Annotated in this window: 48 protein-coding genes, 1 pseudogene and 1 riboswitch (2 of these 50 only partly in view); of the genes and pseudogenes, 14 read left to right on the top strand and 35 right to left on the bottom strand. The window is 46.7% G+C overall.

All coding sequences use genetic code 11. From position 1 onward, the window contains the following. From C6P39_RS06525 to C6P39_RS06535, 3 genes are all read right to left on the bottom strand, one after another. Nucleotides 1-1,036, bottom strand: the 5' portion of a protein-coding gene (locus C6P39_RS06525) for a DUF6034 family protein (protein WP_095175569.1). The gene continues 437 nt to the left of window position 1, outside the view; only the first 1,036 of its 1,473 coding nucleotides appear in the window; the start codon lies at nucleotides 1,034-1,036; its stop codon lies beyond the left edge, outside the window. Between the two features lie 422 nt (nucleotides 1,037-1,458). Further along, nucleotides 1,459-2,853, bottom strand: coding sequence for a sensor histidine kinase (locus tag C6P39_RS06530; RefSeq protein WP_104803210.1), 1,395 nt, complete (start codon nucleotides 2,851-2,853; stop codon nucleotides 1,459-1,461). Next, nucleotides 2,850-3,521 (bottom strand): response regulator transcription factor, encoded by a 672-nt coding sequence (locus C6P39_RS06535; protein ID WP_104803211.1) that lies wholly within the window; start codon nucleotides 3,519-3,521, stop codon nucleotides 2,850-2,852. Before C6P39_RS06535 ends, C6P39_RS06530 begins: the two co-directional genes overlap by 4 nt. Before the next feature lie 340 nt (nucleotides 3,522-3,861). Between C6P39_RS06535 and C6P39_RS06540 the strand changes: the two genes are divergently transcribed. The 9 genes and pseudogenes from C6P39_RS06540 (at nucleotide 3,862) to C6P39_RS28130 (ending at nucleotide 10,873) form a co-directional block, all read left to right on the top strand. After that, entirely contained in the window at nucleotides 3,862-5,190 is a 1,329-nt protein-coding gene (locus C6P39_RS06540) for a sensor histidine kinase (protein ID WP_158661476.1), read from the top strand. Between the two features lie 4 nt (nucleotides 5,191-5,194). Further along, on the top strand, nucleotides 5,195-5,932 hold the full coding sequence (locus C6P39_RS06545) for a LytR/AlgR family response regulator transcription factor (RefSeq protein ID WP_104803212.1): 738 nt from the start codon (nucleotides 5,195-5,197) through the stop codon (nucleotides 5,930-5,932). Nucleotides 5,933-6,091: 159 nt separating this feature from the next. Beyond that, nucleotides 6,092-6,943 (top strand): ABC transporter ATP-binding protein, encoded by an 852-nt coding sequence (locus C6P39_RS06550; RefSeq protein ID WP_104803213.1) that lies wholly within the window; start codon nucleotides 6,092-6,094, stop codon nucleotides 6,941-6,943. Then, nucleotides 6,940-7,686 (top strand): ABC transporter permease, encoded by a 747-nt coding sequence (locus C6P39_RS06555; RefSeq protein WP_104803214.1) that lies wholly within the window; start codon nucleotides 6,940-6,942, stop codon nucleotides 7,684-7,686. Before C6P39_RS06550 ends, C6P39_RS06555 begins: the two co-directional genes overlap by 4 nt. Nucleotides 7,687-8,464: 778 nt before the next feature. Then, nucleotides 8,465-8,653 (top strand): annotated as a pseudogene (locus tag C6P39_RS28835) (replication initiation factor domain-containing protein); the annotation flags it as partial. Nucleotides 8,654-8,969: 316 nt separating this feature from the next. Further along, nucleotides 8,970-9,986, top strand: coding sequence for a hypothetical protein (locus tag C6P39_RS06575; RefSeq protein WP_104803218.1), 1,017 nt, complete (start codon nucleotides 8,970-8,972; stop codon nucleotides 9,984-9,986). A 23-nt stretch (nucleotides 9,987-10,009) separates the two neighbouring features. Beyond that, nucleotides 10,010-10,492, top strand: coding sequence for a hypothetical protein (locus tag C6P39_RS06580; protein WP_104803219.1), 483 nt, complete (start codon nucleotides 10,010-10,012; stop codon nucleotides 10,490-10,492). A 109-nt stretch (nucleotides 10,493-10,601) separates the two neighbouring features. Beyond that, nucleotides 10,602-10,769 carry an antirestriction protein ArdA gene (locus tag C6P39_RS28125; protein ID WP_278277959.1) on the top strand — a complete coding sequence of 56 codons (168 nt, stop codon included), beginning with the start codon at nucleotides 10,602-10,604 and terminating at the stop codon, nucleotides 10,767-10,769. Then, nucleotides 10,769-10,873 (top strand): hypothetical protein, encoded by a 105-nt coding sequence (locus tag C6P39_RS28130; RefSeq protein ID WP_278277994.1) that lies wholly within the window; start codon nucleotides 10,769-10,771, stop codon nucleotides 10,871-10,873. The genes C6P39_RS28125 and C6P39_RS28130 overlap by 1 nt, the downstream gene beginning before the upstream one ends. Nucleotides 10,874-11,114: 241 nt before the next feature. Here C6P39_RS28130 and C6P39_RS06585 read toward each other — a convergent pair whose 3' ends face one another. The 12 genes from C6P39_RS06585 to C6P39_RS06640 all read right to left on the bottom strand — a co-directional run bounded on the left by C6P39_RS06585 (nucleotide 11,115) and on the right by C6P39_RS06640 (nucleotide 22,910). Further along, a complete protein-coding gene (locus tag C6P39_RS06585; protein ID WP_104803220.1) occupies nucleotides 11,115-12,320 on the bottom strand; it encodes a cofactor-independent phosphoglycerate mutase in 1,206 nt (401 codons plus the stop codon). 11 nt (nucleotides 12,321-12,331) lie between these two features. Then, nucleotides 12,332-13,549 (bottom strand): homoserine dehydrogenase, encoded by a 1,218-nt coding sequence (locus C6P39_RS06590; protein ID WP_104803221.1) that lies wholly within the window; start codon nucleotides 13,547-13,549, stop codon nucleotides 12,332-12,334. A gap of 4 nt (nucleotides 13,550-13,553) precedes the next feature. Next, the gene (locus C6P39_RS06595) at nucleotides 13,554-13,997 is read right to left on the bottom strand and encodes an ACT domain-containing protein (protein WP_065544405.1); all 444 of its coding nucleotides are present in this window, start codon (nucleotides 13,995-13,997) and stop codon (nucleotides 13,554-13,556) included. A gap of 74 nt (nucleotides 13,998-14,071) precedes the next feature. Then, nucleotides 14,072-15,194 (bottom strand): peptide chain release factor 2 gene (prfB, locus tag C6P39_RS06600; protein ID WP_104803222.1). Its coding sequence is split into 2 segments (ribosomal slippage): nucleotides 14,072-15,118 and nucleotides 15,120-15,194, totalling 1,122 coding nucleotides; the frame shifts between segments, so codons are not numbered across the junction. Nucleotides 15,195-15,230: 36 nt separating this feature from the next. Beyond that, nucleotides 15,231-15,473: a hypothetical protein gene (locus C6P39_RS06605; protein WP_018593157.1), complete on the bottom strand. Its 243-nt coding sequence runs from the start codon at nucleotides 15,471-15,473 to the stop codon at nucleotides 15,231-15,233. A 135-nt stretch (nucleotides 15,474-15,608) separates the two neighbouring features. Next, nucleotides 15,609-18,179 (bottom strand): preprotein translocase subunit SecA, encoded by a 2,571-nt coding sequence (gene secA / locus C6P39_RS06610; RefSeq protein ID WP_095175595.1) that lies wholly within the window; start codon nucleotides 18,177-18,179, stop codon nucleotides 15,609-15,611. Between the two features lie 228 nt (nucleotides 18,180-18,407). Further along, a complete protein-coding gene (gene hpf, locus C6P39_RS06615) occupies nucleotides 18,408-18,947 on the bottom strand; it encodes a ribosome hibernation-promoting factor, HPF/YfiA family (protein WP_065544400.1) in 540 nt (179 codons plus the stop codon). 209 nt (nucleotides 18,948-19,156) lie between these two features. Then, nucleotides 19,157-19,585: a hypothetical protein gene (locus C6P39_RS06620; RefSeq protein ID WP_104803223.1), complete on the bottom strand. Its 429-nt coding sequence runs from the start codon at nucleotides 19,583-19,585 to the stop codon at nucleotides 19,157-19,159. A gap of 239 nt (nucleotides 19,586-19,824) precedes the next feature. Continuing rightward, nucleotides 19,825-20,583 (bottom strand): 4-hydroxy-tetrahydrodipicolinate reductase, encoded by a 759-nt coding sequence (gene dapB / locus C6P39_RS06625; RefSeq protein ID WP_104803224.1) that lies wholly within the window; start codon nucleotides 20,581-20,583, stop codon nucleotides 19,825-19,827. 130 nt (nucleotides 20,584-20,713) lie between these two features. Continuing rightward, on the bottom strand, nucleotides 20,714-21,604 hold the full coding sequence (gene dapA, locus C6P39_RS06630; protein WP_095175601.1) for a 4-hydroxy-tetrahydrodipicolinate synthase: 891 nt from the start codon (nucleotides 21,602-21,604) through the stop codon (nucleotides 20,714-20,716). Between the two features lie 76 nt (nucleotides 21,605-21,680). Next, nucleotides 21,681-22,169 (bottom strand): cob(I)yrinic acid a,c-diamide adenosyltransferase, encoded by a 489-nt coding sequence (locus C6P39_RS06635; protein WP_065544397.1) that lies wholly within the window; start codon nucleotides 22,167-22,169, stop codon nucleotides 21,681-21,683. 105 nt (nucleotides 22,170-22,274) lie between these two features. After that, the gene (locus tag C6P39_RS06640) at nucleotides 22,275-22,910 is read right to left on the bottom strand and encodes a single-stranded DNA-binding protein (protein ID WP_018593169.1); all 636 of its coding nucleotides are present in this window, start codon (nucleotides 22,908-22,910) and stop codon (nucleotides 22,275-22,277) included. A gap of 197 nt (nucleotides 22,911-23,107) precedes the next feature. Here C6P39_RS06640 and typA point away from each other — a divergent pair, with 197 nt between their 5' ends. From typA to adhE (C6P39_RS06655), 3 genes are all read left to right on the top strand, one after another. Next, a complete protein-coding gene (gene typA / locus C6P39_RS06645; RefSeq protein WP_095175602.1) occupies nucleotides 23,108-24,937 on the top strand; it encodes a translational GTPase TypA in 1,830 nt (609 codons plus the stop codon). Between the two features lie 240 nt (nucleotides 24,938-25,177). After that, on the top strand, nucleotides 25,178-27,796 hold the full coding sequence (adhE, locus tag C6P39_RS06650) for a bifunctional acetaldehyde-CoA/alcohol dehydrogenase (RefSeq protein ID WP_104803225.1): 2,619 nt from the start codon (nucleotides 25,178-25,180) through the stop codon (nucleotides 27,794-27,796). A 321-nt stretch (nucleotides 27,797-28,117) separates the two neighbouring features. Then, nucleotides 28,118-30,736, top strand: a complete 2,619-nt coding sequence (gene adhE / locus C6P39_RS06655; protein ID WP_104803226.1) for a bifunctional acetaldehyde-CoA/alcohol dehydrogenase — start codon at nucleotides 28,118-28,120, stop codon at nucleotides 30,734-30,736. Between the two features lie 61 nt (nucleotides 30,737-30,797). Here the strand turns inward: adhE (C6P39_RS06655) and pdxT are convergent, their stop codons facing one another. The 6 genes from pdxT to C6P39_RS06685 form a co-directional block, all read right to left on the bottom strand. Further along, entirely contained in the window at nucleotides 30,798-31,364 is a 567-nt protein-coding gene (gene pdxT, locus C6P39_RS06660) for a pyridoxal 5'-phosphate synthase glutaminase subunit PdxT (RefSeq protein ID WP_104805872.1), read from the bottom strand. Next, the gene (gene pdxS / locus C6P39_RS06665; RefSeq protein WP_095175606.1) at nucleotides 31,364-32,236 is read right to left on the bottom strand and encodes a pyridoxal 5'-phosphate synthase lyase subunit PdxS; all 873 of its coding nucleotides are present in this window, start codon (nucleotides 32,234-32,236) and stop codon (nucleotides 31,364-31,366) included. The genes pdxT and pdxS overlap by 1 nt, the downstream gene beginning before the upstream one ends. Nucleotides 32,237-32,432: 196 nt before the next feature. Beyond that, nucleotides 32,433-33,560 carry a polysaccharide deacetylase family protein gene (locus tag C6P39_RS06670; RefSeq protein WP_095175607.1) on the bottom strand — a complete coding sequence of 376 codons (1,128 nt, stop codon included), beginning with the start codon at nucleotides 33,558-33,560 and terminating at the stop codon, nucleotides 32,433-32,435. A gap of 444 nt (nucleotides 33,561-34,004) precedes the next feature. Next, the gene (locus C6P39_RS06675; protein ID WP_095175684.1) at nucleotides 34,005-35,459 is read right to left on the bottom strand and encodes an alanine/glycine:cation symporter family protein; all 1,455 of its coding nucleotides are present in this window, start codon (nucleotides 35,457-35,459) and stop codon (nucleotides 34,005-34,007) included. Nucleotides 35,460-35,579: 120 nt separating this feature from the next. Continuing rightward, nucleotides 35,580-35,674, bottom strand: a riboswitch (glycine riboswitch). 179 nt (nucleotides 35,675-35,853) lie between these two features. Continuing rightward, nucleotides 35,854-37,044, bottom strand: coding sequence for a dicarboxylate/amino acid:cation symporter (locus C6P39_RS06680; RefSeq protein ID WP_065544392.1), 1,191 nt, complete (start codon nucleotides 37,042-37,044; stop codon nucleotides 35,854-35,856). Nucleotides 37,045-37,080: 36 nt separating this feature from the next. After that, a complete protein-coding gene (locus C6P39_RS06685; protein ID WP_095175609.1) occupies nucleotides 37,081-37,641 on the bottom strand; it encodes a manganese efflux pump MntP in 561 nt (186 codons plus the stop codon). Between the two features lie 194 nt (nucleotides 37,642-37,835). Between C6P39_RS06685 and C6P39_RS06690 the strand changes: the two genes are divergently transcribed. Next, complete coding sequence (locus tag C6P39_RS06690; protein ID WP_104805873.1) at nucleotides 37,836-39,410, top strand: glycoside hydrolase family 43 protein; 1,575 nt, start codon at nucleotides 37,836-37,838, stop codon at nucleotides 39,408-39,410. Nucleotides 39,411-39,513: 103 nt separating this feature from the next. Here C6P39_RS06690 and C6P39_RS06695 read toward each other — a convergent pair whose 3' ends face one another. Continuing rightward, entirely contained in the window at nucleotides 39,514-40,167 is a 654-nt protein-coding gene (locus C6P39_RS06695) for a CatA-like O-acetyltransferase (protein WP_095175610.1), read from the bottom strand. A gap of 208 nt (nucleotides 40,168-40,375) precedes the next feature. After that, nucleotides 40,376-41,017: a putative ABC transporter permease gene (locus C6P39_RS06700; protein ID WP_104803227.1), complete on the bottom strand. Its 642-nt coding sequence runs from the start codon at nucleotides 41,015-41,017 to the stop codon at nucleotides 40,376-40,378. A gap of 332 nt (nucleotides 41,018-41,349) precedes the next feature. Here C6P39_RS06700 and gloA2 point away from each other — a divergent pair, with 332 nt between their 5' ends. Continuing rightward, nucleotides 41,350-41,730 (top strand): SMU1112c/YaeR family gloxylase I-like metalloprotein, encoded by a 381-nt coding sequence (gene gloA2, locus C6P39_RS06705; protein WP_095175612.1) that lies wholly within the window; start codon nucleotides 41,350-41,352, stop codon nucleotides 41,728-41,730. Nucleotides 41,731-41,813: 83 nt separating this feature from the next. Here the strand turns inward: gloA2 and C6P39_RS06710 are convergent, their stop codons facing one another. The 12 genes from C6P39_RS06710 to C6P39_RS06770 form a co-directional block, all read right to left on the bottom strand. After that, nucleotides 41,814-42,917, bottom strand: a complete 1,104-nt coding sequence (locus tag C6P39_RS06710) for a sensor histidine kinase (RefSeq protein ID WP_158661477.1) — start codon at nucleotides 42,915-42,917, stop codon at nucleotides 41,814-41,816. Between the two features lies 1 nt (nucleotide 42,918). Further along, a complete protein-coding gene (locus C6P39_RS06715; protein ID WP_095175614.1) occupies nucleotides 42,919-43,566 on the bottom strand; it encodes a response regulator transcription factor in 648 nt (215 codons plus the stop codon). A 17-nt stretch (nucleotides 43,567-43,583) separates the two neighbouring features. Next, a complete protein-coding gene (locus tag C6P39_RS06720; protein ID WP_104803229.1) occupies nucleotides 43,584-44,141 on the bottom strand; it encodes a hypothetical protein in 558 nt (185 codons plus the stop codon). Nucleotides 44,142-44,424: 283 nt separating this feature from the next. Beyond that, a complete protein-coding gene (locus C6P39_RS06725) occupies nucleotides 44,425-45,471 on the bottom strand; it encodes a DUF4340 domain-containing protein (RefSeq protein WP_104803230.1) in 1,047 nt (348 codons plus the stop codon). 16 nt (nucleotides 45,472-45,487) lie between these two features. Continuing rightward, entirely contained in the window at nucleotides 45,488-47,608 is a 2,121-nt protein-coding gene (locus tag C6P39_RS06730; protein ID WP_104803231.1) for a glycoside hydrolase family 3 C-terminal domain-containing protein, read from the bottom strand. 268 nt (nucleotides 47,609-47,876) lie between these two features. After that, nucleotides 47,877-49,442 carry a response regulator transcription factor gene (locus C6P39_RS06735; RefSeq protein WP_095175618.1) on the bottom strand — a complete coding sequence of 522 codons (1,566 nt, stop codon included), beginning with the start codon at nucleotides 49,440-49,442 and terminating at the stop codon, nucleotides 47,877-47,879. Then, nucleotides 49,435-51,225, bottom strand: coding sequence for a sensor histidine kinase (locus tag C6P39_RS06740; RefSeq protein WP_095175619.1), 1,791 nt, complete (start codon nucleotides 51,223-51,225; stop codon nucleotides 49,435-49,437). Before C6P39_RS06740 ends, C6P39_RS06735 begins: the two co-directional genes overlap by 8 nt. Nucleotides 51,226-51,512: 287 nt before the next feature. Continuing rightward, a complete protein-coding gene (locus C6P39_RS06750; protein ID WP_065544381.1) occupies nucleotides 51,513-52,361 on the bottom strand; it encodes a carbohydrate ABC transporter permease in 849 nt (282 codons plus the stop codon). Nucleotides 52,362-52,365: 4 nt separating this feature from the next. Beyond that, nucleotides 52,366-53,268 carry a carbohydrate ABC transporter permease gene (locus tag C6P39_RS06755; protein ID WP_065544380.1) on the bottom strand — a complete coding sequence of 301 codons (903 nt, stop codon included), beginning with the start codon at nucleotides 53,266-53,268 and terminating at the stop codon, nucleotides 52,366-52,368. A 372-nt stretch (nucleotides 53,269-53,640) separates the two neighbouring features. Further along, complete coding sequence (locus tag C6P39_RS06760; RefSeq protein WP_104803233.1) at nucleotides 53,641-55,008, bottom strand: extracellular solute-binding protein; 1,368 nt, start codon at nucleotides 55,006-55,008, stop codon at nucleotides 53,641-53,643. A 247-nt stretch (nucleotides 55,009-55,255) separates the two neighbouring features. Further along, nucleotides 55,256-56,635 carry an extracellular solute-binding protein gene (locus tag C6P39_RS06765; protein WP_104803234.1) on the bottom strand — a complete coding sequence of 460 codons (1,380 nt, stop codon included), beginning with the start codon at nucleotides 56,633-56,635 and terminating at the stop codon, nucleotides 55,256-55,258. Nucleotides 56,636-56,953: 318 nt separating this feature from the next. Further along, nucleotides 56,954-57,671 carry the 3' portion of an ABC transporter permease gene (locus C6P39_RS06770; protein ID WP_104803235.1) on the bottom strand. Its footprint extends 530 nt past the window's final position, so only the last 718 of its 1,248 coding nucleotides appear in the window; its start codon lies beyond the right edge, outside the window; it ends in the stop codon at nucleotides 56,954-56,956.

Genomic DNA, 57,671 nt, shown 5'->3' on the forward strand with positions numbered 1-57,671 from the left:
TGTCCATATCCTCCAGTCCGCCGCCTTCCGACAATGTGTAGATTATGGGTGTGCTTCCAATTTGTCTGGTATAATAGAACATATAACCTGTATTGGAAACCTGCACTTCTTCCCCCTCGTTTCCACGGTACATATATACCGCATAATCCCATGAACCAATATCCATGTCTGACACGCCAATAGCCGATATCTTATCATCCGCTATTTTTTTTGCTTCCTCATAGGAGATTCCTGCGGAGGACTTTATCTCATCCTCTGATCCGATCTGGGATATAATATCATCTTTGGCAAACTGATACTCTCCCCATCCGGCTCCCGGCTGTGCTGCCTCATTTTCCCCGTAATGGCTGACTCTGACCCTGATCGAATCACCTGACCCCTCAAAGATACGGTAAAAATATGGCTCCGGTGTTTCCACAACCCCGCTAAAGGACTCAAATCCGCTTTCATCCACAGCCAAAAGAGGGGATACTTCCTTCTTTTCGGCGGTCTCCGGGGCCTCTGCATATGCGGCCTCCAATTCTTCCAGCATATTCTGAAGGTTTTCTTTGGATATCTCTTCCTCATCCTCTGACTCTGTACTGGCCTGGGCCATTTCTGCCTTTATTTTATTTATTTCCTTTTGACAGTCATCCTTTGTCATAACAAAATAGGAATCAGAGCTATATATCTTTCCCTCCGGGAACAGCCCCTGGGTGATCCTATCCATAAAATCCTGGGTGAGCGGTACAGCGCTTACTTCTATTGTGGAAAATCCCGGGGCTTTTGGCAGTTCTATGACAGCATCCGTGGTTAATGTGACTTTTCCGTCCTCCAGAACGATCTCATCCTGAAATCTCTCCGGCACGCCCAGTTTTTCCCGCAATCCCTGCTGCTCCTCCCCGGATTCCTCCCGGCTCTCGTCCTCCTCGTACTGCTCTATGGCCTCCCTGCCCTTTGGCTTTACGATCACAGAATCCGGTGTCTCCTGGCAGCCGCCAAGCAAAACAGCCCCGGATAACAGAACCGTCAAGATACAAGTGCTTTTTTTATTCATTTTTCTCCTCCCTTTGCCCTTTCCTGTAACGGTTCAGCCGTCTGAACTGTCACATGCATCCAGTCATTAAATATGGCTTTGCCATGGGCCGGATGCTTACTGCCGCCATGCATACAGCCAGCGCAGTGAGTGCGCAGACCTGCCTGAACTGTTACCCTTTCACTCCTTCTATATTAACGTATGGGATGTAAAAATACCGCACCGACTTGTAACCAATTTGTAAACATATGTGATGATTCGGCAGGCCTGTGCAATCACTGCGCTGAATCCAAGAAGGGCTTCAGCTTAGCCTGATGTGATTTCTGTTGGTCAGACCAGAGATTGGCCCATGGATCCGGGACTTGCCTCCCTTAGAAACATGCGCTGCCGGGCGCACAACATATAATGGTGCGGCTGCCTTTCGGCCTCCGCACCATTACTCTTTATCTGCTATCCTGTTCCCAAAGGAAACTTACCTTCGTCCACTCCCCCAGCCGGCTTTCAATGACCAGCCTGCCATTATGAAGTTCCGCGATCTTTCTGCAAAGGGAAAGTCCCAGGCCGGAACCGCCTGATGCCCTTGCCCTTGATTTATCTACCATATAAAAGGCCTCCTGTATTTTCCCGATCTCTTCTTCTGGTATCCCGCTCCCCTCGTCCCTCACGGAAATACCTTTTTCCCAGGCCTCTATCTCTATGCATCCCCCCTCATGGGAAGCCTTACAGGCATTATCCAGGAGATTCATGAGCAGGCTTGTGATCAAATCCTCATCCATCAAATGACACAGCTCCTCACCGGTCATCTTGACGGTCAGAGACAATCCTTTTTCTTTCAAGCGGAATGTCATGAGACTCTTCACATTTTCCAAAAGTGTTTTCATCTGTACATTTTTCTTTTCTATGGTCTTCTCCCCATCTTTATAAAGCCCTGTCAGCTCCAGCATTTTTGCTGAAAGCCTGGACAGCCTTCTGGACTCACTGCCGATATATATAAGTGCCTTTTCTTTCTCTTCCTGCGGCAGACGCATTTTTAAAAGGATATCCGAATAGCCGATGATGGCCGTCATGGGAGTTTTCAGTTCATGGGCAAGGCTTCCCATTAGCTGAAGCTGGCGCTCATTGGTATGGGCCAGTTCTTTTATATGTTCCTCAACCTTATCAGCCATGCGGTTAAAATCCTCACTGATCTCTCCTATCTCATCCCGCCTCCTGACCTTGATCCGGGACTCATAGTTTCCCCCTGCGATCTCATCTGCGGAGTCTTTCAGGCTGTAGATCGGTCTCATGACCAGCCGGATGACAACCACCAGGATAACAGCAATAAATCCTGTCAATAAGAACGCTGCCGCCAGCCCCTGGAAAAACATTTTCTTACTGTTATTATGGATCTCCGTCACATCCTTGTAATGCCATACATCATAATTCTGCCTTGGCCCTATGTCCAGCCGCTTTCCCATGACCAAAAGATATTTTCCGTCCATGTTGATCTCATAGAATGGGTCCATATTCTCCGTGCCGGTATCTTCGTAGTCATACGGGGTCATGTTGAAAATCTCCCGCCCCTCCTCATAGACTGCATATTCCAGGCCCAGATACTCCTTACTTCCGCTTCTCATGATACGCTGTTTCATTTCCTCAGACATGGATAAAAAATCAAAGGAACCTTCCGCATACTGTCTCAGGGCTTTTAATCTGTTGTCAAATATGGCATACTCATATTTGCTGATCCGTTCCAACTGATCTTTTTGGGAAATATAAAGCATAAACAGGGAAAAGCTCTGGGACAGCACCAGCATAGCTGCCACACAGACCAGGCAGATTTTGGTCCGCAGCTTCATCCCCCCACCTCCAGACGGTACCCGATCCGCGGTACGGTCCTGATCATATCCTGCCAGCCTAATTTTTTGCGGATTCTGGCAACATGTACATCCACGGTCCTTGTCTCACCTTCAAATTGGATTCCCCAAAGTTCATTTAATATCTGCTCTCTTGTGAGGGCTATGTTTTTATTCTTTATGAACAGCATAAGGCAGTCAAATTCCATGGGTTTCAGGATCAGTTCCTCTTCCCCTTTCATTACCCTGCGTTCTTTTACATAGACGGTCACATCCCCAATCCGGATCTCATCACCGTTTTTCTGATGCCGTTCCAGGACCTTTTCTATTCTTACCAGCAGTTCCAGGATTTCAAAAGGTTTCACAATATAATCCTCCGCTCCCTCTTTCAGCCCTTTCACTTTGCTGCCCACCTCACCTTTGGCGGTGAGAAAGATAACAGGGATCTCCCTTTTACTGCAATAGGGGAGCAGTTCAAATCCATTCCTTCCCGGAAGCATGATATCCAGCAAAGCCAGGTCACAGCTTACATCGTCCGTACTGCACAAAAATTGCTCCGCCCGGCTGCCGTCATAAAAACGGTGCACTTCATAACCTGCGGTTTCCAGACTTATTGTGATCAGATCGTTGATGGCAGCCTCATCTTCCACTACCAGTATTTTTGATTTCATGGGGATTCCTCCATTTTCGATTACAGCGGTTTTATAAGGAACTGTTGTTTTCATCATTGTAGCCTAATATGCGGGAGATTTCAATTTTTTTCATTGACTGACATCTTTTCCTTTATTGACGCATGTAACAGTTCAGACAAGCTGAACCGTTCCGCATCCGGACATTAAAAATCGCTTGGCCATGGGCCGGATGCCTGCTGCCACTACTTTTTCATACGGTCAGCGCAGTAAATGCGCAGACCTGCCTGAACTGTTATTGACGCATTGCTTTTCACACTATATACTGGGACTGTATTGTAAAATTGTCATGGTATTCTATTATATAAAGGTGGTGAATCGTATGATATATGGCCTTCTCACTTATTTGGCCGCCAGTTATTTTACGGAAGCTGTCATCTATTTTTTGAGCTGCAGGCTTCTGGGTCGCAAAATCCTCTGGATAAAACTTCTGCTGACCGCTCTGGCCGCAGACATAATAGTAGCTCCTGTTGTCTATCTGGGATTGTATGGTAATATTATAACAGGTATTCCCCTTCCCTTATTATCTTATCTTCTGGATATGTTTGTTCTGACAGTTAATATTCTTTTCCTATATTTTGTGGCAGAACGCAATTTCAAAAGAATAATGATCGCCGTACCCTTTGCCTATTTCACGTTCTACCAGACTTATCTGATCACCTGCTTTTTTATTCCTTACAGATATGAACTGGGTTCCATGGTAAATCAATGTATCTCCATTACGTTATTGCTTCTTTTTACTTTTTTCATGGGAAAGCTGATCGTGAAAACAGATGCGGCAACCTTTGTAGATTACTGCACCAGGAAGAAAAAACATAGCATCCCGGCAGCACTGACCGGACTTTTTCTGGCAGGTGCCCCTCATTATCTGATCGTGCTGTCCATGGCTGATATGAATTATAATACTCTGCTGACCATGATAGGAATGACTCTGCTTTTGTCCTTCACGGTATTCTTTCGATTTCTCTCAAAGAATGTTATCCTCGAAGAGACGGAAAAAGCACAGGCCGGTATCATTGCCCAGCAGACTGCATACATTCAAAACCTTGAGGAAATCCAAAAGGATGTCCGGGTGTACCGCCACGATTTCAAAAATATGATGTCCGGAATGTATCTGGATGTAAAAGAAGGAAAGACAGAGGCACTGGAACAGTACATGCAGCATATGCTCAATGAATTTGACCATACCATCGGTGCTAAAATCCAGACCGCCAACCAGATCATGAATATTGAGATCATAGAGTTAAAAAGCCTGTTAATGGCTAAACTCTCTCAGCTTGATACCCTGAATATACCCTGGCACCTGGAAGTCTTGTACCCGGTCAGGGCGTGCCGCATGAAGATCCGGGATCTGCTGCGCTGTATTGGCATTCTGACCGACAATGCCATGGAGGCGGCAAAAACTGCGCAGGGTGAGGTGGACATTATGATCACTGCCCAGAATGACTGTGTGATATTCTTAGTCTCCAACCCCGTGGAGGGTGAGGTGGACATGAACAGGATCTGGCAGAAAGGATGGTCCACCAAAGGCAGCGGACGGGGGCTTGGCCTGTACAGCTACAGAGAGATCACCGGACAATATCCCAATGTAAGCTGTTCCACCTTTTGCCGCGGCGGACGTTTCTGCCAGGAATTAAGAATAGAGGGATAAAATTATGGTTCAGATATTATTATGTGATGATGACGACAGAATCCGGGAAGAAATTGCCCGCTGCATCAAAAGCCAGATATTGATCATGGAGTATGACATGCAGATCGCCCAAAGCTGCCAAAGCCCGGTGATCCTGTTGGAAGAACTTAAACAGATGGAAGAGAAAAGAAATATCTATTTCCTGGATGTGGACCTGAAACACCCGGAATACGACGGCTTTCTGCTTGGCAGGAAAATCAGGGATACCGACCCATACGGAACCATTGTCTACATAACAAGCTTTGGGGATTTGGCCTATAAAACCTTTCAGTATCATGTAGAGGCCTTTGACTATATTGTAAAAGACAATATTAATGAACTTTCCTCCTCCATTGCAAAATGCCTGGCCTCCATACAGAGCCGCCTTGTGAGTGAAAAAACGGACCCTGTGAAATACTACACTTTTAAGACGGGAGATACCATACGGCATATCCCCCTGGATGATATTTATTACTTTGAAACCTCCACAAAATCACACTTTGTCATTCTCCACGGAAAAAATGAACACATGGAATTTCTGGGAAATCTCAGTACCATCGAAAAAGGGCTGGAGGAACATTTTATAAGGATCCACCGCTCCTATCTGGTGGCGCTCAACAAAATTGAGCAGGTGGACCTAAAACATAACACCGTCACCGTTGCCGGGGAAGTATGTCCTGTGGCAAGAAAAGAGAAATCAAAGCTGCTGGAACGCATGAATTAACAAAAATTCATGTGTTCTTTTTTTGTAACAGTTCAGCTCGTCTGAACTGTTACTTTTTTTTGCCGTTTGGGAAGCGGCAAATACCATTTGGGAAGTGGAAAACAATTCTATCTATGTTTATGGTATTGTCAGAGCAGAAAGAAAAGGAGGCATACGGATATGGACAGAGAATTTATCAGACTGGAACATATTTCAAAAAAATACAGAGATGAACTGGTTTTAAAAGGTATTGACGCAAAGCTGCATGAAGGGGAAATCCTTGGTTTCCTTGGTCCCAGCGGTGCCGGAAAGACCACTACCATCAAGATCATAACCGGACAGTTAAGGCAGACCTCCGGTGAGGCATATATTCTGGGTATTAATTCTAAAAATATAGATGAGACCATTTATGAACAGATCGGGATCGTCACGGACAACAGCGGTGTCTATGAATATCTCACTGTATATAAGAACCTGGAGTATTTTGCTAAAATCCTGAAAGTAAAGAAAAACAGAATAGCGGAAGTCCTGAAACAAGTAGGCTTGTATGAGCACAAGGATAAGCCGGCAGGAAAGCTTTCCAAAGGACAGACCCAGAGGCTGGTCCTTGCAAGGGCTGTACTGCATGGCCCGAAAGTGCTGTTTTTGGATGAACCCACCTCGGGCCTGGACCCTTCCACGGCCATTGAAATCCATAAAATGCTGCTGGAGCTGAGAAAGCAGGGCATGGCAATTTTCCTGACCACCCACAACATGGAGGAAGCCACAAAATTGTGCGACCATGTGGCTCTCCTGAACGAGGGGATCGTGGTGGAATACGGCTCTCCCAAGGAAATCTGTCTGAAGCATAATGTCACTAAAAAATATGCTGTGCGTCTGGATGACGGTACCGAATGTCTCCTGGAACAGAATCAGGAAAACATTGAAAAGATCAATGACTGGATGGCGGAAAACAAAATTGAAACGCTTCATTCCTGTGAACCCACACTGGAGAGCGTATTTTTGAATGTCACAGGGAGGGAATTATCATGAAAACTTTACATATGAACAAGATTATGGCTATTGCCCAGATAAAGACCAAGGCGTTTATGGGAAAGAACTGTATCATCATGCCATTATTTGCACTGGGATTCACCCTGATGATGCGCTTTCTCTACGGAAATATGCGAAGCGGCAGTGCATCCCCGGAATTTTTAAACGGCTATGCCCTGAGCATGGGGCTTGTCATGAATATCGGCATGTGCGGCATTTACTGCACCAGTCTTTTGCTGGCTGAGGAAAAGGAAAAGAATACCCTGCGTGTACTGATGACTTCCTCGGTGAATGGACTGGAGTATTTTATCGGATGCATCCTGCCCGTGTTTGCGGCAACGGTGATCCTGAATTATGTGCTTATGCCCATCAGCGGCTATCTCATCACCGGGAAGAACCTTGTGTTCTTTTCCATTGTCACTGTCCTTTCTTCCCTGATCAGCTGTATCATCGGGATGCTGCTTGGCATCTTCGCAAAAAATCAGGTGAGTGCGGGGACCATTACCACACCGGTATTGCTCATACTTATGATGGTACCTATCTTTTCCGGTTTTGTGGATATACTGGAGAAGGTTTCAGGACTGCTTTTTACAGGGATCCTTATGGATATGATCATGGATATTGTCTCCGGTAAAAGCCGGGTCCTGCATGGGGGGAGTATTGTGGTGTTGGCTGCTGAGGCGGCGTTGGCGGTTGGCTTGTTTGTGGGGTTCTATAGAAAGAATGGGTTTGAAAAAGACTGACAGTTATCATGATCGGACATAGCAATGCACAGAGATCAAGAAATTATAATATACCCTTTTCGCCGATACTTAACTTATCCTCTCCTTTGTACATGGTGTGTATAAACTTTATATATTTTCCTTGCCTGCTCTATCGTCTTTTTATCTTCCCAACCGTATATTTTATTTAAAAATAACAAAATCATGATTATATCCTAAAACACTATATCTATCGCATTTATAAAGGACAGAATAACTCATTTTACTCCTTATTTACTACTTATAAGCACATCAGTATTGAAATTAAAAATTGAATAGATTATAGAGAAAAGGAACACAGTAAAAAAGTGTTCCTTTTCTCTATCCGGCCGTTCAGAAATAGACGGTTATTTTATTACCTAGCCACAGGAAAAGGTTATCTGCTTACTGATACAGCTTACGACTTCGATTTTACATACATGGGACAGAAAGCACCCTATATCCCAATCCACGTGAATGATGGAAAAACAATTATGAATAAGCTAATGTGTGGCAACCTTGAAATCACCAAAACAAGTGAGGACAAAAAAATTGAGAGTATCTGGTACAACGGAAATCGGTACTTCCATTAAAGAAATGTCCAAGACAAACAAAGACGGTAAAATCAGTATCGAAAATCTGTTAATGGGTACTTATGAAGTATCAGAAGTACCACTATATCCGTTTTGCAGATAAGGACGAAAATAAGGAGCGTTGCGATTGGGAAACGTCCGCAAACTGGCAGTTCTTTATTGGCACTGATAGATAGAGGTTAAAATTAACAACAAAGCCAGAACCTTACACCTATCAGCGTATTTTGCCTTGGTTACACAGGCAGGTAGCACCGACCCTAAAAATGGCTATGAAGCTGGATAAGGTAAACGGTACAGATTACATCGATACCATGCTGAAAGAGGAAAAGCTCACGGACAGGCACAAAAAAATCCAGCACAACTATACGCTGAATTAGCAGACATTATCAATAAAAGTGAGGAAAACAATTGTTTGAATTATTGAAAGACCTGCTACTTATTAGCCTTGGTGCTGATGTCGGCATTATGACACTGACAATCGCACAGGCTGGAAGCATGGCAGATAAATGAGGAAAAATGAATTTTTGACAAATCTGTATGCGTGGTTTTTAAGCAACGACAAAGCCTTGTTTTGATAGCTAGTGTTGTGATTGGGGTGTACTTAGGCTTCAAGCGTTGGTTCTTAAAATAATGGTTTTTTTACTTTAAAATTGTTATAATACATTTAACAAAAAGACTTTGTAGGAGGATATTATGGCAGAATCTTATATATCTGAATTATTACCAACCGAATATATCAAACGACACAGTTTATTACTCTTTTATAATGATTTGATAACTGATATGTTAAAAAAAGCAGATGAATACAAATTATCATCTATAAGTATAGATTTAAAAGAGGAAAGCGAAATTCCTAAAGAAGATGAAGAAATGCTTGAATGGATGTTCAAGCATGGTTATGAAACAAAAGGATATGAGATAACAAAAGCACATATTTTCTTTAGTTTATTACGTGATTTTATGCTCTATATGCACGAATCATTTAGTTGTTCAGAAAGAGGAAAAGTAACCGTAGCATTTACTATAAGCAGAAAGCCTATCAAAGATGATTTGTTCTATCTATGTTGGCTCTTAGTCGATAGCAAAGAATTAATTGATTGTATTTTAAATAAGGATATTTCTACATATGATGTTACTAAACTTTCTGAAACCAAGAAGCGTGATATCATAAATAAAGCGTGCAATCTTGTGAACAAAAAAGATTATGAAAATATTCTCTTCGATTTAATATATAAAAGAGATTGTGAATATGGATTATCTTCAGTATGGGACCAATCAATTCACCTAGTTACTTGTAATAAGCATTATCAAACAGAAAATGGAAACCTAAATTTTGTTTTTGCAAATAATGATATATGGAATGATTTTTGGCAGTTGTACTATGATAAAATCCCTTATATTATGAATATTGTTGTAGAAATAGCAACTCATATTTTTGAAAAAATTCTGAAACCCCATGAAATATTTATCACATTAAATAAAACAGTTCGAGATATGAAATTTATATTAACATATGGTAAAAACTTTGAAGTTTCCATATATGAGGATATATTTCAAGATATCAATATTAAATGTGTTCATTGCTCGAAAACTTATGACTTGCAGGGTACAGTTTTAAAAGAATTTATTTATGATTACCTATATACTTGCCCATATTGTGGTGAGGTGGAACGGGTTGGTGAGTATCAATATGCAGATGAAATTAAATAAGTTTTAAAATTGGAGAGGTTAAGATGGAAACAACGATTATTATCAAACTCAAAGATGAGAATACTATTGTAACTGATAAGACGTATGATATGTCAGGTGTTTGGGCGCTATGGGCAGAGAATAATTCTAATTGCTACATATGTCTTGAAGTCGGCGAAACTCAAAGTATCAAGGAAGAACTCAATTGGGATATAGATATTTTTAGAACCGCTGATAGTAATGTGTGCTTAAAATGTCAAGAAACTTATGTCGCCAGAAAAAAGTATGAGTGGAGCATGGAGTTTAAGGTACACAAATGTAAAGAGTGTACGAGAAAAAGCGTTTTAAGAGCAAAGTATGCTACACAAAACCCTAGATATGTAGATAAATACAAAGATATGCTCAACAAATATAAAAATTTTGAATTTAGATTAGTTGATGGTTCATTGAACAAATCTAGTGATGAGAGAAAAAAAATCGAAAAAGAATATGCACACAAGCATAAGGCATTATACTGGTATGCATAACGATTGTTGATAATTTTATATCCAACCACAACGAGCAGTAAATCAAACACTGTTTACTGCTTTTTTCATACCCGAATTTAAAGATTAGCATAGAAAAGAGGTGAAATCTATGGAAGAAATGAGGGTCTTTATTGTCAATCTTGGAACTTATAATGAGGGAAGTCCTATTGGTGACTGGTTTCCTTGTCCTGTTGATGAGGACAACATCACAGACCATCTAAAACTCGGTGAAATTATGAAGAATACGCAATCCATGACTATGAGTTACCTTTTGTAATTGACGAATATACCCCATTGGAAGAATTAAACCTAACAGCTTTGAAGATTTGTACGATCATAAGGATGATATCTTTTGTTATCCAAACTGGAATTCCAGATTGATGTCCCAATGGACCGTGAGGGAGAGTTTGAACCCAAGCTGCAATTTATAAACCGATTGCATGGTACAATCAAATTTTAACACCTTGCCAAATTATTATACTTCATACTCTTTTAGTTCACAATCATTTCTTTATAATTCACCTTTATAACCCGGATTCCATATAAAAAAGCAAGCAGGAACACGGCTTAACGGCCGCAGTTCCTGCTATATCTTCTTTTTCATATTTATCTTTTCGTATGACTATTCAGCCCCAAACAAATACCCCATCAGCTCATGCCCTTTTTCCACCAGCTTCCCGCTCTTAGAAGTCTCATCCTCATTATACATCCAGTCATGTGTCTCCTGTCTCCTGCTGTCATACAAGAGATAAGGAACCGGGTTGGCTGTATGTGTCTTCACACAGATAGGGGTCGGATGGTCCGGCAGTACCAGCATTCTGTACTCCTCGCCGGATGCATCCAGCGCATCCTTTACCGGCCGGATCACCCTGGCGTCCAGGTATTCGATCGCTTTTATTTTCTTTTCCACACTGCCCTGGTGGCCCATCTCGTCCGGTGCCTCCACATGGATATACGCAAAATCGTATCCCTCTTTCAGCAGTGCGTCCACAGCCGCCTGTGCTTTTCCTTCATAGTTAGTGTTCAGGCCGCCGTTTGCGCCTTCCACAGTGATATTATACATATCCGTGCCCACCGCAATTCCTTTTAACAGATCCACTGCGGAGATCATGGCGCCTTTCTTGTGGTATTTTTCCTCAAAAGAAGACAGGGCAGGCTTTGTCCCCGCACCCCAGAACCACAAGCTGTTTGCCGGATTCAGGCCTTTTTTCTTTCTCTCCTCATTCAGAGGATGATGGGCCAGAATCTCATAGCTCTTTTTCTGCATATCCAAAAGAAGCTGTTCCTTGGGCAGATAGTCTTTAATACCTTTTCCACGGATATCGTGGGGCGGTGTCAAAGGCACCACATCGCCTTTTGCCCAAATCAGGCAGTGACGGTAGCTGGTTCCCACATAGAACTGGAACATTTCGTTCTGCAGCTCTTTTTTCACCGCTTCTAATAACACCGCAGCGTCTTCTGTGCTGATCTCATCGGAACTGTGGTCTAAAATCCTCTTGTCCTCGTAATTCTCCTCTTCCTCGGAGAGTGTGACAATGTTGGCGCGGATAGCAACATCCCCGTCTTTCATTTCCACACCGATATTCAGCGCCTCCAAGGGAGAACGCCCTGAGTAATATACCTTGGGGTCGTAGCCGAGAACTGACAGGTTCGCTGTGTCGCTTCCGGGATTCATCCCCTCCGGTACGGTCTTTACCATGCCGATCTCCGACAGAGCAGCCAATTCATCCATGGCGGGAGTATGGGCATACGCCAGAGGCGTCCTGCCTCCCAGTTCTTGAAGCGGCTCATCAGCCATTCCGTCGCCTAATATCAAAACGTATTTCATTCTCAGCACCTCTATGCACGAACGCGGATTCTTGTGATAATGTCCGGAAGTTTGGCAGCTTTCTCTTCAAATGCCGCCTCGCTCATGGGCGCTGTGACAAAACCAAATTCTCCCGCCACATCGGGCACACCCACTGTTTTAACTTTTCCAAACACGTCTTCCACACTGCCGATATCTCCTGTCATGCTGCCCTTGATGCGCACAAAGAATGGATGCTCCACCTCTTTGATGTCCATCAGTTCCAGACGTTTGCTGCTCCAGCTCATCATGATATTTCTGTGCAGATGCTTTGCACAGTCAACCACATCACCCACCACCGCGCTTGCAGTGGGAAGCTTGCCTGCGCCGCTGCCGTAGAACATGGCATCGCCCAGCACATTGCCGTGTATGAAAATAGCGTTAAATACGCCGTTTACGCTGTAGAGAGGGCTGTCCTGTCCTACCAGGACCGGGCTTACCATGGCATAAAATTTGCCGTCTTCCCTTTTGCTGGTTGCCAGCAGTTTGATGCTCATGCCAATGCCTTTGGCATATTTCACATCCTCCACCGTGATCTTAGTGATACCCTCTGTATAAATATCCTCATAATCCACATGGCATCCGAATGCCAGGGAGGAGAGAATGGCAATTTTCCTGCAGGCATCATAGCCTTCCACATCCGCCTCCGGATTGCGCTCTGCGTAGCCTTTCTCCTGTGCCTCTTTCAGCACATCCTCAAAATCTGCATTCTCTTCCGCCATTTTGGTGAGGATATAGTTGGTTGTTCCATTTAATATACCGGAAATCTCGTCAATCTCGTCCGCTGTCAGAGAAGAGTTCAGTGGACGGATAATGGGGATCCCTCCGCCGCAGCTTGCCTCAAATAAATAGTTGATGTCTTTTTCTCTGGCGATCTCAAGAAGCTCCAGTCCGTGTCTTGCAACCAGCTCTTTGTTGGATGTGCAGACACATTTGCCTGCCTCCAGCGCACGCTTTGTAAAGGTATAAGCAGGCTCCACACCTCCCATGACCTCCACGATGATCTGTACTTCCGGGTCATTGATGATGGTCTCATAATCATGCACAAGAACATCTTCCACCGGATCTCCCGGAAATTCTCTCAGATCCAGCACGTATTTGATGTTGATCTCCTCGCCGGCCTTCTTGTTGATGCTCTCATGATTGGTGTTGATGACTTCCACAACGCCTGAACCTACGGTTCCGTATCCTAAAACTGCTATCTGTATCATGCTTTTACTCCCTGCCTAAGATTTTCAGATAATGTACGCCCTCAATGTGCTCTATTTCATCCACCATAGTCTCCGCATCCCCCTGTGTGGGCAGGATTTCCACGCTGATAGTCAGACTGGCTATCCCGTTGATGGGAATACTCTGGTGTACGGTCAGAATGTTGCCGTGATACTGGGCAATGGTCCTTAATACCGCAGAGAGCAGCCCAGGCTCGTCATCCATCTGAAGTATGAATGTAATGTTCTGTCCTTTGGTCTTTTCTTTAAAAGGAAAGATATCATCCTTATATTTATAAAAGGAACTTCTGCTGATACCCACAGCTTCCACTGCTTCCTGCACCGTAACAGACCTCTTTGATTCCAGTAGTTTCTTGGCTTCCACTACCTTCAAGAGGACTTCCGGCACTGCTTTTTCTGTTACTACAAAATACCTTTTATTGTCCGACATTTTCTTCCCCTTTGTTTGTTCTTGAAATACATTTGTATGTCTCCAAAAGATATTAGCACATTTAGGCAATTTTATCAACTGTTTTTCTTATTTCCCAAAGCAATCCACTTTAAATAGGCATTGATAAAGTTATCAATGGCACCGTTCATGACCGCATCCACATTTCCGGATTCCTCGTTTGTGCGATGGTCCTTCACCATAGTGTACGGCTGCATAACATAAGAACGGATCTGACTGCCCCAGCCAATGTCCGTCAGTTCTCCCTGGATGCCGGAGAGTTTCTGTTCCTGCTCCTGCTGTTTCAGAAGATACAGCTTTGCTTTCAGCATCTGCATGGCTTTGTCTTTATTCTGGAACTGTGACCGCTCGTTCTGGCACTGTACCACGATCCCTGTGGGGAGATGGGTGATTCGTATGGCAGAGGATGTTTTATTAATATGCTGTCCGCCCGCACCGCTGGAACGGTAGGTGTCTATCCTCAGATCATCATCTTTGATCTCAACGTCCACATCCTCCTCAATATCCGGCATAACATCGCAGGACACAAAGGAAGTCTGGCGTTTTCCCGCTGCATTGAACGGTGAAATACGGACAAGACGGTGAACGCCTTTTTCAGACTTCAAGTATCCGTAGGCATTTTCCCCGTTGACCTGGAAAGTCACAGACTTAATCCCTGCCTCGTCCCCGTCCAGATAATCCAGAACCTCTGTGCTAAAGCCATGGCGGTCCGCCCACTTCATATACATACGGTACAGCATGCTTGCCCAATCGCAGGACTCGGTTCCGCCGGCCCCTGCATGGAGGGTGACAATGGCGTTGTCCTTGTCATATTCGCCTGACAGAAGTGTTTTCACACGGATATTTTCAAAATCCGTGATAAACTCATCCAGCATTTCCTGGATATCCGGGATGACGGAGGCGTCATTCTCCTCGTATCCCATCTCGATCATCAGCTCGATCTCTTCCTTCTGGTTCTGGAGTTTGTTGTAAATCTCTATATCTTCTTTGAGGGTGCTCAGCTCCTTCATCATTTTCTGGGACCGCTCCGGGTTATCCCAGAAATCCGGTGCCTCCATTTCCCTCTCTAATTCTTCAACCCGCTTTTCCTTATTAGCCAGGTTAAAGTGAATCCCTCACTTCCACTAATGGTCCTGTGTAGTTGTTCAAAGTATATTTGAACTGGTCTAATTCTACCATTTAGCTTCACCTCTTTCTGTGAATATTTTTTTATTTTTATTCTTCGTCGATCTCCACAGTCACCATGTAAATGGATACCTGCTGTTCGACCTTGCGCACAGTGCCTGCAAGCTTTGTGAGCGGCCGTTTCAGATTGCTGGACATGGCTATGGCATCCTTGATGGTATAATAATACATCATGCCTGACATGGTACTGGCCCTGTCCTCCTTCAGCTCTACGCGGTCGCCGGGTTTTACCAGACCCTCGCGCTCCATGGTGAAATCCACCATCTGTCCCATTTTCTCACCTTCCTGCTCACATAGGATGTGTTCTATACACACCCGTATACTGACATATACCGGGGCCGTTGCAGCCCGGAAAATCCCCCGGATGTAACAGCCCCGTATCTTACTGTGGTCTTTTTTGTGTGCTGTTTAAACCGGCTTTCTGCCGCAGCACTGTTTATATTTCTTACCGCTTCCGCAGGGGCAGGGATCATTTGGATATACCTTTTTCTCTGCTCGCTGCACCGGTTTTTTAGGACCTGTTTCGTCCTTGTTGGTGCCTGTCACCTGGGCAACCTGCTCTCTCTCCACCTTCTGCTCGATCCTTACGTGGTACAGCAGACGCAGGGTGGTCTCCTGGATAGCGGAGATCATGGTGTCAAACATTTCATATGCCTGCATCTTATACTCTACCTTTGGATCACGCTGGCCATATGCCTGCAGACCGATACCTTGGCGGAGCTGGTCCATATCGTCAATGTGGTCCATCCACTTCTGGTCAATGACCTTTAGAAGGATGACACGCTCCAGTTCACGAAGCTGCTCCGGTTCCGGAAACTCTGCCTCTTTTTCCTCGTAGAGCTTGACTGCCTCTTCTTTGAGATTCTGTTTTAACTGGTTCTTCTTCAGACCTTTTACTTTTTCCTTTGTGATCGGCTGCAGCGGAATAGTGGGAAGAAGGACACTGTCCAGTTCTCCCAGATCCCATTCTTCAGAATCCAGGTCATCAGAGATGCACATGTCAACCGCATGTTCCACGGTATCGGTGATCATCTTGTAGATAGATTCCCGCATGTTCTCTCCGTCCAGAACCCGGCGTCTTTCTTTATAAATGATCTCGCGCTGCTCGTTGTTTACCTGGTCATACTCCAGCAGGTTCTTACGGATGCCGTAGTTGTTGCCCTCGATCTTCTTCTGTGCTTTCTCAATGGCACTGGAGAGCATTTTATGCTCTATCTGCTCGTTTTCCGCAACGCCCAGGGATTTGAACACGGACATCAGCTTCTCGGAACCGAACAGACGCATCAGATCATCTTCCAAGGAAATATAGAAACGTGATTCACCCGGGTCTCCCTGACGTCCGGAACGGCCTCGCAGCTGGTTATCAATTCGCCTTGACTCATGACGTTCCGTACCGATGATCTTCAGACCACCTGCCTGTCTGGACACATCGTCCAGCTTAATATCCGTACCACGGCCGGCCATGTTGGTGGCAATGGTAACTGTTCCTGCCTCACCGGCATGGGCCACGATCTCAGCCTCCATCTCATGGAATTTGGCGTTCAATACCTGGTGCTGGATGCCCTCACGTTTCAGCATACGGCTTAACAGCTCGGAGGTCTCAATGGTAATGGTACCAACCAGCACCGGCTGTTTTTTGGCATGTGCTTCTTTGATGGCCTCAACCACGGCACTGAATTTTTCTTTCTTTGTCATATAAACAGCATCGTCACTGTCGATACGCGCCACCGGCTTGTTGGTGGGGATCTCAATAACATCCATGCCGTAAATGTCACGGAACTCTTTCTCCTCTGTGAGCGCAGTACCGGTCATACCTGACTTCTTGTCATATTTGTTGAAGAAGTTCTGGAAGGTGATGGTGGCAAGGGTCTTGCTCTCTCGTCTCACCTTTACATGCTCTTTTGCCTCGATCGCCTGGTGAAGACCGTCTGAGTAACGGCGTCCCGGCATGATACGTCCCGTGAACTCATCCACGATCAGGACTTCGTCGTCTTTTACCACATAATCCTGGTCACGGAACATGAGGTTGTGGGCACGCAGCGCAAGAATGATATTATGCTGGATCTCCAGATTCTCCGGATCTGCCAGGTTTTCAATGCTGAAGAATTTCTCTACTTTATGGACACCCTGCTCAGTCAGGTTGACGATCTTGTCCTTCTCATTGACAATGAAATCTCCGGTCTCGATGATCTCCTCACCCATGATGGCTGTCATCTTTGTCATTTCCCCGCTGGCCTCACCGCGTTCCAGCTGTTTTGCCAGTATATCGCAGACTTCGTAGAGACGGGTAGACTTTCCGCTCTGTCCGGAAATAATAAGAGGTGTTCTTGCCTCATCGACCAGTACAGAGTCCACCTCATCAATGATGGCATAATGCAGATCTCTCTGTACAAGCTGCTCTTTGTAGATCACCATGTTGTCACGCAGGTAATCAAACCCCAACTCGTTGTTGGTCACATAAGTGATATCACATGCGTACTGCGCACGTCTCTCGTCATTTTTCATGGAATTCAGGACCACACCCACGGTCAGTCCCAGAAATTCATGAACCTTGCCCATCCACTCCGCATCACGGTGTGCCAGGTAATCGTTGACTGTTACAATGTGTACGCCTTGTCCTTCCAGCGCATTTAAATATGCAGGGAGTGTGGAAACAAGGGTCTTACCTTCACCTGTCTTCATCTCGGCAATACGGCCCTGATGAAGGATAATACCGCCGATGAGCTGCACCCTGTAGTGCTCCATATTCAGCACACGCTTGGCAGCCTCTCTCACCGTAGCAAATGCTTCCGGCAGCAGGTCATCCAGTGTCTCTCCTTCTTCCAGACGTTTTTTATATTCCCTGGTCTTACCGCGCAGCTCGTCGTCACTTAACGCCTGCATGGTGGGGCGCAGAGCTTCGATTTTGTCCACAGTGGCAGTGATGCGTTTTAATTCCCTCTCACTGTGGGTTCCAAACATTTTTTGAACTAAACTCATGTTTTATGCTCCTAATTTTCCAATTTTCAGACTGCTGTAGGGTTTCCGTTCAAATAGGAAAACCTATTTTCGTGGATATTATTCCACATTACTTTACATTGTAACACTTTCTTTCTTTGAAAACAACAAAAAAAAGCGTGTGCACGGCTTGACTGCTGCATCTTTTCCCTGCCAACTGAAAAAGGACCTCGGATTGCTCCGAAGCCCTGTTGTTCAATGCCTGTTTAGTTATTCATTAAAATCCGGCTCGATCAGCCCGTAAGTATTTCCCTTTCTCTTATAAACAACATTCACTTCTTCCGTCTCAGCATTCAGGAAAACGAAAAAGTTGTGTCCTAACAGTTCCATCTGTACACATGCATCTTCGGGATACATAGGTTTGAATCCGAATTTCTTGGTACGGATGATCTTGATCTCGTTGGTATTCTCATCTTCAAAGTCCTTCTCCATAAATGCCTGCTGGAAGGTCCCTGCGTTCTGTTTTTTGTCGATGATTTTTTTCCTATATTTTCGTAACTGTCTTTCGATGATCTCTTCTACCAGGTCAATGGAGACATACATATCGTTGCTCACCTGTTCAGAGCGGATGATATTACCTTTTACCGGAATCGTCACCTCAATTTTCTGACGTTCTTTTTCTACGCTCAGTGTTACATGTATCTCGGTGTCATCTGTGAAGAATTTTTCCAGCTTTCCAAGCTTGTCCTCTACCGCACTTCTTAATCCGTCCGTAATATCGATGTTTCTTCCGCTTATAATAAACTTCATGATGTCCAACCCCTTTAACGTGTATTTTACAGGTTGTTTACTCCTGTAATGTATTCTTATTATATCAATATTCCTGCGTTTGTTCAACAGTTTTTAGAAAATTTTAACCATTATAAGTTTTTTGTATAGAGTATTGTTTCCCTACTTTGCAATACACTATATGTAGTGGCAGATACCCGGTTTCCTGGTGTATCTGCCGCATACAGAGATTACGGAGTATTTGTGGTAGTGCTGTTGTTATTGTTATTGGCATTGTTGTCTGTGGCATTGTCAGCATTATTTTCCACTGCATCGCCTACATCCTCTGCTCCGTTTTTCACATCATCGCCCAGGTCTTCCACACCGTCTTTGATGTCTTCACCCAGGTCACCTACCATGCCGTCGCCTGTGCCGGCCTCTCCGCTTCCTGTACCTGTGTCATTGGCTGCGCCGTTATCTGTGGCAGGATTCTCATTGTTCCTGTCAGTGGTGTTGGCGTCATTTGTACCGTTCTTGTTGTCATCTGCCTTGTTGTCACCGGCTTTGTTGTCCTCTGTTGCTGCATTGTTGTCACCATTATCTGTGGCACCGCATCCGGCTGTCACGCACAGTACACCGGCCAGAAGGACACTTAATAAAAGTTTCTTCATCTTACGCATGGTCGTTTCTCCTTTTCCTCTTTGTACTTAACGATAAAAGGCTCTTTATTGGCACTTTTACTGTCACGATTAATATGTGCGTTTCCGTAAGAATTTATGTATGGGCAGATATGCCGAAAAAAATGAAAAAACCGCCGTAAAACAACACTGCATCTGCGCAGTCTTACGGCGGTTTCAAATTAAATTTAAAATTTTTACATAACAGTATAAAGCCCCCACTGCGCACTTTCCGTTAGTGATCAGCCATTAATAACATTGCTCATATTGTACATGCCCGGGCCTTTACCCTTCAGGAATTTGGCAGCCTCCACAGCACCTTTGCCAAATACGGCCTTCGAGTACGCGGTGTGCTTAAATTCGATCACCTCGTCCGGACCTGCGAAGATCACCTCGTGCTCTCCCACAATGCTTCCACCGCGGACAGCAGACAGGCCAATCTCCTTTGCATCACGCTTCTCACGGGTCTGGCTCCTGTCATAGACATAATGGTACTGGTTGTCCATGGCTTCATTCAGGCTGTCCGCCAGAGCCAGGGCCGTACCGCTGGGCGCATCCACCTTCTGGTTGTGGTGCTTTTCAACGATCTCCATGTCAAAGCCTGCCTGGGCCAGAACCTTAGCAGCCTCCTGCACCAGCTTCAGAAGTGTATTGATCCCCAGGGACATATTGGCAGAACGCAGCACTGCGGTGCTCTTGGATGCCTTCGCCACATGCGCAAGCTGCTCCTCGCTAAGCCCTGTTGTGCACAGGACCAGAGGCAGCTTCTTTGCCGTACAATAAGCCAATACCGAATCTGTGGCTTTTGCAGATGAAAAATCAATCATCGCATCTGCCTGCACATCACAGTCATTTATATTCGTGAACACCGGATATCCGTTGTCACGGTTGTCAACAAGATCTATGCCCGCCACAATACAAGCCTCCGGGTCATCCTTTACAAGTCCGCATATGACCTGACCCATATGACCGTTGCAGCCGCTCATAATTATTCTAATCATCTTTTGTACCTCTTTCATAGCTGTTCCGTACAGGGCTGTACATTTGCTGCACCGTCTGTACAAAAACATAAGATTTGCTATCACAAGCTCCATCGCCAAAGGCGGTTTTATGAAACGGATATGGCTTGTATTATGCCAGCTTCAGACCGAATTTTACCATTTCCTCTTTCAGCTTTTCCCTGCCTGCTTCTTCCATCTCTGTGAGCGGGGAACGGAGCGGACCTACCTCCATGCCCATCAGGTTCATGGCAGCTTTTACAGGAATCGGATTAACTTCCAGGAACAGAGCGTTGATCAGAGGCATGGCATTTAACTGCATGTCACAGCTTTCTTTTACATCCCCGTTCAAATATTTTTCTACCATATCATGGGTGTATCTTGGCGCAACGTTGGAGAGCACAGAGATCACACCTTTTCCGCCCAAAGACATAAGCGGTACGATCTGGTTGTCATTTCCGGAATAAATATCAAGCTTTCCTTTGGTCAGGGCAGCCATCTCCGCTACCTGTGCAATGTCCCCGGAAGCTTCCTTGATACCCACAATGTTCTCCACATGCTCCACTAAATATGCAACCGTCTTAGGCTGGATATTGATACCCGTGCGGCTTGGCACATTGTAGAGGATCACTGGAATTTTAATAGAATCAGCAATTTTTGTGTAATGTTCGATGAGGCCCTTCTGAGTAGCCTTATTATAGTAAGGAGTTACAAGGAGAACTCCGTCTGCACCATACTTTTCCGCCTCTGTGGATAAGTAGATCGCTGTCTCCGTACAGTTGGAGCCGGTTCCGGCGATGACCGGGATCCTCTTATTCACTTTGTCAATTGTGTACTTAATGGTCTCCAGATGTTCTTCATGGGTGAGCGTGGAAGACTCTCCTGTGGTTCCGCAGATCACGATGGAATCTGTACCCTCTTTAATCTGTTCCTCCAGGATTTCTCCCAGTTTTTCAAAATTTACGTCACCATTTTCTTTCATCGGTGTAACGATCGCAACACCTGCACCTGTAAAAATAGCCATTTTTCTCCTCCTTATGTCTGCAATACTGCTTTTTCTTCCTGTGTTATCAGCAACTTTTGGACTGTCTGTACAGCCTTTATTTTATAACCTCCAGAGAAACAACCCTGTCGGCCGCCTCCCTCAGACGCACGGGAACCACATTACCGGTCAGAATCAGTTCAGTCTCCTCATCCTTCGTCCGGATCAGTTCCTCCACCTCTTCCTCGGTTATGATCCCGAACTCCACTGCTCCCAGAATTTCGTCCAGAATCAGCATGTCACATTCCTGTGTAACCAATACCTTTCTGGCGTAGTTAAGACCATTCCTGATATTGCAGTTTTCTTCCTGCTTCTCCTCATCACTCAGGTCTTCGTAATACTTATCCTTTTTCTCAAACCGGAACAGCCTTACATTCGGTTCCAGAACAGACAGGTAATCCAGCTCGGAAGTTGCTCTTCCTTTCAGGCACTGGATGACAATTGCAGTCTTCCCATGGCCCACAGCACGTATCGCCTGCCCGATCGCCACACTGGTCTTGCCCTTGCCAGGTCCACAGTATATCTGCACTAATCCTTCATTTTCCATACATTACACCTCTTGCGGATTCTATGACGCTTTATTTAAGAGTTGTGTATATATTACTACACATGGCCAAATAATGCAATATTGGAATCTCAGGCTTCATCTCATTTAGCTGTATGTCTCTCCATATTCCAGCTTGCTTACAGATACCTCGTACGCGATCCTTTTTTCAGTGTCTGTCTCACTCAGCTTCTTAATATATTCCCTGCTCTGGATCCTGCCCCAGATATGCAGGCGTCCGCCCACCTCGAAAGATTTGGCGAAATTGGCGTTTCTGCCCCAGCAGATGCACGGTATGTAGTCGGATTTTCCATAAGGCCTGTTCACAGCCAGCAGGATATCTGCGATCTCCCTGCCCAGCGGCGTCATACGATGGACCGGCGGCTTACAGATATATCCATTCAATTCAATAAGATTTGTCTCTATGGATTCGTCTTCCTCCTCCACAAATGTAAGTTCCCGCACAAACACAGAGAGGACCAGACGGTTTTTCTTCTCCTCATGCCTGTTGTAGGAGCGGAACTGCCCCTGCACTTGTATGTACTCGCCGATATAGCTCTGTGTCACATCCACCAGCCTCTCGGAAACCATGAGCGGTATTCTGTCCTCGGAACCGCTGAGACGCTTTACCAGCACATCCACCATGTAGAATCCTTCTCCGTATACCTCGTGACTTTTCTCAAACTCTGATGCGATGGCTCCCATGATGGATACCTGATTGTTTTCAATTATTTTATCTGCCATTGAATTATTTACCCCTTCCTCTGACTTGTATTTTGTCTATATCATATTTATTCTGGTCATACTTTTTTTAGAACAACTTTTTTTCATTTTTTTGAAAAAAATATTTATTTCCACTTTGTATTTACTCATAAGTGTGATAGAATGTGACTGGATTTAGCCGTAAAAATGCGGTTTTTCCATTAGAAAAGAGGTTATTTATGAAAACGAAAAGAGAAAACATCAGAAACGTAGCAATCATTGCCCATGTTGACCACGGCAAAACGACACTCGTGGATCAGCTTCTGAAACAGAGCGGTGTCTTCCGCGAAAACCAGGAAGTCCAGGAACGCGTTATGGACTCCAATGATATTGAACGCGAGCGCGGTATCACAATACTTTCTAAAAATACAGCAATTTACTATAAGGATACAAAGATCAATATCATAGATACACCGGGCCATGCAGATTTCGGCGGCGAAGTGGAGCGTGTCCTGAAAATGGTGAACGGCGTCATCCTGCTGGTGGATGCCTTCGAGGGCGCTATGCCCCAGACCAAATTCGTGCTGAAAAAAGCCCTGGAGCTTGACCTGCATGTTATTGTATGTATCAATAAGATCGACCGTCCGGAAGCACGTCCCGATGAGGTAATCGACGAGGTGCTGGAGCTCCTTATGGATCTGGATGCCTCTGACGACCAGCTTGACTGTCCGTTCCTGTATGCCTCCGCCAAGGCAGGCCATGCAGTTCTGGACTTATCTGATTCACCGGAGAATATGGAGCCCTTATTTGAGACCATTCTCAAATACATCCCTGCCCCGGAAGGTGACCCGGAAGCAGGCACACAGGTTCTTATCAGCACCATTGACTACAATGAATATGTAGGACGTATCGGAGTAGGCAAGGTGGAGAACGGTTCCATCTCCGTAAACCAGGAAGTGCTCCTTCTGAACCATCATGACCCGGATAAAAAGAAAAAAGTTAAGATCAGCAAACTCTATGAATTCGACGGACTTGGAAAAGTAGAGGTAAAAGAAGCAGGCTTTGGTTCTATTGTAGCCATATCCGGTATCGCGGACATCCATATCGGTGATACCCTCTGCTCACCGGACAATCCGGAAGCCATCCCTTTCCAGAAAATATCAGAGCCTACCATCTCCATGAATTTCCTGGTAAATGACAGCCCCCTGGCCGGTCAGGAAGGTAAATTCATCACCTCCCGCCATTTAAGGGAGCGCCTGATGCGCGAGCTGAACACTGACGTGAGTCTCCGCGTGGAAGATACAGAGAGCACAGACTGCTTCAAAGTATCCGGAAGGGGTGAGCTTCATCTCTCCGTATTGATTGAAAATATGCGGCGGGAAGGCTACGAGTTCGCAGTCAGCAAAGCGGAAGTCATCTATCACGAGGATGAACGCGGCAAGAAAATGGAACCGGTAGAGATCGCCTATATAGATGTACCGGAAGAATTCTCAGGAACCATCATCAATAAATTAAATGAACGTAAAGGTGAACTGCAGGGCATGAGCCCGTCAAGTGACGGAACCGTGCGTCTGGAATACCATATCCCTTCCAGAGGACTTATCGGTTTCCGCGGCGATTTCCTCACCTCCACAAAGGGTACCGGAATCATGAACACTGCCTTCGACGGCTACGCTCCGTACAAAGGTGATATGTTCTACCGCAAGCTTGGCTCTTTGATCGCCTTTGAGGCAGGTGAGACCGTAACCTACGGCCTCTTCTCCGCCCAGGACAGAGGTACACTTTTTGTCAGCGCCGGCGAGAAAGTGTACAGCGGTATGGTGATCGGCGAGAGCGCCAAACCGGAAGATATTGAGCTGAACGTATGTAAGACCAAACATCTGACCAATACCCGCTCCTCCTCCGCTGATGAAGCCCTGAAGCTTACTCCGCCTAAGGTTCTCAGCTTAGAGCAGGCCCTGGAGTTTATTGACACGGATGAACTGCTTGAAGTGACCCCCAAGTCACTCAGGATCCGCAAAAAGATTCTGGATTCCCGTCTCCGTAAACGTGAAGGGTATAAAAAATAAGAAATACCGATGCCGTCATATCTTTTTCAGGTATGGCGGCATACTTTTGTCTATATTTTTCAGAATATTCTGCAATATTCTGACTTTTAATAATTTATACAAAATACTTGTTGGTTTTTATTGTTTTTACATCCATTTTATGGTAAGATAATTTATACCAACAGACAAGACGGAACATAAAAACTTCAGGTACTTCAATGAGTAAGGGCTCAAACCAAAAAATTTTTAAGGAGGATTTCTATGGCAAAAAAACCAGAGAACAAAGCCCCGGAACCCATCAACAGCGTGGAAGCACTGCAGGAAAAGATCGCTTCCATGAGAGAAGCACAGAGAAAGTTTTCCGCCTTCACACAAGAGCAGGTAGACAGGATTTTCTTCGAGGCAGCCATGGCAGCTAACAAACAGCGTATCCCGCTGGCAAAGCTGGCTGTCGCCGAGACCGGAATGGGCATTGTGGAGGACAAAGTTATCAAGAACCATTACGCAGCCGAGTATACTTATAACACATACAAACGTGTTAAGACCTGCGGCGTGGTGGAACAGGACACCTCATACGGCATCAAAAAGATCGCTGAACCGGTGGGCATCGTAGGTGCGGTCATCCCCACCACCAACCCCACATCCACAGCTATCTTCAAATGTCTGATCTGTCTGAAAACAAGAAATGCCATCATCATCAGTCCTCATCCGAGAGCTAAAAAATGTACCATCGAAGCAGCGAAGATCGTACTTGATGCCGCAGTGAAAGCAGGCGCGCCGGAAGGTATTATCGGCTGGGTTGAAGAGCCCACCATTGAGCTTTCCAACGAACTGATGAAATCCGTGGATGTTATCCTGGCAACAGGCGGCCCCGGAATGGTCAAAGCCGCGTACTCCTCCGGGAAGCCGGCGATCGGCGTCGGTCCCGGTAATGTTCCAGTTATTATGGACAGCTCCTGTGATGTTCCTACAGCGGTATATTCTGTTATCCATTCCAAGACCTTTGACAACGGCATGATCTGTGCTTCTGAGCAGTCCGTTACTGCAGTGGCAGATATCTACGATGACGTGAAAAAGGAATTTATAAAGAGAGGCTGCCATGTATTAAATAAGACAGATCTGGACAAGGTACGCAAGATCATCCTGACAGAAGCCGGTACCGTCAATCCTAAGATCGTAGGCCAGCCTGCAGCAGTCATTGCAGAGATGGCAGGCGTAACTGTCCCCAAAGAGACGAAGATCCTCATCGGTGAGGTAACTTCCGTGGATATCTCAGAACCGTTTGCGCATGAGAAATTATCCCCTGTCCTTGCCCTCTATAAAGCAAAGGACTTTGATACAGCACTTGACATGGCTGACCAGTTGATCAAAGACGGCGGTTATGGACATACTGCATCCTTATATATTCATCCGTCCCAGACGGAGAAAATGGCACAGCACGCAGACCGCATGAAGGCCTGCCGTATCCTGGTCAACACCCCATCCTCCCAAGGAGGAATCGGTGACCTTTACAACTTCAAGCTGGCTCCGTCCCTGACCCTGGGCTGCGGTTCCTACGGCGGCAACTCTGTATCCGAGAACGTAGGTGTCAAACACCTGCTGAATACCAAAACCGTTGCCGAAAGGAGAGAGAACATGCTTTGGTTCAGAGTCCCGGAAAAGGTATATTTCAAAAAAGGCTGTCTGCCGGTTGCTCTCGATGAGCTGAAACACGTATACGGCAAGAAAAAAGCCTTCCTGGTAACCGATACATTCCTGTATCAGAACGGCCATACCAAACCGATCACAGACAAACTGGATGAGATGGGCATTCCGTACAGCTGTTTCTTTGATGTAACACCTGACCCCACTCTGCAGTGTGCGCAGAAAGGCCTGGAGCAGTTAAATGCCTTCGGCCCTGATGTGATCATTGCCCTGGGCGGCGGTTCCGCTATGGATGCTGCCAAGATCATGTGGCTCATGTATGAGCACCCGGAATGTGATTTTGAAGATTTAGCCATGGACTTCATGGATATCCGCAAGCGAGTCTATGAGTTCCCCAAGATGGGAGAAAAGGCACTGATGGTATCTGTTCCCACATCTTCAGGTACCGGTTCCGAGGTAACACCTTTTGCCATCATCACGGACAAGACCACCGGCACCAAATGGCCTATCGCAGACTATGAGCTTCTGCCAAACATGGCGATCATAGATGTGGACTTCATGATGAGCCAGCCAAAGGGACTGACAAGCTCCTCCGGTATTGACGCCCTGACCCATGCCTTAGAAGCATACGCTTCCATTATGGCTACCGATTACACCGATGGTATTGCGCTGAAAGCGGTACAGCTTATCTTTGATTATCTGCCGTCCGCATACGAGAACGGCGCCGGTGACCCGGTTGCAAGGGAGAAAATGGCAAATGCCTCCACACTGGCCGGTATGGCTTTCGCCAATGCATTCCTGGGAATCTGCCACTCCATGGCACATAAGCTGGGTGCTTACCATCATGTACAGCACGGCATAGCCAACTCCCTGCTAATCGAACTGGTAATGCGCTACAACGCTGACCCGGCTCCGGTTAAGATGGGAACCTTCTCCCAGTATCCTTATCCTCACGCAAAGGAGAGGTACTGCGAGGTTGCACGTTTTATCGGCATCAAGGGCAAAAACGATGATGAAGTGTTTGACAATTTCATCGAAGCCATTGCCAAGCTGAAAGAAAGAGTTGGGATCAAGCGGACGATCAGAGAATATGGCATAGATGAGAAAGCATTCCTTGCTACCCTGGACCAGATGGTGGAAGATGCCTTCAATGACCAGTGTACAGGCGCCAACCCCAGATATCCGCTGATGTCTGAGATGAAAGAAATCTATCTGAAAGCTTATTACGGAGAATAAATAATCCTGAAATTTATATGGGCGGGTGTTTTCACCCGCCCATTTCCCCGTTTGATTTCGTTTATTTTTTATCAATTTCTTACCTTTTCTCCCATCATGCCTTTGTGAAATCCCCTTTTAATTATCAGAATTTTATATTACTTTTTTCTATTTTCAATATTAAATAAATTTTTACATCAAGTTAAACATCTATTCCTTGTACAAACACTGGCAAAATTTAACTAATCAATTTTCACTTTATATATTGACAAACTTTTAACAGTATTATATAATGCGTTTATCGTTAAAAAATTATCAATTCATTATAAGGGAGGATATCACATGGAAAAGAAAACAGAAGCAGAAATGCCAAAGACCGTGAACAGCCTGGAGGCATTACAGGCAAAGATCGCTTCTATGAAAGAAGCCCAGAAAATATTCGCATCCTATACCCAGGAGCAGGTAGATAAGATCTTTTTCGCCGCCGCTATGGCTGCCAACAAGGAACGTATCCCGCTGGCAAAGCTGGCTGTAGCCGAAACCGGAATGGGTATTGTGGAAGATAAAGTGATCAAGAACCATTACGCGGCTGAGTACACCTACAATGCTTATAAAAGAGTAAAAACCTGCGGTGTGGTGGAGGAAGACAAATCATTCGGCATAAAAAAGATCGCAGAGCCTGTGGGAATTGTGGGAGCTGTCATCCCTACTACGAACCCCACGTCCACTGCTATCTTCAAATGTTTGATCTGCCTGAAGACCAGAAATGCAATCATAATAAGCCCGCATCCCCGTGCAAAAAGATCCACCATTGAAGCAGCCAGAATCATCCTGGAAGCTGCAGTGAAAGCAGGGGCACCTGAGGGAATCATCGGCTGGGTGGAGGAACCCACCATTGAGCTTTCCAATGAGCTGATGAGATCCGTGGACGTGATCCTGGCAACAGGCGGTCCCGGAATGGTAAAAGCCGCCTATTCCTCCGGAAAACCTGCCATCGGCGTCGGACCGGGCAACACCCCTGTCATCATGGACAGCACCTGCGATATCCCTACTGCGGTTTACTCTGTCATCCATTCCAAAACCTTTGACAATGGCATGATCTGTGCATCGGAACAGTCTGTGACCGCCATTGCCGACATTTATGATAATGTGAAAAAGGAATTTGTAAAAAGAGGCTGCCATGTACTGAGCAGCGAAGAATTGGATAAAGTACGGAAGATCATACTGACAGACGCAGGAACCGTAAATCCCAAAATCGTTGGCCAGCCTGCCTCTGTGATCGCCGAGATGGCTGGTGTGACTGTGGAAAAAAATACAAAGATACTGATCGGGGAAGTATCCTCTGTAGACGTCTCCGAACCTTTTGCCCATGAAAAGCTTTCCCCCGTCCTTGCGCTCTACAAAGCTGAGGATTTTGATACAGCTCTTGATATGGCTGACCAGCTTGTCAAAGACGGAGGTTACGGACATACAGCAGCGCTCTATATCCACCCGTCCCAGACAGAAAAGATGGAAAAACATGCAGACCGCATGAAAGCCTGCCGTATCTTGATCAATACCCCCTCCGCCCAGGGCGGCATCGGTGATCTTTACAACTTTAAACTTGCCCCTTCCCTCACACTGGGCTGCGGTTCTTACGGCGGCAACTCCGTGTCTGAGAACGTAGGCGTAAAGCATCTGCTGAACACCAAAACGGTTGCTGAGAGGAGAGAAAACATGTTGTGGTTCCGAGTACCTGAAAAAGTATATTTTAAAAAGGGCTGCCTGCCTGTTGCCCTGGATGAACTGAAAAATGTCTATTGCAAGAAAAAAGCCTTCCTGGTAACCGATACTTTCCTGTACAAAAACGGCCACACAAAACCGATCACCGACAAACTGGATGAAATGGGCATACCATACAGCTGCTTCTTTGATGTCACACCTGACCCCACGCTCCAGTGCGCTCGGAGGGGACTGGCACAGCTTAAAGCCTTTGAACCTGATGTGATCATTGCCCTGGGAGGCGGTTCCTCCATGGATGCGGCAAAGATCATGTGGCTCATGTATGAACACCCGGAATGTGATTTTGAAGATTTGGCTATGGATTTCATGGATATCCGCAAGAGAGTCTACACCTTCCCGAAAATGGGGGAAAAAGCTATGATGGTCTCCATCCCCACTTCCTCCGGTACCGGTTCTGAGGTAACACCATTTGCCATTATCACAGACGAAGTCACGGGAACCAAATGGCCCATTGCAGACTATGAGCTTCTGCCAAACATGGCCATCATTGATGCAGACTTTATGATGACACAGCCCAAAGGCTTAACAAGCGCATCCGGCATTGATGCCCTGACCCACGCACTGGAGGCTTACGCTTCCATCATGGCAACCGATTATACAGACGGTGTGGCCTTAAAGGCTGTAAAACTAATCTTTGACTACCTGCCCGCAGCTTACGAAAAAGGTGCCGCTGACCCTGTTGCCAGAGAGAAGATGGCCAATGCGTCCACCCTTGCCGGTATGGCCTTTGCCAATGCCTTCCTGGGGATCTGCCACTCCATGGCACATAAACTTGGCGCTTACCATCACCTGCCCCACGGCGTAGCCAATGCGCTCTTGATCGAACTGGTCATGCGCTACAATGCGGATCCTGCTCCGGTCAAGATGGGAACCTTCTCCCAGTATCCATATCCTCACGCAAAAGAGAGATACTGCGAGATCGCACGTTTTATCGGTATCCAGGGTAAAGATGAGGATGAGGTATTTGAAAACTTCCTGAAAGCCATTGCTGAACTGAAGGAAAAGGTGGGTATCAAGAAAACCATCAAAGATTATGGAATTGAGGAAAAGGCCTATCTGAAAACACTGGATGAAATGGTTGAGAACGCCTTCAATGACCAGTGTACCGGCGCTAACCCCAGATATCCTCTGATGTCTGAGATGAAAGATCTTTACTTAAAGGCATATTATGGAGAATAACTCTTCTATATCAATAGGGAGGTCCCGCAAATGGGCCTCCCTATCTTTCACTCCCCTGTGATCACCTGCCGCATATCTCCTCTATAAAATACCTGTGTATTTCAGGATTGCCTGTAAGCTCCGGATGAAAAGCCAGGCCAAGCTGACTGCCATAACGGGCTGCTACTATCTTTCCGCCTATGACAGACAAGATCTCCGCATCACCGCACACTTCTTCTATATAAGGTGCCCGTATAAATGTCATGGGAAACTGCCCTATTCCTTTCATGTCCCCGGCAGTCTGAAAACTTCCCAACTGCCTGCCGTAAGCATTGCGCCTGACAGTGACCGGCATTGTTCCGAAGCAGGGCTCCCCTCCCGCCACATGCTCAGCCAGCAGGATCAAACCGGCACAGGTTCCCATAACCGGCATACCTTCCTCTATACTTTTCTTGATCGGATACAGAAGTTTAAGTTCTGTGAGCAGTTTCCTCATGACCGTACTCTCCCCGCCGGGAAGAACAAGAGCATCCAGATCCCCCATAAGATCTGCCCTCTGCCTGATCTCCACGCAGTCTGCTCCCAGGCCTTCCAACATACTCCTGTGTTCTGCAAAGGCACCCTGAAGTGCCAGAATACCAATCCTCATCATTTCCCTCTCTCAGCCATGAGCAGTTCTATCTCCTGCTCATTAATGCCTACCATAGCTTCCCCCAGATCCATGGACAGCTCTGCTATCATCCCGGCATCCTTATAGTTTGTCACCGCTTTTACAATTGCAGCCGCGCGCTTCTGGGGATTCCCTGACTTAAAGATGCCTGAACCCACAAACACGCCCTCTGCTCCAAGCTGCATCATCAGCGCCGCGTCTGCCGGAGTTGCCACACCACCTGCCGCGAAGTTGACCACAGGAAGCTTTCCCTGTTCCTTCACATATACTACCAGGTCATAAGGAACTGCAAGTTCCTTTGCCTTGTTATACAGCTCATCCTCCTCCATGGAGGTGATCCTGCGTATTTCCCCCTGCATCATACGCATATGGCGCACGGCCTGGATAATATCTCCTGTACCCGGCTCCCCTTTTGTGCGGATCATGGACGCGCCCTCATTGATCCTGCGCAGTGCCTCACCCAGGTCTTTTGCTCCGCACACGAAAGGTACCTGAAATTTTCTCTTGTCTATATGGTATACATCATCCGCAGGGGAGAGGACCTCACTTTCATCTATGTAATCAATCTCTATGGCCTCCAGGATCTGTGCCTCCGCAAAATGCCCGATCCTGCATTTTGCCATAACCGGTATAGATACAGCCGCCTGGATTCCCTGGATCATCTTCGGGTCACTCATTCTCGCCACACCGCCTGCTGCCCGGATATCCGCAGGTATCCTTTCCAGCGCCATGACCGCACAGGCACCTGCCTCCTCCGCGATCCTGGCCTGTTCCGGTGTCGTTACATCCATGATAACGCCGCCCTTCAGCATCTGGGCCAGCTCCTTATTCAACGTATATCTGTCTTCCATTCTTAACTCCCTTTCTGCTTTTCCTCTCTTGTGAGAAACCTTTATTCTTTTGGTTGTTATGAATTATAGACGTCATCTGTCCTTTTTTCAAATGCCAGTTTTGACATTTTTAACCATGCCAGTTCTCATAATGGACATAAAAATACCCCTCAGGCATTTCTGTCTGAGGGGGTATGTCCGTAATTCTCCTGCCGCACTACTCTACCTGCTGCTCTCCTTCGCCGAAGAAGTAATGAGCTGCACCATTTTCCAGCTTGATACCCTTGGCTTCTGCCAATTCACTTACGGTTACCAGTTTGTAGCCCTGTTCCACCAGTTCCGGGATCACACGAATAGCTGCTTTTACAGACCATTCATGAATATCGTGCATCAGGACGATAGAACCGTCTTTAACATTGTCAACGGTCACCTGATACGTCTGGTCCTCACTCTTAGTCAGCCAGTCCTTTGTATCAATACTCCACATGATCACCGGCATCCCAACTGCGGCCTGCACGGACTCATTATAAGCACCGCCCGGCGGGCGCATCACAGTCGCAGGCACACCTGCCGCACCGGAAATGGCATCATTGGTCCTTTTGATCTGACTGGTGACACTCTCTGAATCCAATGTAGTCAAATCCAGATGGTCATATGTATGATTTCCCAGTTCCATACCGGCATCCTTCAAGTCCTTCACCACATCAGGAAATGCTGCTGCATTGGAACCCAGCATAAAGAATGTAGCCTTTGCATTATTTTTTGTCAGACAATCCAGCAGTTCTTCTGTATGTTCCCCCGGACCATCATCAAAAGTCAAAGCAACCATGGGCCGCTTCTTTGTCTCGTCGTATTTTCCGCTGTCATCAAAAAAGTAGTCTTCACCGTCCAGCTCCAGCCATCCGGTCTTCATATAGCCGTTCTCATCAAAATAGTATCTTGAGCCTTCAATCTCTTTCCATCCACCTTTAAAAAAGGTTCCGTCCGTATCACGGTACCACCAGCCCTTGTCATCCTGCTGCCAGCCCATCACACCGGCGGATGCCATTTTCGCCAAATCTGCGGCTCCCATAACCGGCTGTTTTGTGGCCGCTGATGTATCTTCCTGGGAGGTCGTCTGAGCCTTAACCTCCACAGCGCCTTCCTTCGGGACCCCTGTCTTACCCGAGATCAGCTTATGTATGCCTGTTCCCACCAGACCGATCACCAGCACCAATACTGCTGCCATAGCTACCAGGCGCATTATCCTTCGTCTGCGCATCTGCCGCTTCTTCTCAAGCCTTCGCCTGCGCATGCGTTCCTGTCTTCGCCGCTCGTACTCCAGATCTCTTTCGTCTTCCATCATTATACTCCCATCTCCGCTTACACTAGATATTCCATTTCATGATACCTTTTTTCTCGACAAGTTGCAACAGCAAATCTCTTAATTTTCCTTAAACCGGAACACTTTCTGTAACAGTTCAGACCGGTCTGCGCATTTACTGCGCTGACCGCATGAAGAAGTAGTGCCAGCAGGCATCCTGCCCATCGCGAAGCGATTTTTAATGGCTGGATGCGTAACGGTTCAGCTTGTCTGAACTGTTACCACTTTCTTTGTTCTTATTATAATACATTTCGACAAGTTTGCATAGCCTAATCTTTACTATTTTTATCCATTTATTTTATATAAAAAAACCGGAAGGAAAATTACGGCTGCATTTCTGACTGACAGCCGTTTTTTCACTTCCGGATGTTCCGGAGTATGTCTGTACGCATTGCTATACGACACCTCCGTCCATATCTTAGCTCTCTACAATCCTGCCTGCACCTCTGAGATACCATTCTCCTGTTCAGCAGCCGATTTCCCGAAATAAGCTTTTGTCTCCGCAAACACTACACGGCTCAGAGCAGCTAGCGCGATCAGATTGGGGAATGCCATGAGGGCGTTGAAGATATCGGCAATGTTCCATACAGCCTGCACAGTCATATAAGGTCCGATAAAGATTGCCAGGATATACAGCCAGCGGTACCCCTTGACCACTTTCCTGTTTCTGTTGAAAAGGTATTCAATGCAGCGCTCCCCATAATAATTCCATCCCAAGATGGTAGTAAAGGCAAAAAACACAAGGCATACCATCAGCACTACCGACGCCACAACAGGAGGAAACGGCAGCCCTTTTTGGAATGCGGCGGTGGTGATAGCCACACCCTCCAGCCCTGTGTTCCAGGTTCCTGTCACAACGATGGACAGGCCTGTCATTGTACATATGACAATGGTGTCAATAAAAGTACCTGTCATAGATACAAGCCCCTGACGCACCGGAGATTTTGTCTGTGCTGCGGCGGCTGCGATAGGCGCACTGCCAAGTCCCGCTTCATTGGAGAAAATACCTCTGGCAATTCCCTTCTGCATGGCAACCATCATGGTCCCCATGGCACCGCCTGCCAGGGCACTGCCGGAAAACGCGCTTTTTACAATGGATACAGCCGCCGCGGGGATCTCTCCCAGATGGGTCACAAGGATAATAAACGCAAATATAAAATACAAAACAGCCATAAACGGCACAACAACCTGAGAGACCTGTGCGATCCGCTTCAGCCCGCCGATGACTACCAGGCCCACGCACACAGTCAGGATAAGGCCTGCGATGACGGTGGCAATAGAATAACTGCTGCCCAGCAGAGATACTGTATTGGCTTTCTCCGGGTCAAAAAAGTTGCATACCGCAGAGGATATACCATTTACCTGGGTAAAGGTTCCGATCCCCAGAAGTCCCACGCCGGCTCCGAAAAAGGCGAATATCTTAGCCAGCCATCTCCATCTGACTCCCATGCCGTTTTCTATATAATAAAAAGGTCCGCCCAGCACATGTCCGTCACTGTCAATGGTACGGTATTTTATGGCAAGCACACCCTCTGCGTATTTGGTGGCCATACCAAAGAAGGCTGCCAGCACCATCCAGAACAGTGCTCCCGGGCCGCCTGCCGCAAGAGCGGTTGCCACTCCCACAATATTACCCGTACCGATGGTGGCTGACATGGCTGTACAGAGGGCGCCGAAGCTGGTCACCTCACCGTTGCCCCCATCCTCATTCTTAACCATGAACTTCAGTGCTTTTCCCAGGTGCCTGATTTGTAAAAATCCCATTCTCACCGTCAGGTAAATACCTATGGTGAGGATCAGAACGATCAGCGGCGGTCCCCACACCACCTGGTCAAACCATGTGATAAAATCATTCACTTTCTGCAAAACTACCTGTAACATTTTTTCTTCCGTCCTCTCTTTTTCATAAATACCACACATTTTCTGTTATCATGAACAAAAAAGACTGTGGTTTCCCACAGCCTCCATAAGAGTACGACAAAACATATACAAGATATTATCTGTGTATACTCTGTCCTTTTGCCTGAGAGATTGGCAGCTGATGAAACTGCTGTACACCTTCGGCGCTCTTACTGAGACTCTCCAGAGCCGTTGTTTTCACAACGTTTTATACTTTATCATATTCGTCTGACAAACACAAGTGTTTTTTCTTAAAAGACACCCCTTTGCATGTGTTTTTTTCCGTACAGTCCTGCCTTCTGCCGGTTTGTTCCGACAGGACAAACGCCGGGCTGCATGAAATGCAGTCCGGCGCAGACCTGTGGAAAGATCACGATCAGAATTCTATATTCAGTTCCTGCTCTTTCACATTGTGTTTCTCCGCATATCCTGTTAAAAACAGAGTCAGGGCACCGTCTCCGGTCACATTGCAGGCTGTTCCGAAGCTGTCCTGAAGTGCAAAGATGGTCAGCATCAGAGCGGTTCCCGTCTCATCAAAGAGCAGGACACCTGTAATAAGTCCCAGAGACGCCATGACCGTACCGCCCGGCACACCGGGTGCTCCGATGGCAAACACACCCAAAAGCATACAGAACAGCACCATCATCCCCACAGACGGCAGCTCACCATAGAGTATTTTAGATACTGTCATGACAAAGAATACCTCTGTCAGCACAGAACCGCACAGGTGGATATTGGCAAACAGCGGGATACCGAAATTCACCATATCTTTTCTCAGGACTTTTGACTTTCTTGCACCCTCAAGAGCCACTGCCAGAGTCGCAGCACTGGACATGGTACCCACTGCGGTCAGATAAGCAGGTCCGTAGTATTTCAGGACTTCCATCGGATTCTTTCCGGAATATGCACCGGCTATACCGTACAGAAGCGCAAGCCAGATGTAATGTCCTGCCATGACGATGACAATGACTTTCAAAAATACGGGAAGCTGCTTTGTGATCGTTCCTTCATATGCCAGTCCGCAGAAGGTGGAAGCAATGAAAAACGGCAGTATGGGAATAATGAATTTTGTCACGATCTTCAGCACGATCTTCTGGAACTCATCCAGAATGGCGGTTGTATAGCGGGCTTTTGTCCACGCTGCCGCCAGACCCAGCATGATGGAAAATACCAGCGCACTCATAACCGGCATGATCTGCGGGATATCAAGCTGGAACACCACATTTGGCAGTTCCTTCAGCCCTTCCACCTCGGACTGTATGGACAGGTGGGGAATCAGCCCGTATCCTGCCCCCATTGCCATAAATGCAGCTCCGATGGAGGAAATGTAGGCGATGGACAGGGCCACGCCCAGCATTTTTGAGGCGTTATTTCCCATCTTGGTGATGGAGGGCGCAATAAATCCAATAATGATCAGGGGAACGCAGAAGGTGATCACCTGCCCCAGAATGTATTTGACAGTCACCACCACATTCATGACAGCCTCGTTTGCCACAAGGCCGATCACCATACCCAGAACTACGCCGATCAGCAGACGCACCGGAAGGCTTTTAAACAATTTTTTCATCTCATTTCTCCTCTCTCTTTTTTGATTCCTTGTTTATTACAGTATACCCAGATGCTCCAACAGTATTTTCAACCCCAGAAGCACCAGTATAATACCGCCCGCAAGTTCCGCTTTGGCTTTGTACTTTGTGCCAAAGACATTTCCCACCTTCACACCAAAGATGGAACAGACAAATGTGACAATGCCGATGAAGCTGGCCGCCGGAACGATGGCCACATCCAGAAAGGCAAAGGTGATCCCCACTGCCAGCGCATCAATGCTGGTTGCCACAGCCAGAGGGAACATGGTCTTTACATCCACCCCGGCCACAGGACAGGATTCCCCTTTATCCAGGGACTCCCGTATCATATTGATACCGATAAATCCCAACAGGATAAAAGCGATCCAATGGTCAATGGCAGTTATTTTGCTCTTGAACTGTACTCCCAGCAGATAACCGATCACCGGCATCAGCGCCTGGAATCCGCCAAACCAGAGGCCAACGACTGTCATGTTCTTTATGCTCAGCTTCTCCATGGAAAGCCCTTTGCAGATGGAAACAGCAAAAGCATCCATGGACAGGCCAACCGCCAGCGTAAATAACGTTAATAAATCCATAGTTTTCTCCTGTTCATATGTATTATGTTGTTACTACTTTCATTGTATTGCCCATTATACTATACGGAGCAGGTTTTGTAAAAATGTTTTTATCACGTTTTTTTCCAGGGAAAAGGCGTTTTTTTCTATTTACCAAAATGGATTCCCTGCCTATAATGAAGAAAATGGAGAAATTTTGTAAAGGAGAATACGATATGCTAAAAGAAACTTTTCACAACCCGCTTCTGCCGGGTTTTTACCCGGACCCATCCATCTGCCGTGTGGGGGATGACTACTACATGGTGACCTCATCCTTTGTCTACTATCCGGGACTGCCCATTTTCCACAGCAGGGACCTGGTCCACTGGGAGCAGATCGGCCACGGCATCCACAGGCCGGATCAGCTCAACTACAAAAACTGCGAAACCAGTGAGGGGCTTTGGGCGCCCAGCATCCGTTTCCATGAAGGGACCTTTTATATTATTAATACGTTCGTTTCCGAAGGACGTGAGGCAAAACGCGATAATTATATCATAACAGCAAAAAATCCTGCAGGACCTTGGAGTGACCCGGTTGTGGTGGAAGGTGCTGACGGCATCGACTCCAGTCTGTTTTTTGATGATGACGGCTCTGTATGGTACGTGGGTAACTTCATCAGTGAAGAGAAGCTCTATGAAGGGCATCACGGCATTTACTTAAATGAATTAGACCCTGATACCCTGCAGTTCAAAGGCCCCAGAACCATTATCTGGGACGGAAAGAAAACAAGGAGCAAGTGGATCGAGGCTCCCCATATTTATAAAAAGGACGGATATTATTACCTGTTAGTGGCAGAGGGCGGTACCTTTGTCACCCACAGTGTACAGATGGCGCGCTGCCGTACCATTGACGGTGATTATGAGATTTGTCCAAGGAATCCTATTGTGACACACAGGCATATGCCTCTCCTGAATCCAATTTCCGTTACCGGACATGCAGATATTGTGGAGACCCAGAACGGGGAATGGTGGATGGTGCTGCTGGCCGTGCGCCCCTACCGGGGCGGGCACTACAATCTCGGACGTGAGACTTTCATGGTGCCTTTCGTATGGGCAGAAGACGGCTGGCCTATGATCGACAATGAAACAGGGCTTGTGCAGGAGGAGGAGCGTCTTCCCAAACTGCCCCGCACTGTATATCCGCTTATGCCGGAATCCGACAATTTTGAAGATGAAACCCTCCAGATGCAGTGGAATACCATCCACCCTCCAATAGAAGCCTTCTATTCTCTCACAGAGCGCCCCGGCTTTCTGCGCCTTATGACAAGGCCTCAGGTCATGGAAGAGATCTGCACCCCGTCTTTCATTGGACGCAGACAGCGGCACAAAAGCTTTCTGGCAAAAACCGCCATGGAGTTTCAGCCTGCTTCAGACTGTGAGGAGGCAGGTATCGCGCTGGTACAGGATGACCGTTTCCACTATCTGATGGTTATGAAGAAAAAAGACTGCACACCTTTCCTGCAGTTCTACAAAACAGAAAACGGCTGCCGCACTCTGGTAAAAGAAACAGAAATAAAGGACAGCAAACGCCTGTATTTAAGTGTTCAGGGCAATACCACTGACTACGATTTTTATTATGGATACAGCGAATCCGAACTGCTTCCTTTCCTGTGCGGCGTGGATGCCTCTCTTTTAAGCTCTGTTGTAAACAACGGCTTTACAGGCGTCTACCTGGGCATGTATACCAGTTCCAACCACCAGCCCAGCACCGGTCACGCTGACTTTGACTGGTTCCAATATCAGGGCCGGTAAATTTTATTATGTAAACCATCAGGCCGGGGCGCAGATATCCGCGTCCCGGCCTGATCATCTGTATCCGCGCAAAAACCCAGACTCCTGCCCGCGGCTGCACAGGCTATGCAGAAAACGTATCCAGATTTTCCTGGAGCATACGGAAAAATTTCTCTGCATGATACCCATCATTTGCTGCATGGTTAAAGTTCCCCGTCACGGACATCTTCATCCTTCCGTCTCTCTCCTGATACTTTCCCACTGTGATAAAAGGTATGTAACTCTCGCTGCCCGATTCCGGATTTACAAAGGAAGCCGGACGCACATAGCAGATGGATGCATACGCCGTGTTTGGCAATATGGTTATGTCCACACAGCCCGGGACAGGATTTCCATAATAGTACAGGGTGCTGCCGTTCTCGGCCTTCTCCTTGTCCTCCAGAAACGCTTTATAGAAGCTGTCAAAATCCTTATCAAAATCGGTGACCATATGCGTAAACAGATGCCCTTCCCCTTTCCGCATAAGCGTATAGCAAGGGTTCAGCCTCTCGTAATACCCTATGGCTCCGTCCACTTTTGCATAGCGGAAATCCACATCACTGTTTACCGTATTGGCAATACACCAGCATATGGACGGATAGAATTTGTAACCTTTCTCATGTATGGCCTCTAAAAAATCCGTGACATCTGCCTCCGCGGTCAGATTATAAGTATATCCTGCAAAACGTTCAAAAATTTCTTTTCTCTCCCAATTTTCATAGTCAATTGTATAGAACATAGCTGCCTCCCTGATCTATTCTCTTTTCTTACAGCATATCTTTTTTTCACAGATAGCACAAGCAGTATTTGTAACGCTTCAGCCGCCTCACCCTCCCAGGCTTCCCCATGCCCAGCCGCCTTTTCCTGTACAATATAAAAAAGGCACTGCCCTGTGTACGGCAATACCTTTTTTATTAGGTCAAATCTATTAGTCTACGCCTCCGGCGTTAAAAGATCCATCTTGTGGTTTCAGAAACATCCATAGTGATCCCAGGCCCCATTTTGGGGTATATGGCTGAAAACACCAAATCAACCGTAAACAAAGTGATCAGCACAATACAGAGTACAATCTTTCCTGTCCGGGGGATCTTTCTGAACAGATCATCCATAACCGGTGCTGCGATATAAAGGATCGCGCAGGCACCCACAGCAAACAGTGCCAGTACCTCCAGACACACACGGCCGTTAATGTTAAACAGGCTTTCACTGTAGTCCCAGTATTTTACGCCCCGGAACTGCTCCAGTGCCCACCCCGTTGTATATTCCAGAATACCGCTGCCCACATACGCAAATACAAATACATGAAGCGGCTTGTCGGCAAATCTTTTCAATAATACCAGGGTCATCACACCGCCCACACCATAGATGGGAAGCCATGGTCCCCATGTGGTTCCTCTGTTGATGATCGCCCCGTCAATAAATATGTGAAGAAATACTTCCCACAGCCATCCGACTGTTGATGCGGAAAAGAAAAATAAGATCATACTTGTCAGGGAATAGGCCCTGTCATATTCTGCTGCTATAAATCTTTCCTGTGTAAACTGTCTTCTCACGCCCTCTGAAATTCTTATCACCATGTCTCTAGCCATCTCTTTCCCCTCCTTTTATTCTTTCCTCGTAACTGTTCAGTACCATCACAGTTACAGGCAATTTCCTCTTCTTTATTATGGCTTTATCTTACCAGTGAAAAAATAAGAAGCAATTGTAAAAAAACGAAAGAAATTATAAAGATATTATTTAAAAATTCCTAACATGCCTGAAGTCATGCTATACTGAACGTGGTACACTTTCTGCACCTGAGATTCCCGGATACCATGTATGATGTCAAGAAAACAGCGGTTTAAGAGGGATATCATGAGCGGATAGGGCTGTGCAAAGCTTTTGTTACGGCGCTTTTACTTTAAGTTAAGGAGGATTTTTTATGACACTTGATCACATACACCATGTTGCTATTATTGTATCAGATTATGAAAAGGCAAAGGACTTTTATGTAAACCAATTAGAATTAGAGGTCATTCGGGAAAATTACCGTGCGAAGCGGGATGACTGGAAGCTGGATCTGCGCCTGGGTGACTGTGAGCTGGAGATATTCGGGGTAAAGAACCCGCCAGCCCGCGTTAACCGCCCGGAGGCCTGCGGACTCCGTCATCTGGCCTTTGCCGTTGCGGATATGGAGGAGGCAGTTGCATGGCTGCACAGTAAAGGTATTGAGACAGAGCCTGTGCGCACCGATGATTTTACAGGGAAGAAAATGACATTCTTTTTTGACCCGGACGGCCTTCCACTGGAACTGCACGAGTAAGGTTCTGCTCCTATCAAAGGGAAGGGTGCCGGACCTGCGCTGCAGAAACGCCGGTCCGGCACCCTTCCCTTTGGAGTATCCGGTTATATTCTTATTTTTACGGTTGTCCCTTTTTCTTCCGAAGATTCATAGTCCATCTTCCATCCATGGAGCTTTACGATCTCATAGCACAGGCCAATTCCGTAACCGTTCCGTTCGGCTTTTGCCCTTGGAAATTCATGGTTCCGGTTCAAGTAGTTCAGCTTCTGCTTCTCTATGTATTTTCCGTCGTTCCATATACTCACACAGTGATCCGAAGCTGTCACGGTCACATGCTCCCCTGCGTTTACCGCATTGCTGATCAAATTCTTAAACAGGCATTTGACCAGGGATACATCCCCCTCTATGATCCCCATATGGTTTTCCACATGAATACAGGGGTATAACTTTTTCATCTCCTCAAGCAGTCCCTCCATATCAGCCCTCTGATACTTAATATTTCCTTCCCTCAGATTTCCCATGACCAGCAGTCTGTCCACCGTCTCTCTGAGGCTGCAGGCTTCCTTTACGATCTGCTCCCCGGCAAAGAAGCGGTCCTCCTCCGTGATCCTGCCCATCTGGATATACTGTCCGTACCCCTGCAGTACCGTCAAAGGGGTCCGCAGTTCATGTGCTATGTTATTGATGGGCATGTATATTTTCTTCATGGTCATATAAAGCATGGAGCCGATCACAGCTTCCAGAAGCAGGCCCGTCACCAGGAAGGCCAACAGCCTTCTGTTCTGCCCGCGGTATAAATCCTGTATGTTCTCCATATAGACTACATGGCAGTCATCCTCCCCGGTGCCGGTCTGTCCCATGACCGCTGCATGGCGTTCCCCTTTATATGTGACAATATCCGCGTTTCCGGCGATCCCCACTCCTTCCGGAAGGTGGTTCACAATGGTCCTCTCCCCGCGGCTCACGTTAATATAGATCCTGTTCCTGTAATATCCCTGTCCCAGGTAGATCAGCTTATCCTCCCCGCCCTCCGCGCCGATCAGCCCCTCCACCGTATAGGCAAGCTGCTGCTGCCGCTTGATCACATCATCCATACGGGTTTCCAGATCATTCTTAAATCCCATGGTGGACAGAAGAAGCAGGGAGAGATTGAGAATCACCAGAAACAGCACATACGCTGCCAGATAATTTTTCTTCCAAAGCTGCATATCATATCTCCAGTCTATATCCGTATTTAAAAACGGTCCTGATATAGCTCTCCAACCCCAGTTTTTTCCGGATCCTCTGGATATGGACATCCACAGTCCTGTCATCTCCGAAATAGTCCATTCCCCAGGCCATATCCAGAAGCTGGTTTCTGGAAAGCGCTATATTCCGGTTGACCAGAAGTACCCTAAGAAGCTCAAACTCCCGGTTGGTAAGCTCCACATCTGCCCCTGCTTTTGTGACCTTGTGCCTCTCTATATCTACCCTCACGTCATGAATGGCAAAAATTTTTTCTTCCCTGTGGAACCTTCTGAGCACTACCTGAACCCTGGCAACCAGCTCCTCCATGGCAAACGGCTTCACTATATAATCCTCCGCGCCGCTGTTCAGTCCCTTAACCCGGTCTGTCACTTCGTCCCTGGCTGTCACATAGATGACCGGAACGTCACCTATTTGTTCCATCACCTGAAATCCGTCCTTATCCGGAAGGTTAATATCCAGGAGCACTAGATCCGGTCTCTCCTTTTTCACTGCCCTGAGTGCTTCCCTGCCGGTGTATGCCTGAGAACATTTGTGCCCCGTCATAGCCAGAGTTCTTTTCATCAGTTCATTTATGGCCTGCTCGTCTTCCACTATTAAAATATCTGCCATTTGTTTCTGCCTTTCTGTCAGTTTTTCGGATGCTCCGAAGTGTCATAAGCAATCTCGCCTATAGCCACCAGATCCTCTGCCGTCAAATCTTTTATCCGGGCACTTTCCGCATGCAGCCCATGCTCCCGGCAATAGGACTCAAGGACCTGCTTTCCGCCGTCAAAAGCGTAGACATCACCAATATAAGTTTCCAGTGAGTCCATTCCCTCTCCCTTTTCTGCCAGAAGGGGCTTTTCCCCCATCTCATCCAGAAGCCAGAGCGCTTCCTCATAATTTCTCATCTCGCGGGTTATGTCTTTCATGGTGGCGCTGTTGGGATCCAGGCCGTATTTTTCACACACCTGCTTCACAATATCCTGATTCTCCACGGTTTCTTTGTACAGCGTATCTTCATCCCAGGGTATATAAACTGCTTGCTCCTCCTGTGACAACTTCTCCTCTGCCGTCTCCTTTACCTGCTTCTCTGCCGCATTCTGTCCGTAAACCGCCAGAGTCCCCGCTGCTGCAGTGACGCACAGAGCTGCCGCCACCGCTACGGCTGCGGTCTTATGCTGTTTTAATTTTTTACGCATCATCTTGATTCCTCCTCTTTTTCAAAACCTGTCTTATAACAATTTTCTTTTACATTTACAGCATAAGCGCTCTATGTTGCAGAGTTATTACAGGGAAAAAACGAATTTGTTTTTTAACTATAGCAGTCAGGGAAGGATTTTTCAAGAGCCGGGAAGAACGGATATCTCACAAAAAAGAACCATGCCGCATGACTCTCTATCTGCAGCATGATTCTTTTTTCGTAACTATTCCGTAGGTCTGCGCCTTCACTGCGCTGACCGTAACTTTTTTCTTTATTTCATATGATCAAAACGCTTTTTTTATCTGCTCTGTCAGTGCATCCACATCCGCGGATCTCACCAGAAAATGTTCACTGCCGTTAATGGAAATACTGTCATAGGTATCATCATAGGAATAATATACCATCTCCACTTGGGGGGCATCCTCCGTATTTCTATGATACACCACACGCAGCTTCTCTTCCCTGTCACCTTCCGGCTGGCTGCCTTCCTCTATCTCGGAATCCAGCATCACAGTTAAAAGGGCCTGATAGACATCCGTAAACTCCTCTTTTTCCACTTTCTTCCCGTTCATCTTATACCGGTCCTGGTCCGGTTCCATGGTGTATGTTTTGCCGCCTGTCCGGATCTCCACGCTTTCCACAGTCTCGATATTTATGAGAGCCGGGACTTTCAGGATGTAGTCAAAAGGATTCAATCCGTAAACAGCGTCCAGCAGAGCGGAGGGAACTCTGTACACAGCATCTTCATATCCCTCCACAGCCGCGTAACGGTTTCCTTCCCCGTCCGCACCGCCTATGAGAAGCGTTGCTGTACTGTCTGCATATTTTGTCTGTTTGGCTGTATCCGCATCCTGGGTATTTACAAAGTCAATGGTGATTTTTGTGGAGGTACCTGCAATGCCTGTATCCACCCCGTCTTCCACTGCCACGGGAGAAGTCAGATCCATCTCTTTCAGCATGTCAAACAGAGTGTACATAGTCTCTGTATTGACTGTTGCGATCTCATCATAGGGATTCAGTATTTCCCAATAGTCAAAATCCATTTTATAATCAGCAGGCTCCTTGGACAGATTGAAGATCTCCGTACCCTCCTGTACAAGCACAAGTCTGCGGACTCCGTCTGAGATGAACTGAGGATGTTCTGACACTGTCATCCCGGGCTTCTCTTCTGCGGATCTTACTTCACTTTTCCCTTTTTTCGTCTCTGTCTTTTCCGTCTTCTCCTGGGAGGAAGTCTTCGCTTTGGTCTCCTGGCCGCAGCCGGACAGTACCCCGGCTGTCAAGGATGAGACAATACCCAAAAGCAACAGTTTCCGTAAAATTTTCCTCATATCCATCTCTCCTGTCTTATATGTTTAAATCCAGTTCCACTGGTCTTCGTCCTGTCAGTTTCTCACTTCTCGCATCCGGCTGGGAGGTTCCCGCAAACAGTTTAAAGTGTCTGCTGTCAACGCGGCGTTCACCATTCTCATCCACAACATTCATAGCTGCGCCGGCAACGGTAACTGTTATGGTCCTGCTCTCGCCTGCTGCCAGGGAGACACGTTTGAATGCGCACAGGCTGCAGTTGCGAACGGCCAGCGGGGATTCCATATCCTTGATATAGATCTGTACCACGTCCTCCGTTGCTGTGCTGCCGTCATTTTTCACTGTCAGCTTCACCTGAATATCTGACTGGGCGGTCACTTCCCCTGTGATCTCTGCATCCGTCACGTTCACGTCACCGTATGTAAGCCCGTATCCGAAGGGATAGAGTGCCTCTTTTTCCATGTAGCGGTATGTGCGGTTTTTCATGCTGTAATCCGTGAACTCCGGCATTCCTTCCAAATCTCTGTAGAATGTGATCGGAAGTTTTCCGGAAGGTGATACCTTGCCGAACAGCAGATCTGCCACTGCTTTTCCGCCTCTTGCCCCCGGATACCAGGCAAGAAGAATGCCATTGCAGTTTTCATCCGCATAATTCATATCTATGGCACTGCCTGCCATAAGCACTACGATGGTGGGTTTGCCCACTGCTGCCACTTTTTCAATGAGTTCCTCCTGTGCTTTCGGCAGATGAAGGTCATGTTTGTCACCGGACGCATCACTGTTTCCGGTATCTCCTTCTTCCCCTTCCAGCGTCTCATCCAGGCCTACACAGAGAATCACCACATCGCTGTGTTCTGCTGTAATGACAGCCTCTGAGATCCTGTCCTGGTTCCATGCCAGATTCTCCACTTTGTCTTTATACAGGTGGCAGCCCTCTGAATAGAGCACGCGCACGTCATCGCCCACCTCATCCTGGATGCCTTCCAGAACGGTAATATATCTGGAGGAAGTTCCGTGGTAGTTTCCAATGAGGGATGCACGGCTGTCCGCATTTGGTCCGATCACACCGATGGTCTTCAGTTTTGACTTGTCAAGAGGCAGGACACCGTCGTTCTTTAAAAGGACACAGCCCTTTCTTGCCATATCCAGGGCTTTCTCCACATGCTCTTTGCACTCAACCACTTCGTACGGAATATTGTCATACTCACTTCCGTCAAAAAGGCCTAAGAGGAAACGGGTCGTGAACAGTCTCTCGGCTGCCAGCGTGATATCCTCCTCTGTGATAAGGCCGTCTTCTATAGCGCCCAGCAGGTGCAGGTAGGTATTCCCGCAGTTTACATCACACCCTTTTTTCAGGGCAAGTGCAGCGGACTCTCTGGCATTTTTTGTGATCTTGTGGTTCTCGTGGAAATCCTTGATCGCCCAGCAGTCAGAAGTGAAATGTCCCTCAAAGTTCCATTTTCCCCTTAAAACATCTTCCATAAGGTAGGTATGGCCGCAGCAAGGCTCCCCGTTGGTCCGGTTGTAGGCACCCATGACAGATTCCACGTCCGCCTCTGTGACCAGAGCCTCGAAGGCCGGAAGGTATGTCTCCCACATGTCTTTCATGGTTGCCTCAGCGTCAAACTCATGGCGGATGGATTCCGGACCGCTGTGTACAGCGTAATGTTTAGCACAGGCAGCGGCTTTCATCACCTCACCGTCACCCTGGATACCCTCCACAAATCTCACACCCAGCCTGGAGGTCAGGTACGGGTCTTCACCGTATGTCTCATGGCCTCTTCCCCAGCGTGGATCACGGAAGATATTCACATTTGGTGACCAGAATGTCAGCCCTTTGTAGATATCCCTGTCTCCGTGTTTGGAATACTCATTATACTTTGCACGTCCCTCTGTGGCAATGATATCGCCCACTTTTTTCATCTCTTCATCGTCAAATACTGCTGCCATGCCAATGGCCTGCGGAAACATAGTAGCCACACCGGCTCTGGCAACACCGTGCAGGGCCTCATTCCAGTAATTGTAGGTGGGAACACCCAGGCGCTCCACTGGGGATGCGTCATACTTTAACTGGGATGCCTTCTCCATAAGTGTCATTTTAGACACCAGTTCTTTTGCTTTTTCTCTTGCAATGGCTCTCTCTTTTTTGTGGTCTCTCATTGATCGTTCTCCTTTAATTTTCTATTTTATATACCCTTCTGCAAAGGACGGCCTCGCAGCCTTTTTCTTCCTTCATCTTACACCATACCTGCCGAAACCGCATATACTTCTTTGCTGTCTCTTCCTCATTTTTTGCGCTTCTTTGCTGTGTACCGCATCCACACGCCAAAAAGGTATGGTACTTTTACCTATAGGCATAGTGTACCATACCTGCATCCCAACCGTAATAAAAAAAAGTTACTTCCTTCTATAAAATTCTTCCTTTCTTCTATACGTTATGCTGTATCTCCTCACGGTATTTTGTGGGGGATTTTCCTGTATGTTTCTTGAACGCCAGGGAGAAATAATTTGTGTCACGGTATCCCACCATCATGGCAATCTTTCCGGTCTTCATGCTGGTGGTCTCCAGCAGGGATTTTGCCTTTTCAATCCGTTTCCGCACAATATACTCATTACACCCCTCTTTTGTCACCCGCTTAAAAAGCCTGGAAAAATAGTTCGGCGTAATATACAGGCTGGCCGCAATATTGGATACCGACAGCTCCTCGGTCAAATGCTCGTCTATGTAATGCTTTGCCTTTGTTATGATCTCGTGAACATTCTCCTCCTCCTTGCCCAAAAGCTGGGAGATAAACATACGGGTCACCTCACAGGCCTCCTCCCGGTCTGCACAGATCAGGCTTTTGGAGAGGGAATCCAGCTTCCCTGACTCCACCTCCCCGGAATCTCCCATGTAGGAAAAATACAGGGCAGATGCGATCTCAAAGCAGTTTCTGCGCACCATGGCAGGTGAGAGATTATAGGACTGAGTGGCTTTTGAAAAGGTATTGAACGCTTTCATCACATAGTCCGTATTGCCCACATTGGCGCACATGATCCCTTTCAGCTCTGCGTAGATATCCCGGAAGATATCCGCCTTATTCTGGGCCCCGAAGGTCTGCACAATATCCCGGATCCCCTCTTTTTCGTTGTCCAAAAGAAAGCGGGCGTCATTGTAGGAGATAAACAGATTGGCAAATCCATGCACCGCACTTCCCACCACCATCTTGGGTTTGGCGTCAAATTCATCCTTCAGAATATCGGACAGCTCCTCAATGGCATCCAGGACCACGTCCCCGGTCTCTGCCTCGAACCAGGTAATGGCAATGGTTCCGTCGTCATCCGAGAATGTGATGCCTCTCTCCTGGGCATCCACCATGCCCATGCATACATTTTTCACTGACATAGCCTGGAAGTTCTCCTCCGTGGGCTGCTGGTTCATGTACAGGGTAGGCACGATCAGCATAAGCTTCAGATCCATCTCTGTATCAAAGTGATAATACTCCCTCAGATTATCCAGCAGATTGCCCATGTCCTCCCGCTTGTGCACCAGATTCCGCATGTAGTGCTCCAGTTCTGTCTGTTCTGCCGTTCCCTGGGTTCTCTGGAGAAGCCTTAAATTCTTTTCCTCGGCTTTCAGATCTTCCAGATAATTTACCTGCTTGCCCACAGCCCGCGCAAGCTCGTCCTCCTCTATGGGCTTCAGGAAAAAGTCCTGCACCTGCAGGCGGAGGCTCTGCCTTGCATACTCAAAGTTATCGTACCCTGTCAGCACGATCACCCTCAGCTCCGGTACGATCTTCCGGGCTGCCTCGATCAGCTCCAGCCCTGTCATCTCCGTCATCTGGATATCAGATATCATGATCTCCGGTTTCTTTTCCCTTATAATGCCCAGGGCTTCCTTGCCTGAGGCCGCGTCGTAAACTTCACTGATTCCAAGGCTCTCCCAGGGCAGCACTTTTTTCATGCCCAGGCGAATCATCTTTTCGTCATCCACAATCAATATTTTATACATGGATCATCTCTCCTCGTATGATACCGTCTTCTACTTGTGTCACATAAGGCAGGCGTATTTCCACTGTCACGCCGCCGGATTCATTTCTCAGATAATAAAGTCCGTACTCCTCTCCATAGAGAAGTTCAATCCTCTTGTTTACATTCCGCACACCATATCCAAAAGAATCATCATATTCTGAGAGATGCTGGTTCATCTCATCAATCTGCTGCTGACTCATACCCGTACCTGTGTCGGCCAGGGTGATAAGCACATCGCTGCTGCGTTTTCTAACTTTTAAAAACAGACTCCCTGTCTTGCCTTCCTTCACCTTGATCCCATGGTAAATGGAATTCTCCACCAATGGCTGCAGTGTCAGCTTGGGAATCATCACATCAAAAGCAGCTTCCTCCACATCAAACTCACTTCCGATTATATCATCATACCGCATATTCTGGATGATCAGATAATTCCGCACATGTTCCAGTTCCATCTTCAGCGGGATCACGTCATGGCCGCCGCTTAAACAGATACGGTAATATTTTGCCAGAGCTTTCACCAAAGTGGAGATCTCTTCATTGCCGTCCACCATGGCCTGCCAATGGATGCACTCCAGGGTATTGTACAGAAAATGAGGCTGTATCTGTGACTGGAGCGCATTGAAGCGGATCTGCTCAATCTGATGCTGCTCCATTTTCACCTGCTCCATAAGTACCAGGATCTCCTCCATCATGGAATTGAACCCAACTGCCAGCTTGGTAAAGTCCTCTCCCATATGCTCCACATTAATGCGGGTCTTCAATGAGCCGGAAGCCACGTCATCCATTTTCCGCACCACCTTATCCAGGGGGCGGTATACCTTGCTGATGATCCTCTTAACCACCAGAAGACTCACAGTGAGCAGGAACAAGAGGATAAATGCCATGAAGAAAATGGTCCGAATACTAGACTTATAAAGCTCCATCATGGGCACGCTGCTCACCACATAGAACCGCCAGTTGGAAACCTTCTGGTAAATATACAGCCTCCCGTCCATACTGAAGGTTCCTGATTTTTCCTTCATTTTCGGGATAAAGTCCACATTGGTGCCGACCTTTTCCTTATCCCTGGCGGAGATCAGCATCCCGTCCGTGTCCACTACCATGGATTCCAGCCTTTTTGAGCTGTCATACTCCAGGATCTGCTGCAGACTTGGGTCCGTAAAATTCATACAGAGAAGCCCCAGTTCCCCCAGCACCCGGTTGGTGTCATAGATGGGAAAATAAATATTCAGGGTGTATCTGCTGCCGTTATAATAGGCATTGTTAAAACACATCTTGATGGAGCTGTCCTGCACGGTCTTGCACTGCTGGGAGTCATGGGAATAAACCTGTGTAAACTGTGCTGCCGAGATAGCGATCTGCCCTTTGTATATGTAATCATCCGGGGATTTTCCCACAACCGCAATAAAATTCATATCCGAATGCATATTGGAGATACTTGAAAGAATGTTGTAGGCACTGCTTTTAAGTCCGCCGCTCTCTTTTGAATAATTGGCTGCCTTCAGATACTGCTGTATAGACGTATCCATGACGGTTGCAATGGCAAGCGTTTTGTAATTGTCCAGAGAACTTTTGAAGTTTTCAGCCGTGGTGCTGTTCTGGGCCTGCAGCAGTTCTATGGACTGCTGCTTCATGGACGTCACAGAGGATATGGTGGACACCACCAGAACGATCAGTGTGGTGGCTATAATGGAAACGGTCACAAGAAGCTGCATCTTTTTGTCAAATTTCCACCGGCTTATTTTTTCCATCCACTTTTTCATACGTGTTACCGCCCTTCTGCTGTTTTCTAATTTTTATCATACCATGTCCCACAGCCATACGGCAATTCTCATTAACTGGAAAAAGCGTTATTGTACACTCCGTGTCCAGTAACACGCTTCGGGATGCACAGATATGGGGGCATTCTGCCCCATATCGCGCTGGCTGCCTCGGGATTTTCATGCTTCCGGCATGAAAATGCCTCCCGGTACAGTGGCCTGTGTACCGTAACAGAAAAAGCTGCCGCCTGGATAACGAATCCGGCAGCAGCTTTGAAGTCACAGCATACTCATCCTTTTACGGCACCTGCTGTCATACCTTTCACCAGTTTATCCTGGAAAATGATAAACATGATGATCATAGGCAGAAGCGTCAGTGTCAGAACTGCCATGATCATAGGGGTGTTCATGGAATACTGGCCCTGGAATTCCCAGATTGCCAGAGGCAGGGTACGGTTTGCGGAAGACTGTGTCAGTGTATAGGCAAAGGAGAACTCATTCCACATATTTACACCGTTATAAATTGCCAGTGTGGCAAGGCCGGGCTTTGCCAGCGGAAGGATCATGGAGAAAAACATCTGAATCTTGCCGCAGCCGTCAATCTCGGCGGACTCTTCAATCTCCCGCGGTATCTCTTTCATAAAGCTGGTCAGAATGAACACGGAAATAGGAACCGCAAAGGCAATATATGGTCCGATCAGTGCCCAGATACTGTCATACAGGCCTGTGCTCTTTGCCATTTTGAATACCGGGATCAAGGTGATATGGACCGGTATGGACATACATGCCACGATCAGCGCATAGATCGGATTAGCCAGTTTAAACTTAAACCTTGCCAGCGGGTAGGATGCACAGGCTGCGATGAACAGCAGCAGGATCAGGGAGATGGCAAGCACGATCACACTGTTCTTGAAATAGGTACCGAATCCGCCTTTCAACACTTCCGTGTAGTTGCTCCAGTTCAGGCTGTCAGGAAGCTGGAAGACACCTTTTGTCAGCATCTCAAACTTCTCTTTGAAGGAGTTCAAAACCATAAATACAAAGGGCATAAAGGATACGGCCAGCCAGAAGATCGCCAGGATAAAGGCAACGGTCCAAGCTGTTACGCTTTTTGCTTTACTCTTTTTATAACTATCCATTTTTTCAGTCCTCCTTCTTTCCATTTAACAACTTCATGGTGATCAGGGATACCATACTGATCAGGATAAACATGCCGCCGGCCACTGCGGAACCATAACCCATATTGAAGGTCTTAAAGGATTGTTTGTACATATAGGTGGCCATCAACTCTGTGGAAGTTCCCGGCCCGCCGCCGGTCATTACATAGATCAGATCAAAGTATTTCAGGGAACCGACCATGGAGAGGATCGCTGCACTTTTCATGGATGGGACCAGAAGGGGAAGTGCGATCCTCCAGAAATACTGTCCTCTGGTAGCTCCGTCGATTCTGGCTGCTTCAAATACATCATAAGGTATATTGGTAAATGCCGCCATAAAATAAACCATATAGAACGGGGTAAACTGCCAGCAGATAACCATGATAACTGTCAGGAGAGCCGTCTTGGGATTGCCCAGCAGGTCAATGTTTCCGCCTCCGAACCAGCCTGAAATTGTGCTTACCAGACCGCCGTTTGTTGCCAGTGCATATGTAAAAAGAAAACCGATCGCAACTGATGACATTAACAGGGGAATGAACCAAACTACTTTAAACGGTGTCAGTTTCTTTCCGCCGAAATCCAGGAATGTTGCCAGTGCAAGACCGATGGGGATCTGGATACAGATGGAAAGAACCATTATGATAACATTGTTCTTGAACGCGATCCAAAAACTGGTGTCAGCAATTAACTTTTTCCAGTTTCCAATACCGATAAATTTCTTAGCTGCAGAGATTCCGTTCCACTGATAACCGCTTGTGATAAAGGTATCCACGATTGGGTAAAAAATAAATACAACTAGTAAAACAGTTACCGGTGCCAGAAAAAGCGCCGCAACTTTTCGTGTGTTTCTCTGTCTTAACTGTGCCAGAGAAATACCATTTTCCTTCATAATAGAAGCCCTCCTTTTTGTTTCTTAACACGTAACTGTTCAGTACCCTCACCGTTACAGGCAATAATCCATGCAGGATCGCCTTTGGCGATGGGATTTTTGCTTGGCTGCAAAATGCTTTCTTACGGTCAGCGCAGTGAATGCGCAGACCTGCTGAATAGTTACCTTAACACTTTCTTTTCTTATTATATATACTAGCAAACAGACTGCTGAAAAGACATAGAACAATCTACGCATTATCTATAAATATCTGCCTTTTAAAGAACATAAATTTATAGAAAAAACAGATGCTTGGGCACAGGCCCCTCCATATGCGGAAGGTAAAAAAGCGCCCTGTCCGCAGAGGACAGAGCGCATTTTTAACGGTAGGTTTTACTCGGCTTTTGTGCTTAAATAGTCATCCATTGCAGTCTGCATAGAGTCCTGAGCCTCCTGAGGAGTCATGGTCAGACCAAACACTTCCTGTAATCCGTCAAGATGAGCCGTTGCAACTGCCGGCGGCAGATACTGGTCATACCAGAGCTGGATCTCCGGAGCATTGTTTGCTGTCTCAACGATCTTTTTAGCAACCGGGTCCGTGATCTTATCTTCAATTCCTTTTACCGGCGGAATCTTGCCTTTTTCAATTTCAAAGTCAATCACTTCATCGGACAGATGTGCTTCTGCACATTCAAAAGCTGCTGCCAGCTTGTCGCCTTCACAGTTGAATGTGATGAACTGGTCACCTACAGTACCGATCTGGATGTTTGCATCTGCATCGGAACCCTCGATGGCCGGGAATGGGAACCAGTCAATTTTCTGGTAGAACTCTTCGCTGTCGGAGGAGAAAGTACCTGTATACCAGGAACCGCACAGCAGCATGCCTGCTGTCTCCTGATACATCAGCTGTTTTGCCTGTCCGTCATCTTCACTCAGAGAGTTTACACCTTCCGGGAAATACCCTGCATTGACCCATTCCTGGATCTTTTCTCCAGCTTTGATGAAGCAGTCATCCGTAAATTTACCCTCGCCTGCAACTGCTTTCTGGAATGGTTCCAGTCCACCGTAGCGTGCCGCAAGGCTCATAAAATACATGGAACCTGTCCATTTGGAACCGTTAGCCAGAGCAAACGGAGTGATGCCGTTGTCTTTCAGTGTCTTACAGATGTTCTCTAAGTCACCGAGGGTTTTCGGCTCTGAAAGTCCGTATTTCTCAAATATTTCTTTGTTGTAGAATATACCTGCAAGAGATACGTTCTGGTAAGGAACTGCGTACACATGGTCATTGTATGTAGCCTGTGAAACGGCTGCGTCCATGAGTTTATCCTTAATATCAGATGCGTTGAACAGGTCATCAATAGGCTGTCCAAAACCGGAATCTATATATTCATACATAGGACCACCGGACCAGTTAGAATACATATCCGGGCACTCACCTGAGCTCATGGCAACTACCAGTTTTTCTTTGTAGGTATCATTCTGGGTGGGTACTACTGTAACGGTATAACCTGATTCTGTCTCGGAATTGAATTTGTCTACTGCTTTTGCAATAACATCCTTATCCGGGCTTTCTGTTCCGATATTCCAATAGACGATCTCTTTGCTGTCATCACCGGAATCTTTTGTTTCTGCTGCTTTCTCGCCTGTAGAATCACTTTCACCTGCACTGCTGTTCCCGCCGTCGCTGCCGCATGCACAGAGTGATGCTGCCATGAGAGCTGTCATAGAAAGAGTAACCAGTTTTGCCATTCTTTTTTTCATACTTTTCCTCCTTAAAATGAAATACGTGATTTTGCTTTATGCATTATATCATAGCCTTCTTTTTGCCTAATAACCATAAAATAAAGTGTCCACATTATATAATATTCTTACCTGAACTGCAGATTATTTATATAGTTTTTCCCACTGGGAACAAAAGAATCCCTCTGAAAAGGGAAAAGCCGACAATGAAAATCTCCCACTGCCGGCTTTCTGCCCAAATCCAATATTCTTCTTTATACTGAGATGATCATTCCTCGCCTTGGCTGCTGTTGTACTCGTCCATTACCTTCTGCAGCTCTTTATTGGCCTCCTCAGGTGTCATGGTAAGTCCGAACAATTCCTGGCACGTATCTTTATGTGCCTCTGACACTACCGGCGGCAGATACTGGTCATACCAAAGCTGTACGGAAGACGCATTTGTGGCAGCTTCCAGAATCTGCTGGCTGACCGGATCTGTGATCATTTCTTTTACTTTTTTCAAAGGAGGAATCTTTCCGTTCTCTACCATGAAATCCAATTCCTCCTCATCATAATAGTAACTTGCCATCTCAAAAGCCGCATCCAGTTTCTCGCCTGTGCAGTTGAAGGTGAGGAATGCGTCACCGATGGTACCGATGATGATAGAAGCATCTGCGGAGGAACCGTCAACTGCCGGGAACGGGAACCATCCTAATTTATTATAGAACTCTTCGCTGTCCTGTTTAATGGTGCCTGTATACCAGGAACCGATACAGGTCATAGCTGCCTTATCCTGATATAACAGCTGTTTGCCCTGTCCGTCATCCTCACTGAGAGAGTTTACACCTTCCGGGAAGTATCCTTTTTTGACCCATTCCTGAATCTTTTCTCCGGCATAGACAAAGCTCTCATCCTCAAAAGTCCCCTCTCCGGAAACCGCTTTCTGGAATGGCTCCAGACCGCCGTAGCGGGTAGCTAGATTCATAAAGTACATAGAGCCTGTCCATTTGGAGGCATTGGCAAGGGCAAAGGGAGTGATGCCGTTCTCCGTCAAGGTATCACATACCTTTTCCAGTTCACTTACCGTTGTAGGGACTTCCAGGTTATACTGCTCAAACATTTCCTTGTTGTAGTATATACCGGAGATCGCTATGTTCAATACCGGGAGTCCGTATACCTTTCCATTATAAGTTCCCTGTTCCAGGGCTGCATCCATAAGCACATCATTTAAATTATATTTCTCTATATACGCATCAAGGGGCTGGCCGAATCCTGCTTCCACGTACTCGATCATAGGGCCGCCGGACCAGGTCTGATAAATGTCAGGGCACTCACCTGAACTTACCGCTACCACCAGCTTTTCTTTATAGGTATCGTTTTGAGTGGGAACGTAAGTCACCTGATACCCTGTCTCCTTTCCCTTTCCGTCATTGTACTTGTCAATGGCATAATTCCAAATGCTCTTGTCCGGGTCTTCTGTGCCGTTAGCCCACATTATAATTTCTTTGTCCCCGTCTTCGCTGTCGGACGACGCAGTACCCTCTTCCTTTTTCGTCTCATCCCCAGCGTTGCTTTTGTCATCTCCTCCGTTGGAACCGCACGCACCGAGAGCTGCTGCCATAAGTACGGACATGGAAATTGCCGCCAGTTTCATCATCCTTCTCTTCATAGTCTTACCTCCTAGCATTATCTAATATGAACTGATATTATGGTCTTATCATAGCATTCGTTGTGCGTATTTCCCATTTAATAAAGTGTTCTTCTTCTATAATATTCTTACATCTTGTGTAACTGTTCCGTCCCCTCACAGCTACAGGCAAAAATCCATGCAGAATCGCCTTTGGCGATGGGATTTTTGCTTGGCTGCGGAATACTTTTTAACGGTCAGCGCAGTGAATGCGCAGACCTGCTGAATCGTTACCATCTTGTGCAATCATCCTATAAACAGACAGTGGAGGGGTCCATATTTCGGAACCCTCCACTGCTATTATTTTGCTATATACCGATTATGGAAACAAACGGTCAGGACAAAGAACAGCGGTATTTCCACTGCCAGCACTGCCAGTATCACATGAGGTATCCAAAAAGAGAATGACCCCAGATAAATAAAATTAAAATCAAACAGTTCATATAAAAAACAGCTTCCCAGTCCAAGTCCTCCTGTGGGCAAAATACATCGGATCCAGCCGGCCAGATTTCCGCTGCTCATCTGCCCGATGACAATGGGCAGCAGACAGATGACCATAGCGGCGATCGCCGCTGCAGAGACACTTCTGCATCTGGAGGAAATCATCAGAGTACACAAAACTGCCGCTGTAATGGTAAGAAGTCCAACGCCCGCTCCGATCAAAAGCATCTGTCCCAAATCCAGATTCGACAGGCTGACTGCTGAGTATAGCATCTGTATGGAACTTTTCAAACATTCCGCCCCAAATATACCTTTTGTGAGTGACAAAAAGATCGTAACGCCTGCAGTCACCGTGAGCGTGGATATGAAGAGCATAACGATCACCCTGGCAACTGCCAGCCGGATCCTCCCGTATTTGGCACACCGCTGGATATCATCTGCCTTTGTCTGGTGATCCGATGAAAAAATCGGCGCAGCCAGCAGCACACAGATAAATTCCAGGAGAAGAAGGTAGAGGATCAGATAGTCCGTGGCATCCTTATTAAAGCCCGGATAATATTCATAGGGCTGTTCCACT

This window comes from Blautia marasmi (genome assembly GCF_900258535.1).
Classification (GTDB): Bacteria; Bacillota; Clostridia; order Lachnospirales; family Lachnospiraceae; genus Blautia; species Blautia hominis.

Coding starts and splice junctions, on each gene's coding strand:
- C6P39_RS06550 (WP_104803213.1), top strand. CDS start 6,092: ATGGACAGAGAATTTATCAGACTGGAACATATTTCAAAAAAATACAGA.
- gloA2 (WP_095175612.1), top strand. CDS start 41,350: ATGACACTTGATCACATACACCATGTTGCTATTATTGTATCAGATTAT.
- C6P39_RS06740 (WP_095175619.1), bottom strand. CDS start 51,225: ATGAAAAAGTGGATGGAAAAAATAAGCCGGTGGAAATTTGACAAAAAG.
- hpf (WP_065544400.1), bottom strand. CDS start 18,947: ATGAAGTTTATTATAAGCGGAAGAAACATCGATATTACGGACGGATTA.
- C6P39_RS06580 (WP_104803219.1), top strand. CDS start 10,010: ATGGAAACAACGATTATTATCAAACTCAAAGATGAGAATACTATTGTA.
- C6P39_RS06680 (WP_065544392.1), bottom strand. CDS start 37,044: ATGAAAAAATTGTTTAAAAGCCTTCCGGTGCGTCTGCTGATCGGCGTA.
- C6P39_RS06735 (WP_095175618.1), bottom strand. CDS start 49,442: ATGTATAAAATATTGATTGTGGATGACGAAAAGATGATTCGCCTGGGC.
- C6P39_RS06720 (WP_104803229.1), bottom strand. CDS start 44,141: ATGATGCGTAAAAAATTAAAACAGCATAAGACCGCAGCCGTAGCGGTG.
- C6P39_RS06530 (WP_104803210.1), bottom strand. CDS start 2,853: ATGAAGCTGCGGACCAAAATCTGCCTGGTCTGTGTGGCAGCTATGCTG.
- secA (WP_095175595.1), bottom strand. CDS start 18,179: ATGAGTTTAGTTCAAAAAATGTTTGGAACCCACAGTGAGAGGGAATTA.
- dapB (WP_104803224.1), bottom strand. CDS start 20,583: ATGATTAGAATAATTATGAGCGGCTGCAACGGTCATATGGGTCAGGTC.
- C6P39_RS06595 (WP_065544405.1), bottom strand. CDS start 13,997: ATGTCGGACAATAAAAGGTATTTTGTAGTAACAGAAAAAGCAGTGCCG.
- C6P39_RS06585 (WP_104803220.1), bottom strand. CDS start 12,320: ATGAAATACGTTTTGATATTAGGCGACGGAATGGCTGATGAGCCGCTT.
- C6P39_RS06540 (WP_158661476.1), top strand. CDS start 3,862: ATGATATATGGCCTTCTCACTTATTTGGCCGCCAGTTATTTTACGGAA.
- C6P39_RS06700 (WP_104803227.1), bottom strand. CDS start 41,017: ATGGCTAGAGACATGGTGATAAGAATTTCAGAGGGCGTGAGAAGACAG.
- C6P39_RS06555 (WP_104803214.1), top strand. CDS start 6,940: ATGAAAACTTTACATATGAACAAGATTATGGCTATTGCCCAGATAAAG.
- C6P39_RS06690 (WP_104805873.1), top strand. CDS start 37,836: ATGCTAAAAGAAACTTTTCACAACCCGCTTCTGCCGGGTTTTTACCCG.
- C6P39_RS06605 (WP_018593157.1), bottom strand. CDS start 15,473: ATGGGACAGATGGTGGATTTCACCATGGAGCGCGAGGGTCTGGTAAAA.
- C6P39_RS06725 (WP_104803230.1), bottom strand. CDS start 45,471: ATGAGGAAAATTTTACGGAAACTGTTGCTTTTGGGTATTGTCTCATCC.
- C6P39_RS06730 (WP_104803231.1), bottom strand. CDS start 47,608: ATGAGAGACCACAAAAAAGAGAGAGCCATTGCAAGAGAAAAAGCAAAA.
- C6P39_RS06545 (WP_104803212.1), top strand. CDS start 5,195: ATGGTTCAGATATTATTATGTGATGATGACGACAGAATCCGGGAAGAA.
- C6P39_RS06715 (WP_095175614.1), bottom strand. CDS start 43,566: ATGGCAGATATTTTAATAGTGGAAGACGAGCAGGCCATAAATGAACTG.
- C6P39_RS06760 (WP_104803233.1), bottom strand. CDS start 55,008: ATGAAAAAAAGAATGGCAAAACTGGTTACTCTTTCTATGACAGCTCTC.
- C6P39_RS06755 (WP_065544380.1), bottom strand. CDS start 53,268: ATGAAGGAAAATGGTATTTCTCTGGCACAGTTAAGACAGAGAAACACA.
- typA (WP_095175602.1), top strand. CDS start 23,108: ATGAAAACGAAAAGAGAAAACATCAGAAACGTAGCAATCATTGCCCAT.
- C6P39_RS06640 (WP_018593169.1), bottom strand. CDS start 22,910: ATGGCAGATAAAATAATTGAAAACAATCAGGTATCCATCATGGGAGCC.
- C6P39_RS06765 (WP_104803234.1), bottom strand. CDS start 56,635: ATGAAGAGAAGGATGATGAAACTGGCGGCAATTTCCATGTCCGTACTT.
- pdxS (WP_095175606.1), bottom strand. CDS start 32,236: ATGGAAGACAGATATACGTTGAATAAGGAGCTGGCCCAGATGCTGAAG.
- dapA (WP_095175601.1), bottom strand. CDS start 21,604: ATGGCTATTTTTACAGGTGCAGGTGTTGCGATCGTTACACCGATGAAA.
- pdxT (WP_104805872.1), bottom strand. CDS start 31,364: ATGAGGATTGGTATTCTGGCACTTCAGGGTGCCTTTGCAGAACACAGG.
- C6P39_RS06750 (WP_065544381.1), bottom strand. CDS start 52,361: ATGGATAGTTATAAAAAGAGTAAAGCAAAAAGCGTAACAGCTTGGACC.
- C6P39_RS06620 (WP_104803223.1), bottom strand. CDS start 19,585: ATGCGTAAGATGAAGAAACTTTTATTAAGTGTCCTTCTGGCCGGTGTA.
- C6P39_RS06685 (WP_095175609.1), bottom strand. CDS start 37,641: ATGGATTTATTAACGTTATTTACGCTGGCGGTTGGCCTGTCCATGGAT.
- adhE (WP_104803226.1), top strand. CDS start 28,118: ATGGAAAAGAAAACAGAAGCAGAAATGCCAAAGACCGTGAACAGCCTG.
- C6P39_RS28125 (WP_278277959.1), top strand. CDS start 10,602: ATGGAAGAAATGAGGGTCTTTATTGTCAATCTTGGAACTTATAATGAG.
- C6P39_RS06635 (WP_065544397.1), bottom strand. CDS start 22,169: ATGGAAAATGAAGGATTAGTGCAGATATACTGTGGACCTGGCAAGGGC.
- C6P39_RS06575 (WP_104803218.1), top strand. CDS start 8,970: ATGGCAGAATCTTATATATCTGAATTATTACCAACCGAATATATCAAA.
- C6P39_RS06535 (WP_104803211.1), bottom strand. CDS start 3,521: ATGAAATCAAAAATACTGGTAGTGGAAGATGAGGCTGCCATCAACGAT.
- adhE (WP_104803225.1), top strand. CDS start 25,178: ATGGCAAAAAAACCAGAGAACAAAGCCCCGGAACCCATCAACAGCGTG.
- C6P39_RS06695 (WP_095175610.1), bottom strand. CDS start 40,167: ATGTTCTATACAATTGACTATGAAAATTGGGAGAGAAAAGAAATTTTT.
- C6P39_RS06710 (WP_158661477.1), bottom strand. CDS start 42,917: ATGCAGCTTTGGAAGAAAAATTATCTGGCAGCGTATGTGCTGTTTCTG.
- C6P39_RS06675 (WP_095175684.1), bottom strand. CDS start 35,459: ATGTTACAGGTAGTTTTGCAGAAAGTGAATGATTTTATCACATGGTTT.
- C6P39_RS06590 (WP_104803221.1), bottom strand. CDS start 13,549: ATGATACAGATAGCAGTTTTAGGATACGGAACCGTAGGTTCAGGCGTT.
- C6P39_RS06670 (WP_095175607.1), bottom strand. CDS start 33,560: ATGATGGAAGACGAAAGAGATCTGGAGTACGAGCGGCGAAGACAGGAA.